The sequence below is a fragment of the Nonomuraea corallina genome, from assembly GCF_027620315.1.
Lineage (GTDB): Bacteria > Actinomycetota > Actinomycetes > Streptosporangiales > Streptosporangiaceae > Nonomuraea > Nonomuraea corallina.
Genome location: NZ_JAPNNL010000002.1, coordinates 1 through 55,860 on the forward strand (window position 1 = coordinate 1; position 55,860 = coordinate 55,860).

Sequence of the window (55,860 nt, forward strand, 5' to 3'; positions counted from 1 at the left end):
ACAGAAGAAACGCACTCATAACTATCAGTCGAGTTATTTTGCACAGAACGTCAACATATTCCGAGTCTCGCGACGCTGGGCAGGCATTAGCATTACCGAAGCCGTCCGCAGACGTAGGCAGAAGGCTTGCCAACCGAGGGGAACCGGGATGTCATAAGCCCGAAACCCACGAGAGGAAGCGATATGCCCGGAGAGTTACGCGGCGTTCTGGTGACGGTCCTGGCCGCCATGATGGTCATGGCCACGTTCGGTGCCCTGCCTGCGCAAGCCGAGGTCGTGGAGATACAGATCGGCCAGTTCAACATGGCGGGCGGCAACGACGACCACGGACACAAGGGTGACGAGGCGCCCGACGCCTTGGTGCGCAGCATCCAGGATCGCAACCCCGCCTTCATCACCATCCAGGAAGGCTGCGAGGACTGGCTGGAGAGGCTGGACGACCAGCTCCCCGCCTACAGCGTGCAGTTCGATGTGATCCTCAGCGGAGGCGGCACGCCGGCCAACTGCAAGCACCCGAGCCCCTTCGGGAACGCGATCATCTACCGCGACGACCTGGGGATCGACACCCGCCCCGCAGGCTACAGCCTGGGCAGCCCCGCCGGCTTCGAGCGGCGGGAAATGCTCTGCGTGGCCTCGGCGGCCAGGAAGTTCGTCATCTGCAGCGCCCACCTCACGCCCGGCGGTTCCGACGAGGACACGGAGGCCCGGGAGGGCGAGGCGGCGCAGGCCAAGAAGATCCTCGACACCGAGTACGCCGGCTACACCAAGTTCCTGGGCGGCGACATCAACGCCGAACCGGGTGAGGACGCCCTGGACAGCTTCTACCACTCCGGCTACGGCTCCGGCGCGAACGGCGAGTTCAAAGAGGTCGACAGCCCGTGCCGCAACGTGATCACGGAACGGATCATCATCGAGACGCCCTTTCCGGTCGTCATCCCCTGCCGGTCGGGCGAGTCCACGCACGGCAACATCTTCACCCGCAAGAAGATCGACTACCTCTTCGTCTCGCCGGACATTCACGTACGGGACGCCGACGTCACGTACGCGCTCCACTCCGACCACGACCCGCTCTGGGCCGACATCACCGTTGACCTGTCCACGCCCGGCGGAGGCGGCGGAGGCGGCACCGACCCGGTGAACCTCCCGCCCGACGTGGACGCGGGTCCCAACGTCACGGGCGACGAGGGGCAGGCCGTCGAACTGGCCGGCTCCGTCCTCGACCGTGAGGACGGCGTCACCACGCAGTGGACGTACACGCCGCTCGACCGGACCGACCCGGGCGCCGGCTGCTCGTTCTCCGCTCCGCAAGCCCTCCGGACCACGATCACCTGCACCGACGACGGCCTCTACGCCGCTGAGTTGACGGCCGACGACGGGGTCAATCCACCGGTCCGCGATACCGCCCTGGTGAGGATCGCCAACGCCGCCCCGGTGCTCACGCTTACCGGGCCGCGCCCCTGGCAGGTGTTCAGGGCCGGTACGCAGGTGCCGCTCACCGCAGAATTCACCGACACGGGCGCCAACGACAGCCACACCTGCGAGGTCGACTGGGACGACGGCAGCACCGACCGGTACGCCGCCGACGGATCGTGCGACCGCGCGCACACCTTCACCGCGCCGGGCATGTACACCATCAAGGTGAAGGTCGCCGACGACGACGGCGCCACGGACACGGCCGAGGTCATGGTGGTCGTCTACGACCCCGAGGCCGGGTTCGTGACGGGGTCGGGCGCGTTCGAGGGCGGCCGGTTCGCGCTCAACCCGAAGTACGGACCGCACGACGAGGGCCCGGCTCCCGGCCAAGGGCGGCTCAAGGCGGACCTGCCCGACATCGCGATCTCGTCCACAGCGCTGGAATGGCTGGTCGTCACCCCCCAGGGCGGCGCGGCCGTCAAGGGAGCCTCGGGCGACCACGGCTTCGTCGCCTACCTGACCGATGAACCCGACGGGTTCCGGCTCGTCGTCTGGCGCCTGTCCGACGGCTCCCACCCGGACGGCGAGATCGTCTACGACAACCGCGATGGGGCCTCGTACGACCTCGATCACGCCGAACCGCCGGCCGGTGACAAGGGCTCCATTCGGATCCACCGCTGACATTCGGAAGCGGGGCGAGCCGGAACCCGCCCCGCTTCTCCGCCTGGTCCAGGCGTCCGTGACCGGAAACGTTCAGCGGGTGGAGTGAGCGTTTCCGGCTCGGAACGCCACGGCCCCATCACTGACGGGTTCGACCCGTACCCGCGACGAACGCCCGGGCTTTCCCATGACCGGCGAGACGGCGACCCTGCGGGGATGGGAGGGTTGGACCGTGCGTACCTGGTTCGAACCTGAAGAGGCCGAGGAATTCGAGGCCGCCAAGGACCTGCTGATCCGTCGATGCGTCGCCTGGGCGGAGGATCACGGGCATCCGGTCGACGGCCTGCTGCTGTCCGCCGCCGTCGACGCGCGGCACGAGAGCCGCGACGGCCGGCTGGCGTACTGGGACGGCGCGTGCATCAGGTTCTTCCTGCTGCGGTACGTGCCGTACAAGGTGACGGCACCGCGGGAGAAGCTCGACCTCGCCCCGGAGGTGCTGCTCACGTACCTGCGCTATCTCGACGTCACGGGCCTGCGCGACCCGCGCGGCGTCACGGTCGGCGAGGCGGAGGAGATCATCGCCGGGACGCGGGCCGAGTACGCGGCCGCCCTCGACGACCCCACGCTGCGCGGGATGGCGACGTTCTGGGCGTACACGGCCATCGACCAGGGATTCGATCTCACCGTCCCGGGGGCGTTCGAGCGGTTCAAACGCGAACTCGACGCCGGTCGCGTCCCGTACGACGAGCAGGTGCTCGACAAGATCATGCAGAATCGACTGGTGTACGGCGGCATCGAGGAGGAACGCGCCTTCCCCCAGCCGCCCGTCACCCTGCCCCCGGCGGCCGAGCTGACGGAGGCCGCCCGCCGCAGCCGGACCGTCCAGCGGTTCATCACCCTGGCCGACTGGCTGGGCAAGGACGGCCGCGCCCTCACCGACGCCGGCAACCTCCGCGTCGCCGACGCCCTCGAGGTGTCGGCCCTGCTCGGCACCGGCGAAGAGCAGCTGCGCGTCCGCAGCGCCGCCGACCTGCCGCAACTCAACCTGCTGCTCGCCTGGGCCAAGAAGCTGCGCCTCACCCGCACCAGCAAGGGCCGGCTCCTCCGCGTGGCCAAGGCCGCACCCCTGCTGCGCGACCCGGAGACGCTGTGGCGGCGCGCGTTCGAGGTGCTGCCGGAGCTGGGACGCGTGGTCACCGTGCCCGTCGCGACCTGGCGGCCCGAGCCCATCCTGGCCGAGGTCTTCGACGAGATCCTGCCGGACGTGCTCAACTCCATGTACGGGATGGACGAGATGCCGGTGATCCGGCTCGAAGAGACGGTATGGCTGGCCTGCCAGGAATACTTCGTACTCGACCAGGAGAAGCGCCTGCTCGATTTCTGGCGCCGCGAGGTCGCCCGGGACCTGGGGCGCATGTTCGAGATCCTCTCCGATCTCGGGGCCGTGGAACTCAGCCGCGGCCCCGCCGACCCCCTCTACGCGAGCGACCTCGACCACGACGACCAGCCCCTGCCACCGGACGCGGTCGAACGCCTGCGCACCGCCCTCGCCGAGCCCGACCTCCCGCTGGTCCGCCTCACCCCGCTCGGCATGCGCGGCGTCCGCGACCGCCTCCTCGCCGACGGCCGCGACGCCCCCCTCGTCGGCGAACTGGCCACCGCCCCGCCGGCCGAGCTGCTCGGAGTGCTCGCCCAGCACTACCCACCGGAGGACGCCGTCGCGGAGCTCCACGGGTGGCTGGCCCAGCCGGGGCAGGACATCGAGACGTTGGTGCAGGCCGTACGGGAATGCCCGTTCCGTACGCGGGTGGGGGCGATGCTGCGGGTGCTGGCCGACGCCCTTCCCAGAAGGCGGCTCCTGCAGGACCTACGGCACGACCCTGTTCTCGGGCCCGCCGTGTGGACGCAGCTCATCGACGCCGGGGAGATGCAGCCTGGGGCGTTGAGCGACCGGGAGAACCTGCTGCTGGGAGCGGAGAACTTCCTTTCGGTGCTGGAGCTCGCTGGGCCTGAAGAGCTGGTCGAGCAGCTCAGGAGGATGGGAGGAGGGGACGCTTACGAGTTCATGGAGGCGATCCTGGCGTCGGGGCATCCTGATGTGGTGGGGATGCGGGAACTGCGCGAGCAGGTGGCGGAGCCGCTCCGCAGGATCGGCCGCCACCCTCTCCGCCTCGTCCCTACTCGGCCGCCGGGGGCCCGTGGGCGCCGGAAGAAGCGGAAGCGCTGAGCTTGATGCTTGGTCGGGGTTGTCGGGTGGGCTACCAGGTGAGCGCGCCCTGGCAGGATCGAACCAGCGGCACCCGCTTTAGGAGAGCGTGGACGCAACTGCTTGTGTACCTAGATCTACCTGCTGAAACGCTGTATTCGGTTAACCTCCCTTGCTTGATCATCCCTTGCATGTCCCCTGCCAGTTGGACAGGGAACCTCGCGAGGCTGGCGTTCGACTGGACGTCGTTTAGCACGGGTAACAGACGACCAGCTGAGCTTCGTCTGTCTGTTGCTGACACCGCTCTTGAACATTGTTGAGCGCTTGATCGTGCACCTCACCGTCGACGTTCACGTTCACACATGGGGCTGCACTAGGCGGCCACGCTCATCCTCGGACGTGCTGAGGTGCAAAGCGATGTGCCGGGAAGTCGCGTCGTTCTACGGCCTAGAATGCGCCACACTAGCGTTCTGAGGCCATAGCAAGTCAACCTGCCCTTAGTGCTTTGATGCGGTACTCGATGCCCGAATAACGCCCGAGGCATCGAGTACCGACAGACGCCTGATGCAGGTGTACCAATACCATGATCGCGGCTTGGGAACCACTCTCAGAGTAAACGCCTTAGACCTCTCAGGGCGCGGCAGCTGCGGCGCTGTTGCTTCGTATTAGCGCGGGCGCATGAACCTAAGGATGCGATCCATCACCTTGAAGGCTGCCGTACGACGTGCCGGCTTGCGGGACCAGATCGCAGGCAGGACGACCCCAACGAACAGCCCAAGCAGAAGCGCTAGGCCGCAGATGGTCACAACAGGTTGCTGCAGGAACGGAACGGCGGGTGCAGGGAGCGGCGCACCAAGCATTTGGGCGTCCTTCCACCTGCCAACGTGGCTCCCCTGCTCCTCTTCGCGTACACTGAAGTGCACGTATGGCCTCCTCGGGTCGTACTAGCTATGGATGACGGCCCCCCCGGTAGCAGCGGGGGGGCTGTTTCCGTTTCCGGACAGCTTTGCCGTCACGTTGGGCTCACCCAACATCGCAAGCGTACCGCCTACGCGGCTCCACAACGACCCATAGAGCCCAGCAAACCGCCTGCAGGTCTGGGAGACCCTCTAGCCCTGCTAGGCCCTTACGGTTGACTACAGCGGCCCACAGCGCTACTCGCGCACGCGCACGCGCCTATAGCACACCAGAGGTGATCCTGTCATCCGCGACGAGAGCAAGCGCAGACCTCGGCTGGGTGTCTGCTAAGTTCCGTCGGCCCGTCGGCATGTAGCTTGGTGAAATGGCTAAGAGTCGACGTCGCTAGCATAAGGTCGCAATGTTCGCGAACAATGTCCAAGTTTCCCTGATTATTCGAGAAATTAACCATCGTTGCAAACGTCCACCCTAAAGTCGCAATGCACGTTGTGATATTGATGGAGGAATGTTTCGTGCAAATTGCAGCAGTTTTGATATATATATGCTAAATCATTTTGAGCGAATCGCAACCAGGTTGGCGATTGGCGTGCCGAAGATAAGTCGCGCTTTGAAAAATAGGGCTTAATGCAGATAGTAGGTGCCGAGTCGAATGGTAATTAACAAGATCTCGCATGGCGCCCTGAAGCCCCTTGGGGCGGGGCGGTTTGCAAGTTGGTAGACCCTTGTGGTACTCGCGCGTGCGCGCGTTAGATAGATAGGTGTGCGTCAGTCGGACTCGCCCGGCACGGATCCACTCCCTGATCCACCTGCGGTCTCCAGCAACGTCTGACCGGCTGCTTCGGATCGTGGAAGGGCGCCGGCCGAGCGCTCCTCGGCGTCTTGTCTTAGATCCCGCTTGCTGAGTTGGTTGTGGGCTCCACTTGCAAGTTGGTAGATCCTCGTGGTACTCGCGCGTGCGCGCGTTAGATAGATAGGTGTGCGTCAGTCGGACTCGCCCGGCACGGATCCACTCCCTGATCCATCTGCGGTCTCCAGCAACGTCTGACCGGCTGCTTCGGATCGTGGAAGGGTGCCGGCCGAGCGGGCCATGGCCCTACTCACGTCACGAGGCACCGAGCAGGAGATGGCGCACACTGAACTGATGACGGCAGAGTCGAACCAGCAGCGCCTCACGCGAGAACCGAAGTACAGCACTCCCCCGGCGGTGACCCTGCCGCGGCCGAGGCGGCGCATGCAGTGGAGAAACGAGCGCTCCAGGCTAGAAGCCGGTCTACAGGCTCCGAGCACTGAGGGTGACACGTGCCACTGGCCTTCTGATGGAGAGCGTGCTCCTGCCGACGGTCATCGACTGGGTTCGTCCGTTGGTCTGTCTCCATCCTGATCTTGAAGGCCGTGGACGGCTAAGTCGTGACCTGGAGGACGACCGGGTACCTTGCGCTGGGATCAAGTCCTCTGCACTATGGCACACCATGGAGTTAGATCCAGTCCTGTAGACACCCCCGAGATTGTCGGGGCCGTGACGTACGGTCTTGATGGCTCAGAGCACACAGGCCAAGACGGGGCTCAGTTATCCACAGGCGGTCTGCCTTGAGGACGCGAGTCGGTACTCTGGAGCCCGCAACCTCAAGAGAGGCATGCCGCTGCACAGCCGCAGCCCAACGGGCAAGGCCAGGGCCGCATAAGAAAGTTAGGGAGTTCTACGTGGGCCAGATAGAGGCAACCGGTGGCGCCAGTGCCAGCGATGTGCCCGAACATGTACAACTGGCGCCCACAGGACCTATACCGCCAGGGCGCGCATCCATGAAGGATGGCAGGCTCAAAGACACACCTGCGAACCGTGCTCTAAATCCGGAAGTAGCTTCGCCTGAAGTCTTCAGTTCGGACGCTCTCACAAAAGATGCGTACTATACGGACGAAAAGTCGATAATCATCCATAGCGAGGTTCGAGCCGGCCTCCAGAGGCTTATAGATGCAGGGATCAAAGTAAATTGCATTGTAACCTCACCCCCGTACTACGGTCAGCGAGACTATAAAGTTGACGGCCAACTTGGGCAAGAGGAGCACCCCCAGCAGTTCATCGACAATCTCGTCGAAATCTTCCAGCTTTGCTGGGAAATCCTGAGCGATGAAGGTTCGCTCTGGATTAATATAGGTGACACCTATTGGAGTGGTAAGGGTGCACACAAGAGCGGCGAAGCAAAACAGCAAGCTCGTCGCTTCGGGATGCGACCTCAAGATCGTCCGGGCGATGGACGATGGGCGCGTCCCAAGCAGCTCCTGTTGATTCCGCACCGCCTCACCATTGCCCTTCAAGATAGAGGCTGGCTCGTGCGGAATGATAACGTATGGATCAAACCTAATCCGGTGCCAGATCAAGTTCGCGATCGCTGCTCAATATCTCACGAATACGTCTTTCATCTGACGAAAAGTCGTTGGTATTACTTCGACAGGACGCCGGTTGGACGTATAACTACCACAAAAAAGGGAGAGCAAAAAATACTGCCACCTCTTGATACCTGGTCGCTTCCGACATCAAAACGCAACGGGAGCCAACATCGCGCAACCTTCTCGGAAGAGCTCGTCCGGATACCAATTCTAGGTTCAACGCCACCAGGCGGAGTTGTCCTAGATCCATTCAACGGTTCCGGAACATCCACCTACGTCGCCAAAAAGTTTGGCTTTCGATCTATTGGCATAGACCTTCACGAAGGATACTGTGAGGAGGCAGCTGGCCGGCTCAAGGAACTCGATGCACAACTGGCGCTAGAGGAGGATATTGAATGACTCTCTATATCTCTAAGACTACGCTGCAGCAGGCGGTAAGACGTCTTGGCGTCTCATCGTCGCAATCGAGCCTTGGAGATTATCTTATCTTCAAGCGGGCAATGGCAATAAAACTTGAAACCCCAGAGGCCGATGACCCCTACCCTGACGGAGTCGTTACCGGATTGCGCTCAGGGAGCTTCATTCGAGCGATCGAAGAGCTTGCCAAGAGACGCCCCCCCGGTAGCTCGGAAGATGATGACAACCCTTATTTCGTGCCTTTCGGTGCGATGAGAGATACAACGCGCGGGTATCGAACAAAAAAATTCCCCTCGAACGGCCCTTCCGATACAGTGGGTCGGTGGCAATCGCGTAGTAGCGCCCCGCCGTTGGTGCTAGTTCCTGGTCAGAAGCCTAAAACTTATACGATCAGAGAGCGAAGTGCACAAGAACTACGTGCCTTCTTCATCGTCAAGCACGCACAGAAGTACTTCTCAGGACATAGACCACATCTTTTCGATCTTGCGGTTTGGTGGTTCAGGTTCGCCAACCTAGAGCTGAGGCTTGGGAGCACGCCCAGCCCAGCCATGCTGATGGATGGAGTGACAACTGATCTGCGTTTGAGCACGATAGAAATCGAAGCTCTCTTTGAAACAAGCCTCGACGACCTTTCCTTTGGGGACGATTATCTCAATTTAGAGTTATCCGACCTTGAGATGGAAGAGGAAGACGAACTTACATGACTATCGCATTCGATGAGTTCCAAGCGAATCCGAATGATTATCTCCCTCCTGCGCCGCACGCGCGATCGCAACGAACTGGATCGGTGACAAGAAACGCGAGTACAACAGATTCAGCCCAGGAACTGGCCGAGGTGGATGGAGATGAAGTAGATAGGGTTATCCAGCACATCGCAGCAAAAGGTTTCGTCTTTCAGCCATGGCAGATTGCTGCCTTCATCACGGCTGTAAGAACGAAACCTTTTGTGATTCTCGCCGGAATTTCTGGCACAGGTAAGACGAAGCTGCCCGCCCTCGTCGCAGAAGCAACCGAAGCTCACTGTGATATCGTGCCCGTTCGGCCGGACTGGAATGACAGCAGTGAACTGCTGGGATACGAACGTTTGGACGGATCTTTCCAGCCTGGAGCGCTGCTTCGTACTGCAAAACTAGCGATGGATGAGCCGGAATCACAATTCTTCTTCGTTCTAGATGAGATGAACATCGCACGCGTCGAGTACTACCTTGCTGAGGTGCTTAGTAAGCTAGAGACTCGGCAACCAGGTCCAGATGGTCGCATCCAGTCAGGACCGTTAGTTCCGGCACTTCATGGATCTCAACACAGTAACTGGGCGGGTGTATGCCTTCCAGACAATCTGTGCATTGTGGGTTCGGTTAACATGGACGAGACGACTTTCGGCTTCTCAAAGAAAGTCCTCGATCGAGCCTTCGTGATAGAGTTCTCAGACATTGATCTTTCCGCTATCCGGCCCGTGGCCGACGAGGCGGTTGAGAAAAAGAAGTGGCTTAGCTCCCAATGGCGCCCTACAGCCCTATCTCTGAGCGGGCATCCATCTTGCGGCTCAGAAGAGGTTTCTTTTACGATAGAAGTCCTCACAGAAGTCAACGAAATTCTCAAGCAGGCACAACTTCAGTTCGGCTATCGAGTAAGAGATGAGATAGCCATGTTTTGCCTCGCAGCCAAAGATTATGTCGACTCCTTTGTGACTAACGATGCGGGTACCGTTAGTCCTCTAGATGTGGCTATTGCCATGAAGGTGTTGCCACGGATTCAGGGTAGCGGCGCTACCATTCGTATGGTCTTGGAAGAGCTCAGTCGCTGGGCCTCACCAGCCGCAGAAGATACGGAATCACAACTGGAAGGCATATCTGGTGCATCAAACCAGTATCCATTCTGTTCAGACCGTCTCGAATTGATGCGCAGGCGACTCGACGAAGTCGGTTTCACAAACTTCTGGCTGTAGTTATGAGCGCAAATACTCTGCTCCTGAAAGTGTCGACCCCGTTTGTAACCGTGGACATCCACGGTCCTGAGCAGACACGTTGGGTACTGTCGGGAGTTGGACCGAATAAAGGCCATCTCCAGGTAGTATCTTCGTCGAGCTCGATCAGCACTCACGTATCAAATCATCGCGGCACGCTTAGTCAGATAGCGCCTAATACCTGGGGCGGCCCCCCTCTCTATGAGGACACGACCTACAGGGTACGTGTCAAGTCTCTGGTGCCAGGCAGGACGCCTGTTCTAGGTCATCGGGATCCTCTACTACTAGGTTCGATGGTGTCTTATCCAGACGACGATATGTGTGCTGGCACACTAAATTTCGGGCGTCAAGTGGGTCTCGCTACCCTAGCTATTACCGTCGGTCACCAAGTAGTCCAGCTCGTCCTGGAAGTATTTCCGACTAAGATAGACTACAAGTCCGACTATCAGAACATTTTGAGTGATATATCGAGGGCGTCTCGTACCTTGGCCTTCGAGTATCTACGCGCGACACACCAAAAAGGGAAGTCGGCGAACGTAGGTGATCAGGCCGAATTGGATTGGATAGTACTTCTACGCCACGAGATTCATCGCCTGTCTGGTGCTATAAACCGCATCAACCAGCGTCCGCATCGCACTCTTGTGCGTGAAGGAACTGATGTCAGACTAGAGAAGGTGAAGAAGGCTGACAGCTACACGCGTAAAAGTGTCAGCCGTGGGATGGGTAGTGGCGGTTGGAGTGAGATTTATGGCATCGGCCCTACAAAAAATCTGCTGCCGACCAGCCGTAGTGTGGAGACACTAGACACTCCGGAGCATCGATGGCTGCGGATGGGGCTGTTGCTTATAAGAACCAAACTTGCCGACGTGCAGGCCAGCCTTAAGATCGAAGCGAGCCGGCAGCGGTCAATGACACAGAACAGAAGCCGCCTTATAGCCGAGATGAAAGAGGTGGAAGGCTTTGTACAGTCCATATCTGATCTGCTGAATTTGCCTCTTTTTAATGGCCTAACTCAGGCGCCGCCGCCAGGTTTCACGTCTTTAACTCTCATGTCTGGTGTGGGATATAGCGATGCGTATCAAGCCATAAGCACTCTAAGGCTCGGGCTCACCATTGAACAGGGCTCCATCGAATTCTCCACCATGGATGTCCACGCTCTGTATGAGACGTGGTGCTTCATCGAAGTGCTCCGCATCGTCGTAACGCAGGCGGGCGGACAAGCGGATCTATCATCCATCATTTCAGTCGACAGTACTGGCATCCGAGTGCGCATGCGTCAAGCTAGGCGAAGCTCGGTCGGATGTCGGTCAGGGACTCTGGATATCAGCCTTTCTTATAACGAATCTTATAGTGGGCTAACTGGCGAGCAAAGGCCAGACATCGTATTGCGGTTGCGTCATAGCGGTTGGCCGGATCTCTATATAATATTCGATGCCAAATATCGGTTGGACGCTTCGGCCTCTTTCCGTAAGAGATTCGGGTGTGCGGGGCCTCCTGCCGATGCTATCAACGCCCTACATCGATATAGAGATGCTATTGTTGTTGGAAGTCATGGCAGTGGGACTCTGACCCGGCCGGTTGTCAAGGGTGCGGCGCTTTATCCTCTTTCAGTTCCCGAGTCCGTAGATTTCAGCACCTCTAGGCTCAAAGAGGCCCTTGACGTGCTTGGGATCGGAGCAATCCCCTTCCTGCCTGGTAATACTCATTATTTTGAGGCATGGATAGCGGGTATCTTTGCGCTGCCACCAGAAGAATTGGCGGAGCCGGGTCCGCCCTATGTAGGGTTGGCCGAGAAGAAGAAGAGAAGCCACAGCATCCCGTGATGTTACACCGATGGCGGTAGCTGTGAGGCTTTATAAGATAGCCAGGCATCCTCGCTGAGCGCGTAGTTGAGATACCGGGTGGTGAGACTGCTTGCCAGCTCGCGTTGTTGGTTGCAAAGTGCCGTGCGGTGCATCAACTGAAAGAGGGCGTCGAGCGACACCGGGATGCACAAATCTGGATCCCGAAGGATCTGCCTGTAAAGATGGACTATTTTCCTGGCACGCGGGTCCTCAGGGTGGTGGAGGACGAGAATTTTCGGGGTCTTTGTCTGCTGACTTGCTTGGCTTACAGCAACTCCTGTTCCATGACAGCGCAGGAGTTGATTTATAGCACGGTCTTTGGCTAGGTCCGTATTAAGGTCCCAAGTTCCTGTGGTGTCCGCTAGACGACGATATTCCTTTCTCGTGGCAACGTCGATATATCTGCTATTAAATCTATCGATGTATTTTACTTCTATAACCGTCGAGAGAGTCGTCGTTCCAGTCTTGGCGACTATCCAGCCGTCTATTATGGTTCTGTCTCCCGTGAGCTTCAATTTGTTGGGCGGATTGTATTCAACACTTATTTGGTCGACCGTATCTAGATCTTCCTTAAGGAGAATAGATAGCACCGCAGTTACCCAACGCTTATCGGCCCTTAGAGGGCCCATTATGTTGAGGGTTAGGGCCTGGCTCGAAGTCATATTGGTCGTTGTTCGGACGGGGTCAAGGCCCCATCCTTGCCTCCGCCTCTCTGCGTAAAGCTCTTTGGCTGCGTCGGATAGGAAGTTGTAGCCGTTGGCTGCGTCTTCCAGCGCGAGGAGGCAGCCTAGCGCTCGGCCTCCGGAGTGATGTGTCGTAACGCCGAATCTAGGTAGACCTAAAAGGTGGTAGCGGAACCATGATTGATGAAAGCGAGCTCTTGCGGCAAATCCTGTCTCCCCCGGACGCTGTGGCCCGATTAGCTGCAGTTCCATGTCGGATTTGGCGCTAGTTTCAGCATCTTGTCTCAAGAGCTTCGCGTCCAACCTTGTTGTTTCTCTTACGTCCGTGTATTAAAGCGTCAGTCGCACGATGCGGCAGCAGTTCGTACAGCAAAGTGCCGCGCTCGGGACCATGGAGATAGCTTAGCCGTGTGATTCGGTGGCAAGGGCCGACGAAGGAGGCCCGCGGCAGCCGATCGCCCCCAGCACTTATGGTGAGAACCGAAGTGAGCGATCGTCACGGCCTTGATCGGCGGTGTCTTCTGGCTCCTGAGCGCGGGGGCGGTGCGTGCCCGGACCGGCCGAAGAGCCGCAGCCGGGCGCGCAAACCGCTCACGCGCTGGCGGGCCGCGCAGCGGACCGCCTTTAAAGACGTAGAGAAAGTTCTCATCCGTCGACACTGGGCCTGAAATGATCTTGGTGGAGTGTCGGGTGTTCACTCCGCGTCGCTGGCCGTGGTCCCGTCGCCGGCGCTCTTCACGAAGCTGCCCAAGTTGGGCACGGTGTAGATCTTGTCCGCCGCCCTGAGGCGTTGCATGGCCTTGCGTATGGTGGGGCGAGCGACTCCGAACTCCTCCATCAGCTTGACTTCGGAGATCTTGAACTTGGGTCCCCACTCGCCCGCGTCGATCCGCACGACGAGGACCTCAAGGATCTGCTCCCATCGAGAGCGATCCTCGTCAAACTCCCAGGTGCGCGTGTGCTCGACATATCTCGCCACACGATGAGGCTAGAAGGGCATTTCATGCCCCTTCACACCGGATCATGCAGCTCCATGAATCTCCATGGAATAGACAGGGGCTTACAGGGTGGCTATGCTTAAAGCATGGCATCGATGAGCGGCAGGGCAGAGCCCCTCCGGGTGGGGCAAGAGCGCATGCGCTCGGCCACGGGCACGCAGGCGCGTGCTGCGCGGCTTGATTCTCCCAGTCGCTCATCGATGCCCTCCAGCGAGAGGAACGGACGAGCCGCGCCCGAGATCGGGGCCTATCACAGCGTCCACCCCGCCAAGGAGCGCCCCAATCTGACCCCGGTCCACTGGCACCCCGGTGCTTCTCGCGCCGCTCGTGTCCGTGTGCGTGCCTACACCTGCGATTGTCTGCCGGTCGTCTTCGAGCTCTGCGTCGCTGGCGGCCTTGCCTTCGTGCGCCGTCATGAACGTTCGATCGGCCGCCTGGTCGTCGTTGAAAGCGAGTGGGAGACGTGGCGTCGAACCGAAGAGCTCTGGATCGCGATCTTGAGGGGTGAAGCAGGCTAGAGAGACGCCACGCCGGTATCCAGTAGCGCCACTGTCACGTTGCGCTACTGGTGCGTGACGGCATGTTTCCGCAGGTCGAAGGCTGACCTGCGGATCGGCGTGCCCGTGCACTGGCAGTTTTTCTGCTGGTGACGCAGGTCACCCGCCTTATCGTCGAGTCAGCCGACGGAGATAAGGAGGGCGGACAGGTGGCTACCGAGAACCTGACACAGGGACAGCGGATCGCGCGCGCTCGTCATCGTAAGGGCTGGGACCAAGCGACCCTGGCCGAGAAGATCGGTCGTTCTGTCTCGTGGCTGTCCAAGGTCGAAAACGGGCGCTTGCCGCTGGACCGCATGAGTGTGCTCGGCCAACTCGCTGGAGTACTCGGTGTGGAGGTCGCCGAACTGACGGGTCAGCCGTACCGGCATGAGACGGCGGAACTCGACTCGGGCCACGCCGCGGTTCCAGGACTGCGCCTCGCTCTGCAGCAAGCCTCACTCCCGGCGGGTGTCGCGCCGCTGCCTTCGCGGGGGCTGCGCGCGCTGGCCGACTTGGAGGCCAACGTTCGCCTGGCCGAGCAACTCCGCCAGGACGCCAAGTTCACCGCGCTGGGAGAGGTCCCGCCCGGCATCCTCACCGACCGATCACCATCAGACGAGTTGTTCCCGCCGTCCCGCCCTGCGTTCCGTGTGCGCAACCAACCGTGCCATCGAAGCTACGGCCAATAGTCATCATCATCGTCGTCATCATCCTCGTCGAAGCCGGCGATCCACTCCTCGATGTATCTGGCTCCCTCCTTGGCGAGGACCACGGTCTCTCTGGGGGCAGGGCCGAGGGAGTCGACGAGGTTGCCAGGGTCGACGGGCAGGCCACGGGTCACCAGGTAGCAGGACAGGCCGGTGCTCATCTGGCGGGCCATCGAAGAAACGAACGCGTTCCGGCGGAACCTGTTGCACAGCAAGAGCAGGCCCTGGCGCTCAAGTTCCTGCCTCAACTCCGTCAGCGGGTCCTCGAAGTCCACGGGCGAGCGGAACACCAGGCGCGGAGCGTTCTGCTGGTCAAAGTGAAGTTCGCAGATGTCGTCGCCGATTTCTTGTAGAGTTACGACGCACGGTAGGCGTGATTCGTCTGTGAAGTTGACTGTTTCCAGCTGGTGTGTAATCGGCTCAGTATCTTGGATTTCCACCTTTATGGCTTCCTCCGAAGTCGACCGCTGTACGGTTTACCGCTTCGCCGATCGCTACCTTTGCCGGCTTGCCACTGCACATCAATGCTTGACTCGCAACTCGAATTCTGGCGCGAACAGGGCAGGGTCGAAGAGCTCACCGGCAGGAACTCCTGCCTTGTAGGCGTCTGCAAGGATCCGGCGAATGCGCCCCCCTGCTTGTGCCAGTTCCGGTGTGGCGTTCTCGGCTCGAGTGAAGCCCGCAGCCTGGCGCCCGTCGCTCCATACGTGCCCGAGCAGTTGACCGCGCTGATCGTGGACCGCAGCCTCCCGCACGGGGCCGGTGGCCTTAAAATCGTAGGAGTCGTTCTCGGAGGCGAACATGGGAATGACATCGTGAAATCGGGGATTCTGATTGTCAGTCATCGATGGGTCCTTTCCACCCTACGTCAGCGTCCATGGATGGCTTGGCCTGCCAGTCGGGCGGTTTGGTCCACCCCTTCGGCACCACATCCGCTTCCATGTACCACTGGCCGTCCTTACGGTACACAGCCCGCACGATATACGAGGTGTCGCGGCGTAGGAGAATCTCTCGTTCATTGTGCAGTTTGGTGATGGGGAACATGTTGATCGCTTCGTGCCCCTTGGGGACCCGAAACATCATGCGGAGATCCCCATCGAAGCCGGCTCGCCGCCCCACGCTCACACTCATGTATCCTGCTTCGGTGATCACTCGACCTTCCAGCGCCTCCATCTCTCTGGCTGATTTGGTATCAACATTCAACGCCTCCAGGTAACCTTTTCCTACGCCCCGGTGCAGGACAATGTCCGACGGCAGACGTGTAGACCTAGCGATCCCCCGATCCATGGCGGCGATCTGGTCGGTGACAGCGGGAGACCAGGCAATGCCGGGATCGGTGGCTTTGGCGCGCAGGAAACGGTTTATCCCCTTGTGACCGTTGCCGCCGTAGAACGCTAGGGCGTGAAACTCGTTAGGGAGCAGATCCGGTAAAGGCATGTTGTCCCGAGCCCAGGCGCGTCCCTCGGCGTTACTGGTGTGCCGTAAGGCATTGTCCAGAGGGTTCGCGCCCGCCACCGTCGGTTTACTCTTCGAGGCACCGGGCGTGCCGTCCTCCGCCGAGAGACGCTCCGTGGGACGCGAGCCCGAAGTTGAGGGCTTGGGCCTTATCACGCTCTTGGCCGCCTTGCCCAACGCTCCGGCCGCCCGGGTGGTGCCTGAGACCGCCGTGCTCGCGCCGCCCGATCCGAGGGCCGCCAGGATGTCCGGGATGAGACGGCCGAAGGCCCGGTCGGGGTTGGATACCCAGGTGTCCCAGTCCACCGCCGACTTGACGAACCCGAGCGGATCCTGAACGCCTGCGATGAGTGTTCGGGCGACGTCGCCGGCGTCGCGTTCCCACCCCATGTAGTCGAAGATGATGCGATTGGGGGTGTACTTCAGCACCGTCTCGCCTGCCCCGGCCACGCCCTCGACGGCGCCCTTGGCGAGTTCGATGACCGGGTCGCCGGAGTTCAGGTTCGGGTCGAAGGTGGCTTGAAGCTGCTGGCCCAGGCGATCCCAGAAGCCTCCTGTGACGGGAAGTACCGCGCCGGGGGCGAGTAACGCCTCATCGACCATGACGGGCTTGCCGTTACCGAACAGCTCCGGCTTGTCGAGCTCCATCCGTTCCAGGAGCACTAATCGCCGGTTGATCTCCGGGCCTTGCTGCCCGGCCCACGCGGCTACCTGGCGGATCTTGTTGGCGGGGAGCGGGGATAACCAGGCCCCGCGGAGCAGCTCCCACAACTCGTCGCCGATGGAGCCCAGCGAGGTCTCGGCGGTGTGCATCGCCGCCTTCAGCGCCCGGACGCCCTCGGGGACCATGCCTTCGAGTCCGCCCACGGCTCAGCCGGGGCTGTCGCCCGGGGTACGGGCGAGCAGCGCTCGAAGTTCGTTCACCGTCTCCGTGCAAGCGCTGAGCAGGACCTGGCGCTGACCGGCGAGCTCCTGACCGAAGCGCTGCGCGGCCGGCCCGGTCCAGATGTTCTGCGCCATCAGGGCCAACGCGCGATCGAGGCTGGTCTTGGCCTCGTCGGTGAGTTGCTCTGCTCGGCGTAACGCCTGTTCCACTTGTTCCCGGGTCATGCGCGGCTCCCTCGGGCGCGGTGATCGGGCACGAGATCGAGGTGTGACGCCATTGGACTGTGGCTCAGGAGCCGGAGCAACCGAATCGTCGGGATTGGTCTGATAGCCGCCTAATACTCCAGTGACATTTTGCGATCATGGTTCGGATCTGCGCTGGTAGTGGCAGTACCGGGCCGTGGCCTGGTGGCGTCGGCGCCAGCGTGACCAGTGCAGAACGTTAGCGATGGAGCGATGCTGGACCAGCACGAGGGTCGCGAGCAGCCGGCGGATCTCGGGCAGGGTCAGCGGAATCTGGTCGTGATCGCTGGGTGGCTGGGCGGCGGCGATGGCCGCCAGCAGGGCCAGGGCGAGCATGGCCAGGGTGATGTGCCGGTGCCAGGCCGTCCAATCGCGTACTTGGTAGTGGTCCAGGCCGACCTGACCCTTGGCGGCTTGGAAGGACTCCTCGACCGCCCACCGAACCCCGGCGATCTTGACCAGGGCCATCAGCGGCTGCCGGACAGGCGCGTAGCAGCGGTAGAACGCCAACTCGCCGGTGGTCAGGTTGCGGCGGATCAGCAGCCACCGATACCCGGAGGGCTCGCTCTGGTCGATGCGGGCCCAGGCCCAGGCATACCAGCGCGGGCCCTTGGCGCCCTGCCCGGCGCGGTAGCGATGCCAGTGCCGGTCGGCCACGCGCGCGGCGACCTCGGCCGCGCTCACCTGCACACCCTCGAGGTCGACCCGCCGGTTGCCCGCGATCGCCAGCACGTACCCCATCCGGCGCTCCTCCAGGGCGGCGCGCAGGTGCGGGTCCTGGCCGTAGACCTCATCGCCGGTCACCCAATGGGCGGGCACGCCGGCCTCCAGGGCGGCCAGCACCATGGCGGTGGCCAGGGCCGGCTTGGTGGCGAAGGCCGTCTCGCCGGGGACGCCGGCCGCCTGACAGCGGCCGGGATCGGCCAGCCAGGTGTGCTCGGGCAGGTAGAGCCGCCGGTCCAGCAGCGCCCGCCCCGCTGGGGTGGCGTAGGCGAGGAACACCCCGATCTGGCAGTTCTCGATCCGGCCCGCCGTGCCGCTGTATTGCCGCTGTACCCCGGCCGAGCCGGCTCCTTTCTTGACGAACCCCGTCTCATCCACGACCAGCACGCCGTGGGGGCCGAGCCGGTCGACAACGAAGTCCCGGACGTCATCGCGGACGGCGTCGGCGTCCCAGCGGGCGGTGCGCAGCAGCCGCTGCAACGTCTGAGGACCGGCCAGTCCGGCGTGCTCGGCCAGGTTCCAGCAGTTCTTGCGGTCGAGGTCGGCCAGCAGCCCGCGCACGTACGCACCGGCGGCGCGACGGGGTTCGACGCGGCCGAACCGGCCGGCGATCCGGGCCATCAGCTCGTTGAAGGTGACCATCCAGCCGTCAGGGTCTACGCTGTGGTCCGCGGCCACCGCATGATCTTTGGTTGTCTTCACAAACTCCGAATGATCTCGCGGTGGCCGTCGCCATGTGACCCCAACGCCTCAAGATCGCGAAGTGTCACTGGAGTACTAATTGCGAGCGTGAATTTTGAGAGCCTCCCAGCCGAACCAGCGAAGTGGCGTAAGGGCCATCGGTTATCTCGCCGTGTACGTCCCACGCATGATGGCTATTGCTTCTGTGGCATCGGCAACCACGTGGTCGGCCTGGTGTGCGTGACCTGGCCACGTTCCTCGATCGATCCAGATCGTACGAAGGCCGGCGGTCCGCGCTCCTTCGATGTCGGAGACGAGGTGGTCGCCGACCATCCACCCACCCGTGGCGAGGTCGGTACCGCACCGCCGAGCGGCGATCTCGAACAGGCCGGTCTCGGGTTTTCTGATGCCCTCGACTCCCGACACCGCGTAGCCGTCGACGGCGTTGGCCAGGCCGGTTCGCCGGAGTTTGCCGAGTTGGTTGTCGGCCATACCGTTGGTGACGATCCCCACCCGCCATCCGGCGGCGCGTAGGTCGGCTAAGCCGGCCAGGACGCCCGGGTAGCACTGCACGAGGTGGGGCATCCGTCGGCGGTAGGAGGCCCACAACTCGTCGACCGGGTCCGGCAGCCCGAAGTGCTCCCGTACCTTGCCGAAGAAGACCTCCCGATGCGTGTAGCCGTCTCGATCCAGGGAGACGAGCCAGGCAACGCCTTCGGATCTCAATCGTCGTTGCTCGGCGAACTCCTCGGCCCACCGGAGGAACGCTGCATCAAGGTCTATGAGCGTTCTATCGAGGTCGAAGAGTGCGAGGCGTTGCACGATGACGATCTTAGGGCGGGTGTCCTTGCGGCGACAGCCTGCCTTCGCTATGCGCGGTTGACCTCGGGAAATGCCTACAAGATCATCCCCCGTATATCCCCAGAGCTCTGTCTTATGGCTGCGTATGGGTGCCCTGGGCGGCCTACGGAGGATCAAGAAAGCAAAAGACCTGCGGCTGAGAAACCGCAGGTCAACGGGTGAAAACCTTGGTCGAAGAGAGTGCCCCCGGCAGGATTCGAACCTGCGGCACCCGCTTTAGGAGAGCGGTGCTCTATCCCCTGAGCTACGGAGGCGGACAGACCAAGCCTAGCGAAAGTCCGGTGCTCCGTGTGCCACCTGACCCCCCTGACTTGCGGGAGTGCGGGTTATGGGTGGTGTGAGCTGCGGTAAAGGCCTGGCAAGCGATCACTGTGGTTGATGGGCGGCGTGGATACCGTCCCTGGTGTGGATGCGAGGCGACGGAGGCAGGCGCGGCGGCGGCCGGTGGTGTTGTTCGCGGCGCTGCTGGCGCCGGCGATCTTCGCTGGGGGGTTGCTGGTGGCGGACGTGGGGCGGTACGAGCAGGGGGGCGAGCGGCGGGAGGCCGAGGCGGGGGAGAGGCTGGTCGGGTTCGGGCCTGTGGCCGTGCCTGTGCCGACTCATCCGGTACGGGCGTTCGCGGCGCGAGTGCCGCCGCGGGTGGTCGCCGCTCCGGTCGCCGCAGTGGCGCCGGTGGTGACGGCTGTGGTGGCGCCTCGCGTTCAGCCTCGCTTTCAGTCCCGGGCTCAGCCTCGTGTTCAGCCCCGGGCTCAGTCTCGCGTTCAGCCTCGTGTTCAGCGTCGGGCTCGGACGCGGGATGACGAGGTGAGGGAGCCGGCGCGGATTGAGTCGCCGGATGCGGAGGGGTGTCCTGAGGAGTGGAAGGACACGTGGCTATGGGAGAAGTGCCAGGAGCACCAGCGGAAGGTCGCGGCTGGTTCCGTACCCCGTGATTGACTGGTGCGGCGGCTGGGGCGGAACCCGAGCATTCCCGGGAGTCCCTGAGCGCCGGGATTGCCCGCGGTCCTGGGCGCCTCCGGTCTCGGCGTCGAGGGTGTCGACGGGAGGATTCCCCGCAGAGATTGCCGTCCCGAAGTTCCACCGGTCGGCGGTAACAGGCTTCGTGGCTTCGCGAGGCCGAGGTCTCGGGGCGCCGCCGTGTCAGAGGCTCCGCTCGTGGTTCCGCCGCTGCTCTGTGGAGCGGTACGTCGGCGTACTGGATCATTGTTGCCCGAATCTTGCCTGGCGCAGAACCGGGGGGCCGTCGGCTGCGTACTGACAGACGAGGGCAGTGGGCGGCTAGGAGGGGCAAAAGCGTCGTTCGTGTCATAACGGCTCTCCAGAGTTCGGTCCGGGCACTCGGAGGGCTGTAGTAACGTGCGTGCCGGACCCGCGTCACGAGTTTGCAAAGCGGAGGAGTCGAACGTGCCAGCCCCTCGGTCAGCAGGTCTGATCGCGGTTGTCATGACGATGGCCTCCCTGGCGAGCGTGCCGGTGGCCGGGCACGCTCAGGCCGCCGAGCAGACCGGGCAGCGGGCCCAGCGGGCGGTCACCCAGGCCACCTCCGGCGCCGGCGCGGAAACCGGGGATCCCAAGAACCTCACCGAGCTGCGCAAGGAAGCGCAGCGTTCCGCTCAGGAGCTTGAGGACGCGACCAGGGCGCTGGAGAAGCGCCGCAGCGAGTTCGCCGGCGCCGAGAAGGAGCTCAAGGAGAAGCTGCGCGCCCTTGAGGTGGCCGAGCGGCAGCTCGCGCAGGTGCGGCAGCCGGTGTCGCGGCTCGCCGAGATGCTCTACCAGCAGCCGGTGGGCGCCGACGGGGCGGCGTCGTTCATGGCGGGCGACTCCGACAGCGACACTCTGCGGACGTTGGCCATGGTCAACCACATGGTCACCGTCCGCCAGCATGCCGTGGAGGAGACGAGCACGCTGACCCTGCACACTCAGCGGCTCGCCGCCGAGGCGCAGGAGATGCGGGCGGCGAACCTGCTGGCCGAGGCGCAGATGGCGGCCGAGATCGACCTGCTGAGGAAGAAGTCCGACAAGGTCGTCAAGTCGCTGACCCAGGCGCTGGTGAAGCTCGGCATCAAGATCGACAAGGTGGAGAAGGCGGCGCTCGGGTGCAACCCGCTGCGGGCCGCGACGGCCAACGACTATCCGAACGGGCTGATCCCGACGAGCATGCTCTGCCCGTTGCAGCAGAAGGGGCACAGCCTGCGGGCGGACGCGGCCATCGCGTTCGTCAGCTTGAACGAGGCCTACCGCAGGCAGTTCGGCAGGCCCATCTGCGTGACCGACGCGTACCGGAACCTGGCGGAGCAGCAGTCGATCTACTACCGGCGGCCGGGGTTCGCGGCCGTCCCGGGCAAGAGCAATCACGGGCTGGGGCTGGCCGTCGACCTGTGCGGCGGGGTGGAGAGGTTCAGGTCGGCGGAGTTCAACTGGCTGGAGAAGTACGGGAAGAAGTACGGGTGGTACCACCCGGACTGGGCCTACAGGAGCCCGTTCGAGCCGTGGCACTGGGAGTACGATCCCAAGATCGACTCGGTGGTCTAGGCGGGTTTGATGGTGATGGACAGGTGGCCCGAGGCCTGGGCGCCTGCCAGGGCCTCCGCCTGGGTCAGGGTGGTGGCCAGCACGACGAGGGCGCCGTGGTCGTCCTCGGCCGCCGGGATGGTCAGCACGGTCACGTCGTCGGCCACGAGGGAGGCGGCCTGGGCGTCGCCGGCGGCGAGGACGCCGATGCGGGAGCCGGGGGAGATCAGGCTCACCGTGTCGGGGTCGGAGACGCGTACGGGAGTGGCGACCATGCCCGGAGGCAGGCGCAGCTGGTCGAGCAGGCGGGCGTCGGTGAGCGGCTCGCCGCGGCGCATGGGCGCGGCGAGGACCCGGCCGGTGCCGCCCGTGCGGAGAGCGCCGTCGGGCGGGTCGGGCATGGGCGCGGAGCGCAGGTCGCCGGGGCGGAGCACGCCGGGGGACAGGTCGCGGGCGGCGACCAGCACGGCGGGGCCCGCGGGCGGGCGCAGCGCGAGATAGCCGCACAGGACGCCGAGCGCGGCCAGGACGGCGGCGATGAGGCGGCGGCGCCGCTCCCACCGCCGCAGCCAGGCGCGGATCATGGGAGCTCGAAGGGGAGGGTGATGCCGTCGAGCGCCGATCCGCAGGAGCATGTGCGCTCCTCCGGCAGGGACTGGACGGTGTCGGCCACGAGGGTGCGCATGCGGGCGACGTTGCGGGCGAAGAACGCGAGCACCTCTTCATGGGTGACGCCGTCGCCGGACTCCACGCCGGCGTCGAGGTCGGTCACCAGTGACAGCGAGGTGTAGCAGAGGGCCAGCTCGCGGGCCAGCACCGCCTCGGGGAAGCCGGTCATGCCGACGATGGTCCAGCCGTTGCGCTGGAACCACTGGGACTCGGCCCGGGTGGAGAAGCGGGGGCCCTCGATGACCACGAGGGTGCCGCCGTCGGTGGTCGGCCACTCGCCGGCGCGGGCGGCGGCCACCGCGACCTCGCGGCCCGAGGGGCAGTAGGGGTCGGAGAAGGAGACGTGGACCGCGCCGCCGTCGTCGTAATAGGTCTGGACGCGGCCTGAGGTGCGGTCGACGAGCTGGTCGGGGACCACGATCGCGCCGGGGCCGAGCTCGGGCTTCAGCGAGCCGACCGCGCTGGGGGCGAGCACCTGGCGGACGCCGAGGGAGCGCAGCGCCCACAGGTTGGCGCGGTAGGGGATGCGGTGAGGGGGGAACCGGTGGTCTCGGCCGTGGCGGGGGATGAAGGCCACCGGACGCGAGCCGATCCGGCCCACCGTGACGACGTCGCTGGGCGGGCCGTACGGGGTGGAGACCTCCACCTCCTCCGCCTCGTCGAGCAGGGAGTAGAAGCCGGAGCCGCCGAGGACGCCGATGTCTGCGCGAATGACCATGGCGCCGAGAGTAGCGGGCGGGTGGAGGGGGGAGGCGGGGGTGTAACGGGTTCTGTGGACGAGGGGCTGGGGAGGGGCTGGGGCTGTGGATGAAGCCTGGCCACCCGGTGTGATCGAGGCGGTACGGAGCGTACGATCGACGCATGCGGCAACGGGACGTCGGGCTGATCATCATCGCGCTCATGCTCGGCATGCTGCTGGCCGCGCTCGACCAGACCATCGTGTCCACGGCGCTGCCCACGATCGTCGGCGACCTGGGCGGGCTGGACCACCTGTCGTGGGTGGTGACGGCCTACATCCTCGCCTCGACGGTGTCCACGCCGCTGTGGGGCAAGCTGGGCGACCAGTACGGGCGCAAGCGGCTGTTCATCAGCGCCATCGTCATCTTCCTGACCGGCTCGGCGCTGTGCGGGCTCAGCGGGAGCATGGGGGAGCTGATCGCCTTCCGCGCCCTGCAGGGGCTCGGCGGCGGCGGGCTGATGGTGCTGGCCCAGGCCGTCGTGGGCGACGTCGTCTCGGCCCGCGACCGGGGAAGATACCAGGGCTACTTCGGCGGCGTCTTCGCCGTGGCGAGCATCGTCGGGCCGCTGCTGGGCGGTCTGTTCGTGGACCAGCTCTCGTGGCACTGGGTCTTCTACGTCAACCTGCCGCTCGGCGTCATCGCGCTGCTGGTGATCACCTCGGTGCTGCCCTCCGACCGCTCCCGCACCCGCCACACCGTCGACTACGCGGGCGTGGTGCTGCTCGGCGGCGCCACCTCGTGCCTGGTGCTGATGGCCAGCTGGGGTGGCACCATCTACCCGTGGGCCAGTCCGGTGATCGTCGGGCTCGCGGTGGCGTCGGTCGCGCTGCTGGCGGGGTGGGTCGTGGCCGAACGGCGGGCGCGCGAGCCGGTGCTGCCTCTGGAGTTGTTCAGGAACCGGGCGTTCGCGATGTCGTCGGCCGTGGGGTTCGTGGTCGGGTTCACGTTGTTCGGCGCGCTCACGTACCTGCCTCTCTACCTGCAAGTGGTGCACGGGGTGAGCGCCACGCTGTCGGGCGTCTACCTGCTGCCGATGATGGCCGGCACGCTGACGCTGTCGATCGTGAGCGGGCGGATCATCTCGAGGACCGGCAAATACCGCGTCCTGCCGATCACGGGCACGGGGATCGCGACCGTCGGCATGTTCCTCCTGTCCACGCTCGACCAGACGAGCAGCATGCTCACGCTGGGGCTCTACCTGCTGGTCTTCGGGGTGGGCATCGGCATGGTCATGCAGGTGCTGGTGATCGTGGTGCAGAACGCGGTCGCGTTCAAGGATCTGGGGGTGGCCACGTCGGGGGCCACGTTCTTCCGGTCGATCGGCGGCTCGTTCGGGGTGGCGGTGCTCGGGGCGGTGTTCACCGGGCGGCTCGCCCAGGACGTGCGCGAGGTGCTCGCCAGGACGCCGCTGCCGCCCGGGTTCGATCCCGCCGGGGTGCAGCGGGACCCCACCACGATCCAGCGGTTGCCGCCCGGCGTCGCGGCCGAGTTCCTCCAGGTGTACGCCGACTCGATCGCGCTGGTGTTCCGGGTGGCGGCGCCGATCATGCTGGTGGCGTTCCTGTTCTCCTGGTTCATCCCCGAGTACCGGCTCAGGGAGACGACGAAGGCGACCGACCTGGGTGAAGGGCTGGGCGCGACGTCCGCGGAGCGGTCCTCGCTGGAGGAGGTGGAGCGCGGCCTGGTCCGGCTGGCCGACGCCGACCTGCGCAGGGGCTACTACGCGAAGCTGGGCGATCTGGCGGGGCTGGAGGGCATGCGGCCGGAAGGAGTGTGGATCATCGCCCGGCTGGGCGGCAAGGGCTGGGTCTCGGCCGCCGGGCTGGCGGGGCGGGCGCATGTCAGCAGGGAGCGGGGCAGGCCGTACGCGGACCAGCTCGTCGTCGACGGGTTCCTGGAGCGTTCGCCGGACGGGGAGATGCTGCGGCTCACCGAGAGGGGGCAGGAGGCCGCGCTGCGGTTGCTGCGCATCTCACGTGAGGCGTTGAGCCGGCTGATCGCCGACTGGGGGCCGCATCCGCAGCTGGAGCAGTTGCTCGATCGGGTCGCGCCGGAGTTGCTCGGGGCGGCGGCTGACCGGCCGCGGTAGGTGTTCGGGGCGACGGCTGACCGGCCGCGGTAGGTGTTCGGGGCGGTGGTTGGCCGGGTCGGGGCTCGGTTGGGGCGGTCGGCGGCGGGTGCCTGAGGGTCGGGTCGCGAGGCGCACGTCGGCTTCACGCGATGCGGGTGGCCGGGGCGGAGGGTCGGTCGTCGCGGTCGACCACCCGGGCGTGCGGCAGGTGCGCTAGTTGGACGCGGCGGCGGGGGCGGGCGCCGACTCGGCGGACTTGCCGGCCGGCTTGCCGGCCGACGTCGACTCGGACGCCGACGACGAGCTGTCGGACTTGGAGGAAGATGACGAGGACGAGGACGAGCTCGACGACGAGCGGTTGTCGGTCTTGTAGAAGCCCGACCCCTTGAACACGATCCCGACCGCCGAGAACACCTTGCGCAGGCTGCCCTCACACGCGGGGCACACGGTCAACGCGTCGTCACTGAACTTCTGAACGACCTCGAGCTGCTCACCGCAGTCGTTGCAGGCGTACTGGTAGGTCGGCACGCGCTCCTCCTTACAAGCTTTGGCACTCGGGCCTTGCGACTGCTAATGGTAACCGATGTGGTCAAACGGCTATTCCAAACCCCGTTCCCCGTACCATCCGGCCAGCTTGCCGCGGCGGCTGACGGCGCGTAACCGGTGTTCGACCTGCTCACGGGTGGCGGCGGTGGTGACGACGAGGAGCTGGTCGTCGGCCCTGATGCGGGTGGTCTCGCCGGGCACGAACGATCGGCCCTCGCGTACGACCAGGGTGACCTGGGCGTCGCGCGGCAGCCGCAGCTCGAAGATCTCCACGCCGTGCAGCTGCGACCCGGGCGGCACGGTGACCTGGAGCAGGTCGGCGTTCAGTTCTTCCAGGGGGGCGGCTTCCACGTCGAGTTCGTGCGCCTCGCCGGGGGCGCTCACCTTGAGCACGCGGGCCGCCCAGGGCAGGGTCGGCCCCTGGAGCAGGGTGAACACGATGACGATCACGAACACTTCGTTGAAGATGGTCTTGGAGCCCTCCACCCCGGCGGCCCACGGGATCGTGGCCAGCACGATCGGGATGGCGCCGCGCAGCCCGGCCCACGACAGGAAGACCTGCTCCCGCCAGGTCACCCAGCCCTGCCCGAGCAGCCGCCCGAGTGACGCGCTGACCAGGACCGACAGCGGCCGCGCCACCACCACCATGATCGTTCCGGCGATGAGTCCCGGCACGATCGCCGAGGGCATCTCCTTCGGGCTGGCCAGCAGGCCCAGCATCACGAACAGCCCGATCTGCGCGAGCCATGCGGTCCCCTCCGCGAATCCCCTGGTGGTGGCCCGGTGCGGCAGTTTCGAGTTGCCCAGGATGAGCGCGGTCAAGTAGATCGCGAGGAAGCCGGAGCCGTGCAGGAGGGCCCCGCCCGCGTACGAGACGAGGGTGAGCGCCAGCACGGCGATGGGGTACAGGCCCGAGACGGGCAGCGCGATGCGGCGCAGCGCGTACGCGCCCGCCGGGCCGATCGCCAGGCCCACGGCCGCGCCGATGGCGAGCTCGCTCCCGGTTTCCAGGAGGAACGAGCCGAGGCTGGGCATGTGCTGGGCGGCGCCGCTGAGGAGCACGACCGCGAGGACCGTCGGGGCGTCGTTGAACCCCGACTCCGCCTCCAGGATCCCCGCGAGTCTGGGCGGCAGGGGAAGCCGTCGCAGGACCGAGAAGACCGCGGCCGCGTCCGTCGGCGCGAGCACCGCCCCGAGGATGAGGGCGGTGATGGTGTCGACGCCGAGCAGGAGCTTGACCGGGATGGCCACGGCCAGGATGCTGACCGCGACCCCTACCGTGGCGAGGATCAGCGCGAGCGGCACGGACCGGCGGACGTGGCTCCAGTTGGTGGTCAGGCCTCCCTCGGCGAGGATCACCGCCAGCGCGAGGAAGCCGATGTCCTTGGCGAGGTTCGGGTCGGAGAACGGGATGCCGAACCCCGCCTCGCCCAGGACCAGCCCGAACCCGAGGAAGACCAGCAGGCTGGGCAGGCCGCTGCGATGCGCGACGCGTACCGAGACGATGGCGGCGATGACGATGACGGCGCCCACGAGGAGCAGGACATCAAGCGTCATTCGCACCCCTCTAGTCACATATGTCTAGCTAAGTTTAATGAGCCCCGAAGGGGTGATCGCAAAGCCGACCGGGCGGTCATGCGGCTCCGCGGGCACGTCGTCCCGCAGTTCGCCCTCGTGCAGCGGCGCGACGACGGGCACGTTCGGCCCGACCCGGGCCAGCGCCCGGTCGAACGAGCCGCCGCCGCGGCCCAGCCGCACCCCGGTGCGCCGGTCCACCGCCAGCGCGGGCGTGATGACCAGCGCGGCCGTCCGGATCGCGTCGACGCCGCGCCGCGTGTCGACCGGCTCCATCAGCCCGAACCGGCCCGGCGCCAAGGTGTCCGGTCCGTCGTACACCGCCCAGTCGAGGTCGTCGTCCTCGCGCAGGACCGGCAGCATCACGGTCGCGCCGTGCTTCCACAGCGCGAACACCAGCCCGTGCGTGTCCGGCTCTGAGCCGACCGACCAGTAGCAGGCCACCAGCCCGGCCATCTGCACCCACGGCTGGTCGAGGAGGGTCTCGCGGACCTTGACGGCGTTCGAGCGGAGTTGCTCGGGGGTGAGCGAGTCGCGCGCCGCGAGCAGCTCACGACGCAGGTGCAGCTTGTCCACAGGTACCTCCATTAGGGTCATGGGCATGGCTGACTTCGACCCTGTGACGAAAGCCGTGGTGCCCGCCGCGGGTCTGGGCACCCGGTTCCTTCCGGCGACCAAGGCGACACCCAAGGAGATGTTGCCCATCGTCGACAAGCCCGCCATCCAGTATGTCGTCGAGGAGGCGGCCTCCGCTGGCCTGCTCGACGTGCTGATGGTCACCGGCAAGAACAAACGGTCGATCGAGGATCATTTCGATCGCGCGTACGAGCTGGAGGACGTGCTGGAGGCCAAGGGCGACGAACATCGGTTGTCCCAGGTCCGCGAGCCCGCCTCACTGGCGACCCTGCACTACGTGCGCCAGGGCGAGCCCAAGGGGCTCGGCCACGCGGTCCTCTGCGCCAAGCAGCACGTCGGCGACCACCCGTTCGCCTGCCTGCTCGGCGATGACCTCATCGACCAGCGCGACCCGCTGCTGCAGCGCATGATCGAGGTGCGCAAGACGTTCGGCGGCAGCGTCATCGCGCTGATGGAGGTACCCAGAGAGCAGGTCTCGCTGTACGGGGTGGCGACCATCGAGGCGACCGGCGAGGACGACGTCGTCAAGGTCGTCGACCTCGTGGAGAAGCCCTCGGTGGAGGAGGCCCCCTCCAACTGGGCGATCATCGGGCGCTACGTGCTCGACCCCGAGGTGTTCACCGTGCTGGAGAACACCCCGCCCGGCCGCGGCGACGAGATCCAGCTCACCGACGCGCTGCGCACCCTCGCCGGCCGCGAGACCGACGCGGGCGGGCCGGTCCACGGCGTGCTGTTCCGCGGCCGCCGCTACGACACCGGCGACAAGCTCGACTATCTGCGCACCGTCGTGAGGTTCGCGGCGGACCGGCCCGACCTGGCGCCGGACTTCCTGCCCTGGTTGCGAGAGTTCCTCGATGAAGTCGGTTGACGCACACCTGGCCGACATCCTCGCCACGGTGCGCCCCCTCGCCCCGCTGGAGCTGGAGCTCGAACAGGCACTCGGCGCCACACTCGCCGAGGAGATCACCTCCCCGGTCCCGCTGCCGCCGTTCGACAACTCCGCCATGGACGGATATGCCGTACGAGCGATCGACATCGCGGACGTCCCGGTCACGCTGCCCGTGATCGACGACGTGGCCGCCGGGGCCGACGGGCTGCGCGCCGTCGGCCCCGGCCACGCCGTCCGCATCATGACCGGCGGCCCGCTGCCCGCGGGCGCCGACACCGTCGTGCCCGTCGAGTGGACCGACGGCGGCACCGTCTCGGTCCGCATCGACCGCACCGCCGCCGAAGGCAACGCCATCCGCCTGGCCGGCGAGGACGTCAGGGCCGGCGCGGTCGTACTCAAACCCGGCACCGTCATCGGCCCAGCCCAGCTCGGCATCATCGCCGGCGTCGGCCGCCGCCGCGTCCTGGCCCGGCCGCGGCCGCGCGTCGCGGTGCTCGCCACCGGCGCCGAACTGGTCGAGCCGGGCCAGCCGCTCGGCCACGGCCAGATCTGGGACTCCAACAGTTTCACGCTGACCGCCGCCGCCCGTTCCGCCGGCGCCGACGGCTTCCGGGCACCCACCGTGGGCGACGACCCGGCCGTGTTCCTGGAACGCCTCGACGCCCAGCTCCTGCGCGCCGACGTGGTGGTCACCAGCGGCGGCGTGTCCATGGGCGCGTACGAGCCGGTCAAGGAAGCCCTCAGCCCGCTCGGCACCGTACGCTTCGAGAAGGTCGCCATGCAGCCGGGCATGCCCCAGGGGTTCGGCACCGTCGGCGACGACCAGGTGCCGATCTTCGCGCTGCCGGGCAACCCCGTCTCGTCGTTCGTCTCGTTCACGCTCTTCGTCCGGCCGGCGCTCGACCAGATGCGCGGACTGACCGCCGGGCCGCCCGCGACCGTCACCGCGCGCACCACCGCGCCGCTGCGCTCCCCGGCGGGCAAACGGTCGTACCTGCGTGGGATGCTCGGCTCCGACGGCTCCGTGGCGCCCGTGCACGGCCAGGGATCACACCAGCTCGCCGCCCTGGCCGCCGCGAACGCGCTCATCATCGTGCCGGAGGACGTGACCGAGGTGCCTACGGGCGAGCAGGTGGAGGTGATCAGGCTGTGAGCGAGTTGACGCACATCGACGAGAGCGGCGCCGCGCGCATGGTGGACGTGTCCGCCAAGGACGTCAGCGCCCGCACCGCGACGGCCACCGGCCGGGTGCTGCTGTCCCCCGAGGTGGTGGCGCTGCTGCGGTCCGGCGAGGTGCCCAAGGGCGACGCGCTCGGGGTGGCCCGCATCGCCGGCATCATGGGCGCCAAGCGGACGCCCGACCTCATCCCGCTCTGCCACCCCATCGCCCTCCACGGGGTCAAGGTGACGCTGGACGTGGCCGACTGGGGGGTGACGATCACCGCCCGGGTCAAGACCGCCGACCGCACCGGCGTGGAGATGGAGGCGCTCACGGCGGTGTCGACGGCGGCGCTGGCGCTGTTCGACATGGTCAAGGCGGCCGACCCGGCCGCGGTGATCACCGACCTCCGGGTCGAGGAGAAGACGGGCGGCAAGACCGGCGAGTGGCGGCGGCCATGATCAGGGCGCTGGTGGTGACCGTGTCCAACCGGGCCTCCGCCGGGGTCTACGCCGACACCTCGGGCCCCCTGCTGGTCTCCCTCCTCACCGAGGCCGGCTGCACCGTCGAGGGCCCCGTCGTCGTCCCCGACGGCGAGCCCGTCGAGGCCGCCCTGCGCGACGGCGTCGCCCAGGAGTACGACGTGATCGTGACGACCGGCGGCACCGGCCTCACCCCCACCGACCTCACCCCCGAGATGACCGCCCGCGTGATCACCCGCGAAATCCCCGGCATCGCCGAGACCATCCGCGCCGCCAACCGCGACCAGGTGCCCACCGCCATCCTCTCCCGCGGTCTCGCCGGCCAGGCCGGACACACCCTGATCGTCAACCTGCCCGGCTCCCGCGGCGGCGTCCGCGACGGCGTCGCCGTGCTCGCGCCCGTCCTCAGGCACGCCGTCGACCAGATCCGAGGCGGCGACCACCCCCGCTGACCCACTCGTGCCATCCGCAGCAGCCGACCCCGTGGCGGCAGCGCGCCCGTTAGGGGGATGATGAGCCTGTGGATCGACTACGCGGCTGGCCTGCGACGCTGACCGAGGGCCCGGTGTGCCTCAGGCCGCTCCGGCTGAGCGACGTACGCGTCTGGCGCGACACCCGGGTGCGCAACGCCGACTGGCTGCGCCCCTGGGAACCCAGCAACCCCGAGACCCCTCTCTTCCGCACCGGGCTCGGCCCGTACCTCGCCATGGTCGGCACCCTGCGCCGCGAGGCCCGGCAGGGCGTCGCCCTGCCCTGGGTGATCACCTACCGTGGCCGCTTCGCCGGGCAGCTCACCGTCGGCGCCATCGTCTGGGGCTCGGCCCGCTCCGCCCAGGTCGGCTACTGGATCGACGGCGCGCTCGCCGGCCGCGGCATCACCCCGACCGCCCTCGCCATGGCCGTCGACCACTGCTTCTTCACCACCGGCCTGCACCGGATCGAGGCGAACATCCGCCCCGAGAACCACGCCAGCCGTAGAGTGGTTGAGAAACTCGGGTTCCGGGAAGAAGGCATTCGACGTCGCCAACTCCACATCGACGGAGCCTGGCGCGACCACATCTGCTACGCGCTGACCGCGGAAGACGTCCCCGGCGGCCTGCTCGTACAGTGGCGTCGCGCTCGTTCCTCCGTGGAAGAGGTTTGACGATCTCGCGACACACCGCATCGAATGCTCGTCAATCAGTGACACGCGGTCTTACGGTGCGTGACGTGAGCACAATGAGAGCGCCCGACGCCGACAGGCGCTTTCGTGCTGCCCGGAGGTGCCCATGAGCGGCGCCCTGCTCTACCTCGCCATCGTCGTCATGTGGCTCTGCGTGCTGGTGCCCATGTGGCTGCGCCGCGACAAGTCCAACCTGGCGGAGCTGGCCGAACTCGAAGAGCACTACACCGGCGAACACCAGCTCCCCGACCTCACCACCGCGCCCGACGAGGAGCCGGTGGAGGTCGAACGCGTCGACCCGCGCCAGTTCCGCGTCCGGCGCCGGGCGATCATCGTAGCGCGCCGCCGGCGGTTGCTGTTCTTCACGGTCCTGCTGGTGCTGGCCTCGGTGATCACAGCCGCGGTACGGATGATGCCCTGGTGGGGCGTCGCCCCGTCAGGCGCCGTCATGCTGCTCTACCTCGTGTTCCTGCGCATCGCCGTCAAGGTCGACCGCGAACGCCGCCAGCGCGCCCTCCAGGCCCGCCGGCGCGCCCGCCGCCTCCGCGCCCGCCGTCGCGCCGAGGAACTGGCGGCTCGGGAGGCGGAGGTCATCGAGTTCACCGGGGCCCAAGGGGACGTCCTCTTCGACCAGTACGCCGAACCGCCTCGGCGAGCGGTGGGGGACTGAATACTGTGGCGCGAGGACTGCCGGGAGTTTGCTAATCTGGTCGAGGTCTTGGGGATGTAGCGCAGTCCGGTAGCGCACTTCGTTCGCATCGAAGGGGTCAGGGGTTCGAATCCCCTCATCTCCACCAGGGGTCGTTCTTGAAACGGCTGGACTGAAGTTGACGGGATCCCGTCTGATCATCGAGATCAGGCGGGATCTTGTCGTTTCAGGAGTTTCGGAATCGGGTTCGTCCTGGTTTGGGAGCCGCGGAGCAGGTGTGCGGGAAGACCCGGGTGGTGTCAGGGTCGTCTTCGGCCTGCAACTTGGCCAAGGTTCGCCGGACCGCCAGTCGCTCCAGCCGCTCCGCGGCCTCGGCGATCTTCTCGCGCCACGCCACGACCTCTTGCTGCGCCTGGGCTTCCTCGTCGTCCCGGCCGCTCAACCAGCTGAGCGACACTCGTCTACTCGAATCGTGATGGCACCATCGCCCCCCTCGGGCTCGATGACCCAGTGTCTTACCGCACTCCGGCTCACTCACTCACTCACCGAATAGTTGCAAATCCACACTAACTACGCATCAGGCACATACCGGCCTGCTTTGATGGCGCCGTGATCAAGCAAAGAAGGCACTCGATGGAAGCCGTTGACATTCGCTAGGCCTTCGGGCGTTCGCGACCGTCGGAACCTTCCTCGAGCTTCACCTGGTAGCTCGTGCGCACGTCTACTGCGCCGGTGACTGCAGTTGCGTCGTCCGGTAGGCATAGCTCCTCACCCCGGGCAGCCCCGGCAGCCTCGCCACCACCGTCACCGGCTGACGACGCTGGTGCCGTCCATGCCTCTGAGCCGGTTACCGCGTGGCACGATCACGCCCCGTCATAGGTCGCCGTCATAAACGGCCACTGTCAGCGTTCCCGGGCGCCGCAGGTACTCGGGGATGGACGTCTCCAGCCGGACCCTGATCGTTGTCGTCTTTTCACTGCGCGGCCGTTTGCCCATGTCGAGGTACCCGGCCCCCGCAGAGCAGTCGGTGGAGCTCTTGACCAGGCGCCCGTTCACCCACAGCTTTTGGCTGAGCCGCTCGGCGAGGCCGTCCCCGCAGTAGGTGACGATGGCCAGGCCGCGGCCCCTGTTCGGCACGGTGAGCGTTACCTCACGGGTGCTGGGCCAGGTGGTGCTGCCCTTGGCGACCAGGCTGAAGTTCTTCCCCATCTTCGCGGGCGGCTCGACCGGGGGCGAGGCGGTCCTCATCGTGGCCGGCGGCGTCCACTCGTACACGCCGAACCGCCATTTCCCCGGAGGCGTGCCCCCAGGGAAGGGCTTGACGGTGACTCTCACCGTCCGCGTCCCGGCGGGGAAGGGCTGCATGTCGACCGCTTTGCCCCGCTCGCACGAGTTCATCAGAAAGGGCACCGGTGACAGCGTGAAGTTCTTGTTCAGGCCCGGCACCCGTGCAGTGACATGCGGTGGCGCCGCTTTGGGGGACGGGCAGTCAGGCAGGATGGCTACCGGCTTGCCGCTCACCTTCACCTGGAACGTCTTCGATTGCTCGCGCGACGGGTCGAAGGTCGCTGTGGCGAGCCTGCGGTAGACGGTGCCATCGGACTCCTCGTACTGGATCGGGAGCTTCTCGGTCACTTTCGCAGTGATCGGCTGATCGACTTGCTCCGGCCCGCGCAGGCTGACAACCGTTCCCGCGGCGACGACCGCGACGGCGGCGGTGACAGCGACAGTGACGGCCGACAACCGGCGCCGCCGAGCGCCGCGCGTCCTGGCTCGCAGTGAGTGCCATGGGATCGGGCGGTGGAGCGCGGGGCGGCTGCGCTCGTCCAGCAGGTCGCGGAGTTCTCCCTGGTCGATATGCATGGCGCTATCCCCTCCTGTCGTACGAGAACGACTCGTCCACTCGAAGCCTGGCCAGCGCCCTGCTCGCCTGGCTCTTAACCGTCCCGACGCTGCAGCCAAGCGTCGAAGCGGTCTGGGCCTCGGTCATGTCCTCGAAATACCGCAGCACAACGACGGCCCGTTGCCGGGCAGGCAAGCGGCCGAGTGCCTGCCAGACCAGTTCGCGATCGTCGGCCTGTCCCATATGGTCGGCCGTCTGCTCCTGGTCAGGCGGCGACCCGCTGGTCAGCTCGGCCTGTCTCCAGCGGCGCCGCCACCAGGAGACGTGCAGGTTCACAATGATCTTGCGGACGTACGCCTCACGCACGTCGCCCAGGCGCGGCCAGGCCTGCCACGCCTTCAGCAGCGCCGTCTGCACCAGGTCCTCGGCTGCTCCCCAGTCACGGGTGAGCAGGTAGGCGGTGCGGAGCAGGCGGTGCCACGACGCCTCGACGAACGCGTCGTACTCCGATCTATCCGCCATGTACGGTCCTTCCTCAGGCGACAGTCACCCGTCCTTACGCCGTCGGAAGAACAGAAGGTTGCTCAGGCTCAAGAAGCTGTCTTCCTTCACTCTTCTGCAGTTAATGATCGTTCTCAGCACCAACGGCTGCCCGCTGGCTGGAACAGGCACATCCATCCATAACGGTCCGCCCCGGAAGCTCGGCTGGGAAACGATCACATGCAGCTTGGGAAGCGATCTTGGCCAGGGCATCATCGTCACTCCTCAACCACACTCGTGAACGCCCCACAACCAGGGGCCGTTCTTGAGTTAGCTCAAGAACGGTTGACGAGATCCCGTCCGATCGCTTGATCGGGCGGGATCTCGTCGTTTCGAGAGCTAGTGGCCGCCGGGCGGGCCGATGTCGGCTCGTGCGGAGGTCGTGGCGGGCTTGACCTTGTCGCAAGGGCAGGGGTTTTACTGTTCGCCATGTTGCTGATAGGCGAAATCGCCAAGCTCGCGGGCGTGACTCCGCGGACCGTTCGTCACTATCACCGGATCGGGCTGCTTGCCGAGCCGGAGCGTACCGCCGGCGGTTATCGAAGCTACGGCATGAGCGCGTTGAGCCGCCTGCTACAGATCCGCAAGTTGGCCGCGCTCGGCATGGGACTCGGTGAGGTCGCCGATGCCCTGGCGGAGACAGGCGTCAAATGAGGCGATCTTCGTTGCCCACGTACGAGTGTGCGGCCGGGTGTACTGGCCCGAGATCGCCGGCATCGGCTCGTCCAGAGAGGCCCGCTCGCGCATCTTCCCTCATGTGGACAAGCTGCGACCCGCACGCAGCGGCTCCCCCCATGCCCGGAAACAACGCTTCACCGGCGGCAACGGTCCTCGCGGAGGAATTAGACCGAGAATCGATCACGACAAACCACGCGGTGCATCCAGGCTCATCGGCGGACGCGGTAGCGAATATGGGTGGCCTCCGGTGTGTCGATCACCCGGATGACCTCCAGTTCGATCTCGGACGGCAGGGTGTCGAAGAGGCGACGGCCGCGGCCGAGCAGCACGGGAACCTGGTGGATCTGGATCTCATCCAGCACCCCGGCCTCGAGTGCCCGCTGCCCGGTGTAGCCGCCGACCACGTGGACGTGCCGCTCGCCGGCAGCGGCCTTCGCCTGGGCCATCGCGCTTTCGATCCCGTCTGTCACGTACGTCACCAGGGGGTAACTCCAGCGTGCCGGTGGGCCGGGTGGCCGGTGGCTGGGCACGAAGATCGGGAGACCGTTGTGGTCACCGCCCCAGTGGTCCATGAGTTCGGCGGTCCGCCGTCCCGCCACGACGGCCCCGCAGGCGTTCATCTCGTCTATCAGTTCCTTGACCGGTCCGGACAGCTCGATGAATTCACCGCCGGGGGCGAACCAGTTGTGCAGCCGATGACCGTCCTCGCCGCCGAGGAAATCGTCGGCGGTGGCGACGTACCCGTCGAGGGACACTGACATGTCGAGCACCGATGAGGGCATGAGTCCTGCTCCTATGCCGTTGACGGCGCGGTTTGCCGCGCCCAGATACCTGTGTCTCAGTACACGGTGTGCCACAGACACGGTTGCCACGTTAGACGAGTGCAGCGTCACTTCGATTTCTGGCACCCCACCGCTGTGCGACGAAGTGGTTCGGGAGGTGCTGCGGTTCCCCTCCTGGTACGGCGGCCGCCATTTGCTGTGTGAGCTGGGACGACGTGATGCTGGGCCGGCGTGAGTTTCTGGCGGGATCCCCGCAGACGTACCATCAGGTCACGTGCATCCTGATCCATTACAGCCACTCCTGCCTCGCTGCGCGAGCCCTGCTGTTGCTTTTCGCTCTGATTGTGGCCCTATTCGTATGGCTATTACCGATGTAATCAAATGTCTTGGCGGGAATCGCCTAGATCACGGAGCCGCGTCCTTGCCATGTCGCTTGATCAGTTCCGCCATTCCCGTTCGGGGAGTCTCAGCCACATGTCGGGTGGACCGGTGATCCCTCTGGCGTCGGTAAGGCGCAAGCTTGTACGGGCACAGCAGTAGGCCACGGCGTGGTGGTGGTAGAGATAGGCGGCGAGGATCTCCTCGGTGGGATCGTCCGGGTATACGCCGCCACCACCGGGGTGGGTGTCTCCTTCCTCCATGACGCCGTCCCGGAAGACCGTCCCGTGATGGCCGCCCTTGGGGTTGTCGTACATGCCGTAGCAGAGGGTGCCTGCTGACAAGCGCCTGACGACTCCTGGTGTGTGGGGGACGTATCCCCATGGTTGGCTGACGACGCATCCGCCAGGCACCTCCGTGACGCCGACGACGGTCTGCCTGTCGAGGTGCGGCCCGAGATCATCGATGATCGCTGCCACATCCTCGTCGTCGGCCGGTACGGCCCCCAGCCGCCGTGCCACCTCAGCCGCGGTGCGGTCGGCCACGCAGGCCATGCCCAGGCCGAGGGCGCGAAGAACCGGTGTTGGCCGGGCCGGGCCTGGCGTGGAGCACAGGCGCCATCGGCCGTGATGTCTCGTCTCCGGCGGCTCCGCGCTTGCCCTGACACTGACGACAGGGTTGTAGCTTGCTCGCGAATACCGACCCTGAGGATCACCATGAAATTCGCGATCAGCTACTCCACGGCCGATGGTGTCGACCCGGACAAACTCGTGGCCTATGCCCAGCATGCCGAGGACTGCGGCTTCGAAGGGCTGTACCTGCCGGAGCACATCGTGCTGTATCCCGGCGCCGCCCTCGGCCCCTTCGAGTTCCCGCCGGCCCTGCCCTACCCCGATCCGCTCGACTGTCTGGGCTTCGTCGCGGCGGCCACCGAGCGCATCCTGCTTGGCACCGCCGTGCTGCTGCTGCCGTATCACCACCCAGTGATCCTGGCCAAGCGCCTGGCGACCATCGACGTGTTGTCCAAGGGCCGGATGCGGCTGCTGACCGTCGGGCTGGGTACCCTGCCCGGCGAGGCCAGAGCGGTGGGAGTCGACTTCGGCACGCGCGGACGCCGTGCCGACGAAGCCATCGACGTGTTGCGGCTGCTCTGGGAAGGCGGCGAGGAGGGCGTCAGCTTCGCCGGCGAGTTCTTCAGCTTCGACGAAGTGACCAGCTATCCAAAGCCTCATGGGGTCACGCACCTGCCGATCCACGTCGGAGGTGCGAGCCAGGCGGCCGCACGCCGCGCCGGGCGGCGGGGCGATGGCTACTTCCCCGGCGGCGCGCTCACCCCCGAGGAGCGCGCGATCCAACTGGATCTGGCCCGGGCCGCCGCCGTCGCGGCCGGTCGCGACCCTGGCGCGTTGGAGTACACGCGATGGGGGTCAATCGACATGTCCGCCGAACGGGTCGACACCTTCGCCGCGCAAGGCGTGACCCGCATCGTGGTCAGCCCCGCTGCGACGGAACCGGAACGGCAGCGAGATGAGATGTCCGCGTTCGCCGAGACCTTCGCCCTCCGCGGTATCGACTGACACCCTCTGGAGGGGTGCGGCACGTTCCTGCGGTGTACGGCTCGGAGACGGGCCCTGGTCGCGCTTGGGTCAGATCAGATGCTGGCCGGTCCAGTTGAAGCCCTTGTTGCGGCACAGGCAGAAGGGGTGGCCGATCGGGTCGGTGTAGACCCGCCAGCCGTAGCCGTCGGGGCCGATGAAGTCCTGCCGCAGCGTCGCGCCGAGGTCGAGGACGCGGCGCTGCTCGGGCTCGATCTCGTCCACTTCGAAGTCGAGGTGGAACTGCTTGGGGTGCTCGCTGTCGGGCCACTGCGGAGCGCGATAGTCATCCACCCGGATGAAGGCCAGCTCGACCTCGCCGAACTTGATGCCGGCCCAGTTCTCGTGGCTGCCTTCCTTGACCGGGCGGCCCGTCACCGCGGAGTAGAAGGCCGCCAGCTTCATGGTGTCCGGGCAGTCGATGATGAAATCGGTGAGTCGCAGCATCCCGCGATCTTGGCACAAGATTGAGGGAGCCCTAGGCGTCCGTGAGGTCATCGAAGACGCGATTCATGGTCAGCGCGCCGGTTTGCGTTCGAGCGCGCTCGAAGGCGTACCGTCCCCGCCATGACGACACAGACCTGGATCATCACGGGCGCGTCCCGCGGGTTCGGACGCGCGCTGGCGGAGTCGGCGCTCGCGGCGGGTGACCATGTGGTGGCGGCGGTGCGCCGGCCTGAGAGTGTGGCCGATCTGGAGGCCCAGTATCCGGACACCTGCCTGATCGCGACGTTCGATGCCCGGGACGTCGCCGCGGCCGCGGATCTCGTACGTGACACCCTGGAGCGCTTCGGTCAGCTTGATGTGCTGGTCAACAACGCGGGCCGGGTCGTGGTCGGAGCGGTCGAGGAGGTCAGTGACGCGCAGTTGCGCGCGTTGATGGAGCTGCACCTGTTCGGCCCTGCCGCGCTCGTGCGGGCGGCGTTGCCTGCGATGCGTGAGCGGGGCACCGGGACGATCGTGCAGATGAGCAGCCAGGGCGGGCGGACGTCGTTCCCGGGCGTGTCGGCGTACTCGGCCTCGAAGTTCGCCCTCGAAGGCTGGTCCGAGGCCCTGGCCGGGGAGGTCGCGCCGTTCGGGATCCGGGTGATGCTCGTCGAGCCCAGCCGGTTCAGGACGGGCTTCAACCGGGGCGACGTGGTCGAGTTCGCCGAGCCGTCGGCGGCCTACCGTGACGTGCTCGCCAACGTCCGTGCGGACATGGCCGGGGTCGACGGCAGGCAGGAAGGGGACCCGGCGCGGGCGGCCGAGATCATCGTGTCCCTCGCGCACGGCGAGGAGGTGCCGCTGCGGCTGCCGCTCGGGCGCGAGGCGGTCGAGCGCGTCTCGCGTGCCTACCGGCGCGGTCTGGAGGAGGTCGAGCGGTGGGCCGAGACCGCCCGCAGCGCCGACTTCGCGGGTGTCCCCGCGTCGGTACGGCCCGTCTAGGCTCGTGGTCATGGCCACGGACGATCTGATGACCAGGGCGCTCGAAGCGCTCGGGGAGGACGGTCCGCTGTCGGTCGAGGCGCTCCGCCGCCTCGCCGACCTGGGCGATCTGCCCGAGACGATGACGATCGCCGAGGTCTCCGGCCACCTGGGGGTCTCGCCCCACACGCTGCGCTATTACGAGCGGGCCGGGCTGGTCGAGGTGGCCCGTGACGGTCATGGTCATCGCGTCTACGACGCCGAAGCGGTCCGGCGCCTGGTGTTCCTCACCCGGATGCGGCTGTCCGGTATGCCGATGCGTGACCTGCGGCACTACATCGCGCTCGTCGACGCCGGAGTGCACACGGTGCCGGAACGGCTCGAGGTGCTGGTCGGACATCGCGACGCCATCCGCCGCCGGATCCGTGAGCTGACCCTTTCCCTCATGGCGGTCGAATACAAGATCACCACGTACGGGGGCTCGGCCGGGCCGGACGTCCAGACAGTCGGCGCCACCACCGGTGAGGCGCTGCCGGACGAGCCGCCGCGACGGGCACTCCCGGCCGAACGTCCCGCCCCGTCTCGGTGAGGTGGCGCAGCTCCGACGCCCGGCAACATCAGCGCCGTCCTCATCAACGGCGAACCCCGCAAGTGGAACGGCCACGTCCTCGGCATCGATCTGCCCGCGCTGCGCAGCGACGTGCGGGCCTCGCGCGCGCACGTCCTGAGCGCCACCGCCAGGTGAACCCGACCGGCTGCGGCGGTTTGGCCGCCGCCCTCCCGGAGGGCGGCGGTGAACCGCTCCACCCGCGAGAGTCAGGCCTGGGCCAGCCAGGCGTGGCACAGCCACCAGGCGTCCACCCCGCCGAACGTGGCGGACGGGTCGATCCCGGTGACCTCGGCGAAGCGCTGCAGCCGGTTGCGCACGGTGTTGGGATGGACGAACAGCCTCTCGGCCGCCACGTCCACGTCCCGATCGGCCTCCAGCCAGGCGCACACCGCACGGGCCACAGGCTCGGCCCGCGCGCCGAGCGCCGCCCACGCCGGCCGGTGGTGGTCGAGCAGCACCGCCGCCAGGTCGGCCCGGTCGACCACCGCGGCGAGCGCCGGCACGCGGGCGACGTGGATGACTCCGGTCCGGCCCGCCGACTCGCCCGCGGTCAGCGCGGCGACCGCGAGATGCCGTACGGCGGCGAGTTCCTCGGGCTCGGCGGGGCCGGCGAGCCCGGCCACCATCCCGGCCCTGGCGACGCGGCTCGACGGCTCCCGGCCGAGCACTCCCACCAGCAGCCCGTCCACGACCGCGCACAGGACCGGCAGTTGATCACGCAGCGCACGCTCCAGCCCCACGGCGGCCTCGCCCGGCCTGGCGGCCAGCACCCACAGCCCGCCCGCGACGGGCAGTCCCGCCTCGGCGGCGGCCAGCGCGCCCGCCGAACCCCCGTCGAGCAGCCGGCGCAGGATGGCGGCCTCCCGATCACGCGTTCGCGGGCCCTGCCCGGCCTTCGTGGCATGGTGAGCGGCGATCAGCCTGGCCCGTACGGCCTCCGCCCAGTCGTCGTACAGCTCCCGCGCGTCCAGCAGGCGTTCGGCGCCGACCCCGGCCGCGCCCGCCACCTCCCGGGCCCGTGACCAGATGGCCCGCTCGGCCACGTGGATGGCCCCCAGCACCGCCTCGACGGGCACGCCCTGCCGGGCCCGCGTCACGGCGAGCTCCTCGACGAACGACAGCTCCGCCTCCGTCGGACCGCGCCTGGCCGCCAGCGCCCGGGTCGCCGCGACGAGCAGCGCGCGGGTGTGCCCGGCGATGTCGGCCGACGGCAGGGCGGCGACCTCTCGCACCATCGTGCGCACGCCGGCCACGACCGACGACATCAGGTCGGCGTCGCCGACGACCCGTTCGATGAGGTCGACCACGGGGGTCCAGTCGTCACCAGAGTCCATCCCGCGATCCTGCCCTGACGTTGTGATCCGTCACAACCTGGGGCGGCAAGAACGTGACGAGCACCATGGTCCGGCCTCCGATCAAGCCGTAGCCTTGGAGACCACCACAAAAGCCCTCCGCGAGAAGGAAGCCGTCGTCCCCGGCGCCGGAGACGCGATGACGCGGCGGTTCCACCGTCACGGCGAGTCGTAGCCCCCGCTCGCCACGCCCTCCGACGTAGCCGAGTTTTCCAGGAGAAACCCACCCATGACCCCCTCGTGCCGGGTCGCCGTGATCGGCGCCGGAGCGGCCGGACTCGCCGCCACCAAGGCCCTGCTCGACGTCGGCCTCGACGTCGTCACGTACGAGAAGGGCGACCGGCCCGGCGGGCTGTGGGTCCGCGACAACAGCAGCGGCCTGTCACCCGCCTATGCCTCGCTGCACCTCAACACCAGCAAGGGCCGCACCGAGTTCGCCGACTTCCCGATGCCCGCCGAGTGGCCGGACTACCCGTCGGCCGACCACATGGCCGGCTACCTCGCCGACTACGCGAAGACCTTCGGCCTCACCCCGCACCTGCGATTCGGCAGTACGGTGAGGCGCGTGGAGCGCGAGGGCACAGCACTCCCCTGGGTCGTGACGACCGATTCCGGAGAGACCGGCCGTTACGACGCGGTCGTGGTCGCCAACGGCCACAACTGGGATCCCCGGATGCCCGAGCCCGGCTACCCCGGCACGTTCGACGGCACTCAGCTGCACGCCCACGACTACCGCACCCCCGAGATCTTCCGGGACCGCCGGGTGCTGGTGGTGGGCATGGGCAACTCCGCCATGGACATCGCCGTCGACGCCTCGAACGTCGCCTGCGGCCCGGTCCTGCTCTCGGCCCGCCATGGCGTGCACATCGTGCCGAAGTACCTGTTCGGCCGGCCCGCGGACGCCACGGGCGCCGCCATGTCGGCGCTGCCGTGGCGGGTGCGCCAGCGCATCGCCGAGACCCTCCTCCGGCTGGCCGTCGGCACCCCGCAGAGCTACGGCCTGCCGGCCCCCTCCGGCGGCCTCTTCCAGAACCATCCCACGATCAGCGACACCATCCTGCACCGCCTCACCCACGGCGAGGTGACCGCACGGCCCGGCATCGACCGTCTCGACGGCGACCGCGTCGTCTTCACCGGCGGCACGTCCGACCCCGTCGACGTGATCGTCTGGGCCACCGGCTACCGCGTGACCATCCCCTTCCTGACCTCCCGCTGGGTAGGCGACGACCCGGAGCGGCTGCCGCTGTACCAGCGGGTCTTCCACCTGCAGGACCCGAGCCTGGCCTTCGTGGGGCTCATGCAGTCCACCGGCGCCGCCCTGCCCGTCGTCGAGGCCCAGGCCAAGCTGGTCGCCGCCCACCTGTCCGGCCGCTACGCCCTGCCCACGCCCCTGGAGCAGCGGCGCGCCGTCGCCCGCGCCCTGCGCGCCGCCACCGAGCGGTGGGGTGACAGGCGTCCCATCATGCGGATCGACTTCGACCGCTATGTCGCCGCTCTGCCCCGCGAGATGAAGGCCGGCCGCGCCCGGCTGCTGCGGGGAGCCCGCCCGTTCACCCCTGCCCGCCGTGAGGAGACCACCGCGTGAGCACGTCCAGAACCTCCTCCGGCCACCAGCCCGGCCGCCGCCGTGACGCCCGCGGCCTGCGCGTCATCGTCACCGGCGCGTCCGGCACGTTCGGCCGGGCGATCAGTGCCCGCCTGGCCGGGCTCGGCGCCCACGTCATCGGCCTGGACCTGGCCCCGCGCGCCGATGACCCGGTCCAGGTCCTGGCCTGCGACATCACCGACGACGCCGGCGTGCCCGACGCCGTGGCCGCCGCCATCGCGGAACTCGGCGGCCTCGACCTGCTGATCAACAACGCCGGCGTCGGCGGGCCGGCCCCGGCCGAGCTGCCGCCCGGCGCCGAGGTACGCCGCCAGCTCGACATCAACCTGCTCGGCGCCTGGCGCGTCACCGCCGCCTGCGTGGACGCCCTCGTCCAGTCCCGCGGCCGGGTCGTCATGCTCTCCTCGCGGATGGCCGTCATGCAGCTTCCCCTCGCGGCCGCGTACGGCGCCTCCAAGCGAGCGCTCGTCGCGTACGCCGACGCGCTGCGGCTGGAGATCGGCACCCACGTCACCGTCACCTGCGTCTACCCGTCGGCGGTACGCAGTCCCATCCATGACTCGACCGCCGCCGCGGGCCTGTCCCTGGAGGGCATGAGCAGTTACGAGCCGCTGGAGGGCGTGGTCGACACGGTGATGCGCGCCGCGCTGGGCCGCGCGCGGCGCGACCTGGCGACCACCCGTCGTGGCGCCGTCGAGCTGTTCCTGGCGCGGCACCTGCCCTCGGTCACCGACCGGATCATCGCCCGTACCCTGTCCGGCCGCGTCCGTTCCGGCGCGTTCGACGGGGCCGAGCTGGCCGCCGGCGTCGTCGCGCGCCACGCGCCGAAGCCGTGAGCACGACGCCGGGCACGCCGGCTCCCCGGACCGCCGCGGAGCCGGTGCTGACGCCTCGCGCGCGGGCCGCCGACCTCGTGACCTACTCGACCGGCTCGATCGGGATGGGCGTGTGGGTCACCGTTCCTGGACTGCTCCTGCTCTACTTCCTCACCCACACGCTCGGTGTCTCGCCGTTCCTGGCCGGCCTCACCCTGCTCCTGCCGAAGATCATCGACGTGGTCGTGCATCCGCTGCTCGGCACGCTGTCCGACCGGCAGGCGCGGCGCAGCGGACACCGGGGCGGCATGCTCCGCTGGGGACTGCTGCTGGGTGCGGCCATGGCCGCGATGTTCTCGGTCCCGGCAGGGCTGTCCGGGCCGGCCGCCGCGCTGTGGGTCGGCGGCTGGTTCATCGCCGGCAACCTGCTCTTCGCCTGCTTCCAGGTGCCGTACCTGACGACGCCGTCAGACCTGCGGGTCGGCTACCACGAGCGCACCCGCGTCTTCATGTTCCGGATGCTCTTCCTGACCCTGGGGCTGCTCGGCGCCGGCGTCGCGGCACCCGCCCTAGTGGCGTCCGGCGACCGCGGCGACTACTCCCGGATGGCCCTGCTGCTCGCCGGCGCCATGGTCGTGTCGTGCCTCGTCGCCCTGGCGGGCGTCCGGCGGCTCGTCGGCAACTGCGGCTTCCGCCTCCCCGACGGGCGCGCCCACACCGCCCTCGGCGACATCCGGATCGCCTGGCGCGACCACGACTTCCGAGCACTGGTGCTGTCGTACCTGTTCACCGGCACCACCACCCACCTCTTCCTCGCCGCGCTGCCCTTCTACACCGAGTACGTCTTCGCGGACGGCGCGCTCACCGCCGTGTTCATGGGCGCCTTCCTCGGCCCGGCCGTGGTCGCCGGGCCCCTGTGGCTGCGGGTGTCACGGCGCATCGGCAAGCAGCGCGGGCTGCTGCTGTCGCAGGGCGTGTTCATCGTCGGATCCCTCGTGCTGCTGCTGGGCGAACTGCTCGGAGTCGCGGCGACCGTCGCCGTGGTCGTGGCGCTCGGCATCGCCTTCGCCGGGCTGCAGCTGTTCGCCTTCTCGATGGTCCCGGACGCTGTCGCCGCCGCCGAGGCGCGCGGCACCGCCCGCGCGGGCGCCTACACCGGGGTGTGGACCGCGACCGAGGCGACGGGCACCGCCATCGGCCCCTACCTGTACTCCGCCGTCCTGGCCGTCGGCGGGTTCGTGTCCACGGCCGAGGGGCACGGGGTGGCGCAGCCGGACTCCGCCCTGACCGCGCTGCTCGCGGGCTTCACCGTGGTGCCCGCCGTGCTGATGGCGACGGCTGTGTGGTTCCAGCGCCGTTACGCCCTCGACCGGCCGGCAGGGCCGTGACGCCGGATCTCCTCACCGGCGAGCACCTGCCGGCGCTCGCCGGTGTGCTCCTCGGATGGCGCCCCGGCTGCCGGTCGCGGCGCTGCGGAGCGCCGTCCTGGGCGCGTCGCTGCTGGGCGGCATCGCCCTGACCGTCGGAGCACTCTGAGGCTCCTGCGCGCGATCACCGGCTTGCCGGCCGCGAGCCCCCTGGGGCAAGAACGGCGGTGCTGAGGTTCGATGCGAAGGCCCGTCACCGCCGAGCGAGGGAAGCCGCTCGTGGTGGATCCGGGCGGCCGGGGCAGCGCTGGGCCGCGGTTCATCGCGTCAGCCGGCGCGGCCGAGGCGGGAGCCGTCGTCGTACGACTCGCGGGCGTCGAGGAGCTCGTCCCAGTGTTCCTGCGCCCAGGCGCAGGCGATCGCCATCGGCGCGAGCATGCTGCGGCCGAGCGGGGTCAGCTCGTACTCGACATGCGGGGCGGCGCCGGTGTGGACGGTGCGTGTGACCAGACCGTCCCGTTCGAGGGAGCGCAGCGACTGGGTGAGGACCTTGGGGGTGACGCGACTCAGCGGCACGCGCAGCTCGGAGAACCGGCGCGGCCCGTGCTCAAGGCAACGGATGACGAGCGCCGCCCACTTGTCGCCGAACCGGATCGGATTGAGCGAGGACGGGCACAGCTCGTCGAACATGTCGGCGGGCAGGGGTTCCCTCATGGCCTCACGATAACCGGTATCCCAACGGTAACCGCAGTCCTCGTTAGGGTCCGTGAAGTGGTCGGGCGGACAGGGTCCCGGCCCTGGTGAAAAGGCGGTTCTCCATGAACATCGTGGTCTTCGGGGCGGGCGGCAGAGCCGGTAGGCAGATCGTCGCCGAGGCGCACCGGCGTGGGCACCGGGTCACCGCCGTGGTGCGTGACCCCGCCAGCCACGGCGATCTGACCGACGTACGCGTGGTGGCGGGCGACGTCACGGACGAGACCGGCGTCGCACATGCGGCCGCGGGCCATGACGCGGCCATCAGTGCCGCCGCGGACCTGTCCGTGCCGCCTCACGAGTTCTTCACCGCGTCGGCTCGCGCCCTGACCACCGGGCTGGTGAAGGCGGGCGTGCGCCGGCTGGCGGTGGTCGGCCTGGCATCGATCATGCCCGGGGCATCGGGTGCTCCGCTGATGGACGAGCCCGGTTACCCCAACGAGTACCGCGCCTTCTACCTCGGCCACGCGGCGGGTCTCGCCGTGCTCCAGGAATGCGCCCTCGACTGGGCGTACGTCACTCCGGCAGGCGACTTCGACCATGCCGGAACGCGCACCGGCCGGTACCGGATCGCCGACCATGCGGACCCGGACAGCAGGATCACGTACGCGGACTTCGCGGTGGCGCTGCTCGACGAGATCGAGGTCCCCCGTCACCGCCGCGCCGCTGTCAGCATCCGGGAGGCGTGATGCCTGAGGTCCACGACGGTGTCGGCCTACAGAGCGCCTGACGGCGTACGCGGCTCATCAGGAGCGGACCACCCGTGAGATCCCGGTCTGCAACGCGTGCAGTGACCGGGCACAGGAGTCTGCTGGAACGTGGAGTCGACGTACGGACGGTATCTGGCTCTGAACGGTCTGCCTATGGTGAGCGTTCTGCTGTCCGGTGTGGTCGCCGCCTCGTCGAAGCGGTGGCTCGGGACAGTGGTCGGGCTGGTGGCGGCCCTGGTCGTGGCGGTGGGTGCGCTTCACTGGGCGTTCATGGCGTGGCCCGCAGCCGGGAGGGCGTGCAGGACGAGACCCGCTACGCCGAACTCATACACGAACTGGTGGAGCGGCTGACCCTGCCCGACATCTTCAGCGAGCAGGAGATCCACGATCTGGTGGACGCCGCCGTGCGCAGATCGCTGGATGGCGCGTGAGGCGCGGTTCCGACGTCGGGCCGCGATCGGACAGGGGAGTTGACCAATGGTGAGGCACCTTGGTCAAAAATGGCCTACAGTGAGGCTCATGTGGCCTACGGGGCGTGCTTGGACAAGCCAGGGTCGTGGCCGCACGGAATCCCGGGCACTGTCAGCCGGTCCCGCGACGTACAGCCCTCTTGGAGGCTCTGTGACAACCTCGCTGTCCTACTATGACCAGGTCGGCGGCGCGCCGGCTGTTCGCGGCGTCGTCGACCTGTTCTACGTGCGGGTCCTCGACGACGCCGACGTCAGCCCGTACTTCACCGGCATCGACCTGGCGAGGCTGAAGCGGCACATGGTGGTGCTGCTGTGCTCCGTACTCGGCGGCCCCGAGCCGTACGAGGGCCGAGACCTGGCAGAGGCGCACCACGGCCTCGGCATCACCGCCGCCCACTACGCGAAGGTCGGCGAGATCCTCGTTTCCGTGTTGCGGGAGGCCGGGGTGGGAGACGACGTCCTGCGGCACGTCGTTCTGACCTTGGACAGCGTGAAACCGTCCATCGTGGCCGAGCCCGTGGGGACGGCCGACTGAGTGGACGCGCAAGCTCTGAAAGACAGCTGGCGCCTCGTCGCCCAGTCGGGTGACCAGGTGCCGCTGTTCTTCTACTCGGCCCTGTTCCTGATGAACCCGGAGACGAGGGACCTGTTCCCGGTCTCGATGGCGCGCCAGCGCGACCGGCTCGTCGGCGCGCTCGGGCACGTCGTCAGCAACGTCGACCGGGTGGAGGAAGTGGTCCCGTTCCTGGAGCAGCTCGGCCGGGACCACCGCAAGTTCGCCGTGGTGGCGGACCACTACCCGGCCGTCGGCAGGGCGTTGCTCGCCACCCTGGAGCACTTCCTGGGCGAACGGTGGACCCCTGCTCTCGCCGAGGACTGGACGCAGGCGTACGGCCTGGTGGCCCGGGTGATGTCGGACGCCGCCGCCGACGCGTCCAAGTCCGTCCCGCCCTGGTGGGAAGGCGAGATCATCGGCCACGAGACCCGCGCCCTCGGCATCGCGGTGATCCGGGCACGACTGAACTACCAGTACGCCTACCGCCCCGGCCAGTCGGCGTCGATCTCGCACCCCATGCGGCCGCGCGTCTGGCGTTTCTACTCCTTCGCCAACGCGCCGCGCCAGGACAACACCGTCGACCTGCACGTACGCATGGTCGACGGCGGCGTGCTGAGCGCCGCCCTCGTCATGGGCGCGCGGCGCGGCGACGTCCTGCGCGTGGGCGCGCCGGTGGGCGACAGGCTGACGCTCCCCGCCGACATCACCGGCGACCTGCTCCTCATCGCGGGCGGCACGGGCCTCGCGCCGCTGAAGGCGCTGGTGGAACAGGTGGTGTACGAGGGCCCGTCACGGAAGGTCGACCTGGTCGTCGGCGCCCGGACCTCCCGGGAGCTGTACGACCTCGAGGCGCTGTCCAAGCTGGCCGCGGAGCACCCCTGGCTGACCGTGATCCCGGCCGTCTCCAACGATCCGTACTACCGCGGCACCCGCGGCAACGCCGTGGACGTCGCGTTGCAGGCATGGCGCGGCCAGCGGGTGTTCGTCTGCGGTTCCGAGGAGATGGCTCAGGGCACCGTCGGACGACTGCTGGACGCGGGCGTGCCCTCCGAGCAGATCCACTTCGACGAGTTCACGAGCGACAAAGGTGGGGAGTCATGACGGCAGAGATGCAGCGGGAAGATCGCCCGGCGCACGAACGCCGGCCCATCACCCCGGATCGGGTGCGCAAGCAGGAGTTCTCGCGTACGACGCTCGGGCGCCGCGGCTACAGCGAGGACGAGGTGCGCTCGTTCCTGTACCGGGTCGCGGACGACCTGGCGGCCGGCGACCAGGAGAAGGCGGACCTGCGGGCGTACATCGACCGGCTGAAGCAGTGGTACAGGCAGCACGGCGTCAGCGCCGAGCACGTCGTTCCCCAGCAGGCCCTCAGCGTCGACGCGATCAACATCCTGTCCCGCGCCCAGCAGACCGCCGACGTCCAGATCGCGGAGGCTGAGAACTACGCGCGGCGGATTCTGAGGGAGGCCCGCCAGCAGTACGAGACGATCCTTACGGAGGCGCAGCGGCAGGCGGAGGAGGCCGCGGACCAGGCGGTCGGCGCCTACCGCTCCCGGGGCGGCGTGCACGGCGCCGAGGCCGAGGACCTGGAGAGGCAGATCGCCTACCTGCGGACCTTCGCCGACGTCACCCGGGTGCAGCTCCGCGCCGTGCTGGTAGGGCTGACCGAAGAGGTCGACAAGCTCGGCCAGGTCCCCGACCAGAACGGCCGGATCCTCATAGGCGGCTCCCCACCGGGTTGACCTCAACTTCGGTTGAGGGTGAAGAGTGCTCCCGTCGGTGCCGGACAAGCAGGGGGAGCGGTTGACGTGCGAGTGGTGTGGGTGACGCGGTTCGGAGGGCCCGAGGTCCTGGTTCCCGGCGAGGCGCCGGACCCGGTGGCCGGGCCGGGACAGGTAGTGGTCGACGTGTCCGTCGCGGGCATGACCTTCGTCGAGACGCAGATCCGGCGTGGCGTCGACGAGTGGCACAGCAGGCCCGCCCTGCCGTACGTGCCGGGCGGTACGGTCGCCGGCCGGGTGGGCCCGGTCGGTGAGGGTGTGGAGCCGGGCTGGTCCGGACGGCGTGTCATCGCCGACCTGGGGCAGAGCGGCGGCTTCGCCGAGCGTGCGGTGGCCGGGGTGGAGAATCTGATCCCGGTGCCGGACGGGCTGGGGCTGCGCGAGGCCATCGCCCTGCACACCGACGGCAGCACCGCGCTGGGCCTGGTCGAAGGAGCTCGGATCGGCGCCGGGGAGTGGGTGCTGGTCGAGGCGGCGGCCGGAGGGGTCGGCACGTTGCTGGTGCAATTGGCCCGGGCGGCGGGCGCCAGGGTCGTGGGGGCGGCCCGCGGTGCCCGCAAGCTGGACCTGGTCCGTGAGCTGGGCGCCGAGGCCGTGGTCGACTACTCGGACCCGGACTGGGCGGAGCGGGTACGTGAGGTGACCGGTGGTGCGGGGCCTGACGTGGTGTTCGACGGGGTCGGCGGCGCGATCGGGCAGGCCGCGTTCGAGGTGACGGCGGCCGGCGGCCGGTTCTCCGTCCACGGCGCCTCCAGCGGTCAGGTCACGGAGGTCGATCCCGCCCAGGCGCGCGGGCGCGGCGTCGAGGTGATCGGGATCGGGCAGCTCTTCGGCTTCGGGCCGAAGATGCGAGGCTGGGCGGAGAGGGTGATGGCGGAGGCGGCGGCGGGCCGGATCCTGCCGATCATCGGGCAGTCCTTCCCCTTGGAGCGTGCCGCGGAGGCGCACGCCACGATCGAGTCGCGAAGCGCCCTGGGCAAGACTCTCCTGCTGATCTGACGGCGGTTCGATCCGTACGCTTGACCTTCACATTGATGTGATGCTTTACCGTCCCGAATGTCACTGATCCAGAGGTGAGGAGTACGGGGATGTCGGGTGCGGTGATCATCGGTGCGGGGCCGGGGATCGGGCAGGCGGTGGCCCGCAGGTTCGCCGGGGAAGGGCTGCCGGTCGCGCTGATCGCCCGGAGCGACCGGACGCTGCGTGCCGCGGCCGAGGCGGTCGCTCCCAGCGGAGTCCCGGTCGTCACGCTGAAGGCGGACAGCACGGACCAGGCCGGCCTCAACGCCGCCCTCGACGGGGCCGTCCGCGAGCACGGCGTGCCGGACGTCCTCGTGTACAACGCCGCGATGATCCAGGCGGACGCGCCGGGCGAACTGTCGGTACGCGGCCACATGGAGGCCTGGGCGGTGAACGTGGTCGGCGCGCTCAACGCCGCGGCCCACGTCGCACCCGCCATGGCGGCGCGCGGCCATGGAACCATTCTCATCACCGGCGGCATGCCCGAGCCCAAGCCGCAGTACGTGAGTCTCTCCTTGGGCAAGGCCGGGGTCCGCACCCTGGTGACGCTGCTCGACCAGGAGTACGGCCCGGCCGGGGTGCACGTGGCGAGCGTCACCGTGGCCGGTCCGGTGGCGCCCGGCACCGACTTCGACCCGGACGACATCGCCGAGCACTACTGGCGCCTGCACACCGAACCCCGGCACCGGTGGACGCGGGAAGCCCTGCACGCGGGTGCCGTGCGATGACCGGAACGTCCGAACCCGTCCGGGGTCAGGTGGGTTCGTCCCAGACGATCAGGTTCCCCGCGAACCCTTCCCGGGACACCTCCGTCACGGAGAAGTAGGCGGACCTGCCCTCGGTCGTCTTGATGCAGTAGCGCCCTCCGTGCTCCAGAGTGATCCTGCGGACCCCTTCGGCCCGAGCCGGCTCCCGGCAGTCCTCGAACCGGGGCGTGCCGTCTCTCAGCCAGGGAGCGATGAGGGCGCCTCTGTTCATCTGCACAACCGGGTGAGACCATCGGGCGATGTCGTTCTGAGGGCTCCAGCCCGCACGCTCCGGTGGATCACGGTCCAGGTCCTTGGGTTCCCGGCCGACCCTGAGGCCGCCCCGGAAGTGCACCGGCGGGCTGGGCCTGACCTCAGGAGATGAGTCCACGACCATGCTGTCCCTGACGGGGGCTTTCGGGCTCTGAAGCGTGAAGTCGAGGAGATCTCTGCCGAATGCCATCACTCCCAGGACCACCGTCGTGAGGAAGGCGTAGAGGCTGATCTTCGCCGCGTCCTTGTGCCAGGGAGTTCGCGCGGATTCCTTCTCGCCGGGTTCATGGTGGACGTTCCGCGGGGTACGGGCTCCGGCCTCGGGCGTAAAAGCCTGGGCAGGCGATCTGTCCGTCAGGCTTCTCCGCGAAGTGCCGTGATCGTTCTTCTCCGCGCTCCTTGCCTTGGGAAGGAAGACTTCCTTGCGAAGGAGGAACGCGTGCACCGTCCCGCCGGCCCACATGCCCACGAAGTAAAGCGACATCGCCATGGTGTCACGTGGTTGGTCCTCCGGAGGAGGGTTTGCCCCGGGTGCGAGGATCATGACGAACACGAAGTACAGAAAATAGCCGCTCGTCGCGAGCCAGAGTTTCTGCCGCTCCAGCCGGGCGGCGGCAGATCCGATGACGAAGATGGTTCCCAGGCCGAAAGTCAATAAGGGAATAAGGGCCCAGCCGATACTCAGCGACTGCCGGAGAGGTGACAGCTTGATCGAGGAACGCTGCGGGGACACGTGAGGCATGATACGGAGAAATCAGGGATGCGAGTGGCCATCCGCCTCTGCGTCGCTCGCATATTTCTCGAATCGGGGTAATCGTTCGTCGACAGGTTGGTCTAAATGCGAGGGTACGCCCGTATTTGTACGGGTTTTCGGTGACTCATTTCTCGTCGCCGGTTCGATCGGCAATATGTACGTGATCTTGAATGGGCACATCCTTGGCATATGCGCTGCGCCTGGACCGAGCGCTTCGGGCGGCGACTCGGGCGGAAAGGAGATCCGACAGTGGCAGTGGGCATCTTCGCGGGCATCCCGGTCCGCGACTGCAAGAGCGCCGTGGAGTGGTACACCAGGCTCCTCGGCGCGGGACCGTCGTTCCGGCCCCACGAGGCCGAGGCGGTGTGGCGGCTGGCAGAGGACCGGTACGTGTACGTCGTCGAGGACGCCGCCCGCGCCGGAGGCGGCGTGTGCCTCATCTGGGTGGACGATCCGGAGGCCGAGGTGGACCGGATCGCGGTGCGCGGGCTGCGACCGGTGGACAGGGAGCAGCACGGCGACGTCGGCAAATGGGTCTTCCGTGACCCCGACGGCAATGAGACGGGCATAGGGGGCGAGCTCGCGCCCTGAACTCATCCGCGACCGGGCCGGGAAGGCCCATGTTGAACACGTCGCCGTGCGGCCGGGACCGGATGAGGTGCGTTCTCAGGAGTCGCGGCGCGGGGTCGCGGGGCGGGTGTCCTGGCGTACGGCGCGGTCGATCGCCCAGGCGTCCGCCACCGGGCCCACGTGCCCGAGCTTGTCCGGGTTGATGACCGTGCGGATCGTCTGGATCTGCCCGTCGAGCACGTCGAGCGCGAGGGCGTGGAGCACCTTGCCGTCCGGGTCGCGGAAGATCGCGCCCGGCTGGCCGTTGATGTCATGGGGTTCGCCCGTCACGCCGATCCGGGCCATCCGGGGGAAGGCGGCGGCGAGCAGCCGGGCCACCCTCGCGGCGCCGGTGACGGATCCGGCCAGCCGTGGGGCCCTCCCGCCGCTGTCGCCGACCAGGGACACGTCCGCGGCGAGCAGGTTCCGCAGGGCGGCGACGTCGCCCTCGCGCAGGGCGTCGAGGAAGCGTGACGCCAGCTCCTCCCGCTCCGCGCGGTCCGCCTGGAAGCGGGGCCGGCCGGCGGCCATGTGCCGCCGCGCCCGCACCACGAGCTGGCGGCAGGCCGCCTCCGAGCGGCCCACGGCCGCCGCGACCTCGGAGAAGCCGAAGTCGAACACCTCCCGCAGCACGAAGACCGCCCGTTCGAGCGGGGACAGCCGCTCCAGCAGCAGCAGGGCCGCCATCGACACCGAGTCGGCCAGCTCCGCCGACCGCTCCGGGTCCTCGTACGGGTCGTTGAGCAGCGGTTCGGGGAGCCACGTGCCGGTGTACTCCTCCCGCCGGACCCGGGCCGAACGCAGCACGTCGATCGAGATCCGGGTCACCGCCGCCGACAGGAAGGCCCTGGCCGACCTGGGCTCGGCCGGCGTGGACGCGTACCGTACCCAGGTCTCCTGGACCGCGTCCTCGGCCTCGCTCACGCTGCCCAGGATCCGGTAGGCGATCGAGAACAACAGCGGGCGCAGCCGCTGGAACTCCTCGGCTCTGTTCATGCCGTGACCTCCCGGTCAGCCGGTGAAGGACTCCGGACCGAGGCGGCCCCACGCGATGAACGCGGCGATGCCGAGATAGACCACGTTCAGCATCGACAGCGCGTACTCGCCCCGCCGGCCATGAGTGATCATCGCACCGATCATCAGCAGCACCCAGCAGACCGCGGTCACCGGCACCAGCACCGGCGCGATGCCGAGCACGGCCGGCAGGATCAGGCCGACCGCGGCGAGGAGCTCCAGCACGCCGAGGGTCTTGACGAAGCCGGCACTGGCGTCTCCCGTCCATCCCCCGCCGGGGGCCGCGGCCAGCTTCTCCCTGGGCACGAACGTCTTGGTGATGCCGCCGGCCAACGCCACCGCCGCCAGGAGTCCGGCGGCTATCCACAACGCGAGGTCCATGTCTTGCGCTCCTTCGAGGATGTGCCTTCACTCTCTAGACGAGAGGGCTGCCTCGTCGGTGACATGGGGAGGCTTGCGGGCGGACTCGGTCATGGCCGGGACGTTACCCCCGTCTCCGGCGTGGGAGAGTGTTCGTGACACCGGTGTGATCTGGGGCTGCCAGCCTTCTAGCATGATCCGCACAGCGCTGACGGTCGTGTGCCTGTCCATCGGGGTCGCCGGTTGCACGGCGGGTCCGGAGCCGGTGGCGTCGTCCGGGTCGGCCCAGGCCGCTACGCCGACGCCGCTGCGGCAGAGCTCCGTCCCCGGCGGGGAACAGTTCCATGCCACCGAACTCAGGCCCGGCGACTGCGTCGAGCCCCTGCCTGAGACGTTCGTGACGACCGTCATCCCCTGCGACGTGCCGCACTCGGCGGAGTACGCCACCACGTACGTCCTCCCCGACGGGCCCTATCCGGACGCGGACATGCGGCGGCTGACGGAGAACGGCTGCCTCCCCAGGATGCGCGTCAAGAAGCCGGAACAGGTCGGCCTGTGGGCACTGGCGCCGCTGCGGGAGGGCTGGCCCCGTCACCGGACCGTGTACTGCTTCGCTGTGCCCCTGGACGGGCAGCGGACGACAGGACGGATGGTCAAGTAGCTCATCTCGCTCGGCCGGCGTGGACGCGTACCGTACCCAGGCCTCCTGGACCTCGGCCTCGCTCACGCTGCCCAGCATCCGGTAGGCGATCGAGAACAACAGCGGGCGCAGCCGGCCGCTGGAACTCCTCGGCTCTGTTCATGACGCACCCCCTGTCGAGGGACGGTTGGCGGTCAGGCAGGCGGGTTCGGTCACGGGCATGGACGATAGCCGGAGCCGGCCGGGCGGATCTCGGTGAACAGGCGGAGCGTGACCGGCCGCGGCCAGGACACCCCGGGCAGGCCCAGGTTCGACGACCGGAACACCGTCTCCAGCACGATCTTCACGTACGGGCGCGCGCCGGGGATCGCGGCGCACACGACCGTGACCGGCGAGCGCACCTCCCGGTCTCCGAGCCGCAGCCACGCGTGACCGTCGCGGTCCAGGTCCGCCGACTCCCAGAGCAGCTCCGCGGGCAGCGGGAGGCGCAGCGCGAAGCCCGCCAGGGTCGTGTCGGGCCGCAGGTAGAAG

The 55,860-nt window shown here is 67.3% G+C and carries 57 protein-coding genes and 2 tRNA genes (1 of these 59 only partly in view); 33 read left to right on the forward strand and 26 right to left on the reverse strand.

The genetic code is table 11. The features are described 5' to 3' along the window. The first annotated feature begins 183 nt into the window (after positions 1-183). The 6 genes from OUY22_RS00595 (at position 184) to OUY22_RS00620 (ending at position 11,785) form a co-directional block, all read left to right on the forward strand. Positions 184-2,094, forward strand: coding sequence for a PKD domain-containing protein (locus tag OUY22_RS00595; protein ID WP_270152617.1), 1,911 nt, complete (start codon positions 184-186; stop codon positions 2,092-2,094). Between the two features lie 211 nt (positions 2,095-2,305). Beyond that, positions 2,306-4,300, forward strand: a complete 1,995-nt coding sequence (locus OUY22_RS00600) for a hypothetical protein (protein WP_270152618.1) — start codon at positions 2,306-2,308, stop codon at positions 4,298-4,300. Between the two features lie 2,598 nt (positions 4,301-6,898). Then, positions 6,899-7,981 carry a DNA-methyltransferase gene (locus tag OUY22_RS00605; protein WP_270152619.1) on the forward strand — a complete coding sequence of 361 codons (1,083 nt, stop codon included), beginning with the start codon at positions 6,899-6,901 and terminating at the stop codon, positions 7,979-7,981. Further along, positions 7,978-8,703, forward strand: a complete 726-nt coding sequence (locus OUY22_RS00610; RefSeq protein WP_270152620.1) for a hypothetical protein — start codon at positions 7,978-7,980, stop codon at positions 8,701-8,703. The genes OUY22_RS00605 and OUY22_RS00610 overlap by 4 nt, the downstream gene beginning before the upstream one ends. Beyond that, positions 8,700-9,944, forward strand: a complete 1,245-nt coding sequence (locus OUY22_RS00615) for an McrB family protein (RefSeq protein WP_270152622.1) — start codon at positions 8,700-8,702, stop codon at positions 9,942-9,944. Before OUY22_RS00610 ends, OUY22_RS00615 begins: the two co-directional genes overlap by 4 nt. A 335-nt stretch (positions 9,945-10,279) precedes the next feature. Next, positions 10,280-11,785 carry a DUF2357 domain-containing protein gene (locus OUY22_RS00620; protein ID WP_270152779.1) on the forward strand — a complete coding sequence of 502 codons (1,506 nt, stop codon included), beginning with the start codon at positions 10,280-10,282 and terminating at the stop codon, positions 11,783-11,785. Positions 11,786-11,787: 2 nt separating this feature from the next. Here the strand turns inward: OUY22_RS00620 and OUY22_RS00625 are convergent, their stop codons facing one another. After that, positions 11,788-12,792: a PGN_0703 family putative restriction endonuclease gene (locus OUY22_RS00625; protein WP_270152626.1), complete on the reverse strand. Its 1,005-nt coding sequence runs from the start codon at positions 12,790-12,792 to the stop codon at positions 11,788-11,790. Between the two features lie 391 nt (positions 12,793-13,183). After that, complete coding sequence (locus tag OUY22_RS00630) at positions 13,184-13,468, reverse strand: winged helix-turn-helix domain-containing protein (protein WP_270152628.1); 285 nt, start codon at positions 13,466-13,468, stop codon at positions 13,184-13,186. Positions 13,469-13,573: 105 nt separating this feature from the next. Between OUY22_RS00630 and OUY22_RS00635 the strand changes: the two genes are divergently transcribed. Further along, on the forward strand, positions 13,574-14,005 hold the full coding sequence (locus OUY22_RS00635) for a hypothetical protein (RefSeq protein ID WP_270152629.1): 432 nt from the start codon (positions 13,574-13,576) through the stop codon (positions 14,003-14,005). Between the two features lie 188 nt (positions 14,006-14,193). Further along, positions 14,194-14,715, forward strand: coding sequence for a helix-turn-helix domain-containing protein (locus OUY22_RS00640; protein WP_270152631.1), 522 nt, complete (start codon positions 14,194-14,196; stop codon positions 14,713-14,715). Here the strand turns inward: OUY22_RS00640 and OUY22_RS00645 are convergent. From OUY22_RS00645 to OUY22_RS00675, 7 genes are all read right to left on the reverse strand, one after another. Beyond that, positions 14,703-15,173: a hypothetical protein gene (locus OUY22_RS00645; RefSeq protein ID WP_270152632.1), complete on the reverse strand. Its 471-nt coding sequence runs from the start codon at positions 15,171-15,173 to the stop codon at positions 14,703-14,705. The two genes, OUY22_RS00640 and OUY22_RS00645, sit on opposite strands and share 13 nt — an antisense overlap. Positions 15,174-15,254: 81 nt before the next feature. After that, positions 15,255-15,578 carry a hypothetical protein gene (locus OUY22_RS00650; RefSeq protein ID WP_270152633.1) on the reverse strand — a complete coding sequence of 108 codons (324 nt, stop codon included), beginning with the start codon at positions 15,576-15,578 and terminating at the stop codon, positions 15,255-15,257. Then, complete coding sequence (locus OUY22_RS00655; RefSeq protein WP_270152635.1) at positions 15,571-17,037, reverse strand: ADP-ribosyltransferase; 1,467 nt, start codon at positions 17,035-17,037, stop codon at positions 15,571-15,573. Before OUY22_RS00655 ends, OUY22_RS00650 begins: the two co-directional genes overlap by 8 nt. A 21-nt stretch (positions 17,038-17,058) precedes the next feature. Then, positions 17,059-17,298: a hypothetical protein gene (locus OUY22_RS00660; protein ID WP_270152637.1), complete on the reverse strand. Its 240-nt coding sequence runs from the start codon at positions 17,296-17,298 to the stop codon at positions 17,059-17,061. A gap of 135 nt (positions 17,299-17,433) precedes the next feature. Next, positions 17,434-18,660, reverse strand: coding sequence for an IS701 family transposase (locus tag OUY22_RS00665; protein WP_270152780.1), 1,227 nt, complete (start codon positions 18,658-18,660; stop codon positions 17,434-17,436). Positions 18,661-18,882: 222 nt separating this feature from the next. After that, the gene (locus tag OUY22_RS00670) at positions 18,883-19,542 is read right to left on the reverse strand and encodes an HAD family hydrolase (protein ID WP_270152639.1); all 660 of its coding nucleotides are present in this window, start codon (positions 19,540-19,542) and stop codon (positions 18,883-18,885) included. A 220-nt stretch (positions 19,543-19,762) separates the two neighbouring features. Then, positions 19,763-19,835, reverse strand: a tRNA-Arg gene (locus OUY22_RS00675). A gap of 1,189 nt (positions 19,836-21,024) precedes the next feature. Between OUY22_RS00675 and OUY22_RS00680 the strand changes: the two genes are divergently transcribed. Beyond that, positions 21,025-22,113, forward strand: a complete 1,089-nt coding sequence (locus OUY22_RS00680) for a D-alanyl-D-alanine carboxypeptidase family protein (RefSeq protein WP_270152641.1) — start codon at positions 21,025-21,027, stop codon at positions 22,111-22,113. Here OUY22_RS00680 and OUY22_RS00685 read toward each other — a convergent pair. Both OUY22_RS00685 and OUY22_RS00690 read right to left on the reverse strand, forming a co-directional pair. After that, positions 22,110-22,676, reverse strand: a complete 567-nt coding sequence (locus OUY22_RS00685; protein ID WP_270152642.1) for a CpaB family protein — start codon at positions 22,674-22,676, stop codon at positions 22,110-22,112. The two genes, OUY22_RS00680 and OUY22_RS00685, sit on opposite strands and share 4 nt — an antisense overlap. Further along, on the reverse strand, positions 22,673-23,479 hold the full coding sequence (locus OUY22_RS00690) for an S-methyl-5'-thioadenosine phosphorylase (RefSeq protein ID WP_270152644.1): 807 nt from the start codon (positions 23,477-23,479) through the stop codon (positions 22,673-22,675). The genes OUY22_RS00685 and OUY22_RS00690 overlap by 4 nt, the downstream gene beginning before the upstream one ends. 143 nt (positions 23,480-23,622) lie before the next feature. Between OUY22_RS00690 and OUY22_RS00695 the strand changes: the two genes are divergently transcribed. Then, the gene (locus tag OUY22_RS00695; RefSeq protein ID WP_270152646.1) at positions 23,623-25,590 is read left to right on the forward strand and encodes an MDR family MFS transporter; all 1,968 of its coding nucleotides are present in this window, start codon (positions 23,623-23,625) and stop codon (positions 25,588-25,590) included. Positions 25,591-25,785: 195 nt separating this feature from the next. On the opposite strand, the gene OUY22_RS00700 is transcribed toward OUY22_RS00695, so the two are convergent. From OUY22_RS00700 to OUY22_RS00710, 3 genes are all read right to left on the reverse strand, one after another. Continuing rightward, positions 25,786-26,100: an FmdB family zinc ribbon protein gene (locus OUY22_RS00700; RefSeq protein WP_270152648.1), complete on the reverse strand. Its 315-nt coding sequence runs from the start codon at positions 26,098-26,100 to the stop codon at positions 25,786-25,788. A gap of 69 nt (positions 26,101-26,169) precedes the next feature. Next, entirely contained in the window at positions 26,170-27,675 is a 1,506-nt protein-coding gene (locus OUY22_RS00705) for a potassium/proton antiporter (protein WP_270152649.1), read from the reverse strand. Between the two features lie 24 nt (positions 27,676-27,699). Next, a complete protein-coding gene (locus tag OUY22_RS00710) occupies positions 27,700-28,269 on the reverse strand; it encodes a 5-formyltetrahydrofolate cyclo-ligase (RefSeq protein ID WP_270152650.1) in 570 nt (189 codons plus the stop codon). 25 nt (positions 28,270-28,294) lie between these two features. Between OUY22_RS00710 and galU the strand changes: the two genes are divergently transcribed. From galU to OUY22_RS00745, 7 genes are all read left to right on the forward strand, one after another. Further along, positions 28,295-29,197, forward strand: a complete 903-nt coding sequence (galU, locus tag OUY22_RS00715) for a UTP--glucose-1-phosphate uridylyltransferase GalU (RefSeq protein WP_270152652.1) — start codon at positions 28,295-28,297, stop codon at positions 29,195-29,197. Further along, a complete protein-coding gene (gene glp / locus OUY22_RS00720) occupies positions 29,184-30,371 on the forward strand; it encodes a molybdotransferase-like divisome protein Glp (RefSeq protein WP_270152653.1) in 1,188 nt (395 codons plus the stop codon). Before galU ends, glp begins: the two co-directional genes overlap by 14 nt. Continuing rightward, positions 30,368-30,838: a cyclic pyranopterin monophosphate synthase MoaC gene (gene moaC / locus OUY22_RS00725; RefSeq protein ID WP_270152654.1), complete on the forward strand. Its 471-nt coding sequence runs from the start codon at positions 30,368-30,370 to the stop codon at positions 30,836-30,838. Before glp ends, moaC begins: the two co-directional genes overlap by 4 nt. Continuing rightward, positions 30,835-31,311 carry a MogA/MoaB family molybdenum cofactor biosynthesis protein gene (locus tag OUY22_RS00730; protein ID WP_270152656.1) on the forward strand — a complete coding sequence of 159 codons (477 nt, stop codon included), beginning with the start codon at positions 30,835-30,837 and terminating at the stop codon, positions 31,309-31,311. Before moaC ends, OUY22_RS00730 begins: the two co-directional genes overlap by 4 nt. A gap of 68 nt (positions 31,312-31,379) precedes the next feature. Beyond that, the gene (locus OUY22_RS00735; RefSeq protein WP_270152658.1) at positions 31,380-32,003 is read left to right on the forward strand and encodes a GNAT family N-acetyltransferase; all 624 of its coding nucleotides are present in this window, start codon (positions 31,380-31,382) and stop codon (positions 32,001-32,003) included. A 124-nt stretch (positions 32,004-32,127) separates the two neighbouring features. Further along, positions 32,128-32,691 carry a divisome protein SepX/GlpR gene (gene sepX / locus OUY22_RS00740; RefSeq protein WP_270152660.1) on the forward strand — a complete coding sequence of 188 codons (564 nt, stop codon included), beginning with the start codon at positions 32,128-32,130 and terminating at the stop codon, positions 32,689-32,691. Positions 32,692-32,741: 50 nt separating this feature from the next. Then, positions 32,742-32,818: transfer RNA gene (locus OUY22_RS00745), tRNA-Ala, on the forward strand. 78 nt (positions 32,819-32,896) lie between these two features. On the opposite strand, the gene OUY22_RS00750 is transcribed toward OUY22_RS00745, so the two are convergent. From OUY22_RS00750 to OUY22_RS00760, 3 genes are all read right to left on the reverse strand, one after another. After that, positions 32,897-33,127 carry a hypothetical protein gene (locus OUY22_RS00750; RefSeq protein ID WP_270152662.1) on the reverse strand — a complete coding sequence of 77 codons (231 nt, stop codon included), beginning with the start codon at positions 33,125-33,127 and terminating at the stop codon, positions 32,897-32,899. Positions 33,128-33,543: 416 nt separating this feature from the next. Further along, the gene (locus OUY22_RS00755) at positions 33,544-34,533 is read right to left on the reverse strand and encodes a hypothetical protein (protein WP_270152664.1); all 990 of its coding nucleotides are present in this window, start codon (positions 34,531-34,533) and stop codon (positions 33,544-33,546) included. Positions 34,534-34,537: 4 nt separating this feature from the next. After that, complete coding sequence (locus OUY22_RS00760; RefSeq protein WP_270152666.1) at positions 34,538-35,035, reverse strand: SigE family RNA polymerase sigma factor; 498 nt, start codon at positions 35,033-35,035, stop codon at positions 34,538-34,540. Between the two features lie 447 nt (positions 35,036-35,482). On the opposite strand from OUY22_RS00760, the gene OUY22_RS00765 reads away from it, so the two are divergent. Then, positions 35,483-35,707 carry a MerR family DNA-binding transcriptional regulator gene (locus tag OUY22_RS00765; protein WP_270152668.1) on the forward strand — a complete coding sequence of 75 codons (225 nt, stop codon included), beginning with the start codon at positions 35,483-35,485 and terminating at the stop codon, positions 35,705-35,707. 233 nt (positions 35,708-35,940) lie between these two features. On the opposite strand, the gene OUY22_RS00770 is transcribed toward OUY22_RS00765, so the two are convergent. Both OUY22_RS00770 and OUY22_RS00775 read right to left on the reverse strand, forming a co-directional pair. Then, entirely contained in the window at positions 35,941-36,594 is a 654-nt protein-coding gene (locus OUY22_RS00770; protein WP_270152670.1) for a dihydrofolate reductase family protein, read from the reverse strand. 356 nt (positions 36,595-36,950) lie between these two features. Continuing rightward, positions 36,951-37,436: a hypothetical protein gene (locus OUY22_RS00775; protein ID WP_270152671.1), complete on the reverse strand. Its 486-nt coding sequence runs from the start codon at positions 37,434-37,436 to the stop codon at positions 36,951-36,953. A 171-nt stretch (positions 37,437-37,607) separates the two neighbouring features. Here OUY22_RS00775 and OUY22_RS00780 point away from each other — a divergent pair, with 171 nt between their 5' ends. Beyond that, on the forward strand, positions 37,608-38,468 hold the full coding sequence (locus OUY22_RS00780; RefSeq protein WP_270152673.1) for a TIGR03619 family F420-dependent LLM class oxidoreductase: 861 nt from the start codon (positions 37,608-37,610) through the stop codon (positions 38,466-38,468). A 69-nt stretch (positions 38,469-38,537) separates the two neighbouring features. Here OUY22_RS00780 and OUY22_RS00785 read toward each other — a convergent pair whose 3' ends face one another. Then, positions 38,538-38,933, reverse strand: coding sequence for a VOC family protein (locus OUY22_RS00785; RefSeq protein ID WP_270152674.1), 396 nt, complete (start codon positions 38,931-38,933; stop codon positions 38,538-38,540). Positions 38,934-39,053: 120 nt separating this feature from the next. Between OUY22_RS00785 and OUY22_RS00790 the strand changes: the two genes are divergently transcribed. Both OUY22_RS00790 and OUY22_RS00795 read left to right on the forward strand, forming a co-directional pair. Continuing rightward, the gene (locus tag OUY22_RS00790; protein ID WP_270152676.1) at positions 39,054-39,914 is read left to right on the forward strand and encodes an SDR family NAD(P)-dependent oxidoreductase; all 861 of its coding nucleotides are present in this window, start codon (positions 39,054-39,056) and stop codon (positions 39,912-39,914) included. A gap of 10 nt (positions 39,915-39,924) precedes the next feature. After that, positions 39,925-40,482, forward strand: a complete 558-nt coding sequence (locus OUY22_RS00795; RefSeq protein ID WP_270152677.1) for a MerR family transcriptional regulator — start codon at positions 39,925-39,927, stop codon at positions 40,480-40,482. Positions 40,483-40,709: 227 nt separating this feature from the next. On the opposite strand, the gene OUY22_RS00800 is transcribed toward OUY22_RS00795, so the two are convergent. Further along, a complete protein-coding gene (locus tag OUY22_RS00800) occupies positions 40,710-41,837 on the reverse strand; it encodes a helix-turn-helix domain-containing protein (protein ID WP_270152678.1) in 1,128 nt (375 codons plus the stop codon). Between the two features lie 247 nt (positions 41,838-42,084). On the opposite strand from OUY22_RS00800, the gene OUY22_RS00805 reads away from it, so the two are divergent. The 3 genes from OUY22_RS00805 to OUY22_RS00815 are packed head-to-tail and all read left to right on the forward strand — an operon-like array spanning position 42,085 to position 45,664. Continuing rightward, the gene (locus OUY22_RS00805; protein ID WP_270152679.1) at positions 42,085-43,440 is read left to right on the forward strand and encodes a flavin-containing monooxygenase; all 1,356 of its coding nucleotides are present in this window, start codon (positions 42,085-42,087) and stop codon (positions 43,438-43,440) included. Beyond that, positions 43,437-44,297: an SDR family NAD(P)-dependent oxidoreductase gene (locus OUY22_RS00810; protein ID WP_270152681.1), complete on the forward strand. Its 861-nt coding sequence runs from the start codon at positions 43,437-43,439 to the stop codon at positions 44,295-44,297. The genes OUY22_RS00805 and OUY22_RS00810 overlap by 4 nt, the downstream gene beginning before the upstream one ends. Next, positions 44,294-45,664, forward strand: a complete 1,371-nt coding sequence (locus OUY22_RS00815; RefSeq protein WP_270152683.1) for an MFS transporter — start codon at positions 44,294-44,296, stop codon at positions 45,662-45,664. Before OUY22_RS00810 ends, OUY22_RS00815 begins: the two co-directional genes overlap by 4 nt. A 306-nt stretch (positions 45,665-45,970) precedes the next feature. Here the strand turns inward: OUY22_RS00815 and OUY22_RS00820 are convergent, their stop codons facing one another. Next, on the reverse strand, positions 45,971-46,357 hold the full coding sequence (locus OUY22_RS00820) for a winged helix-turn-helix transcriptional regulator (RefSeq protein ID WP_270152685.1): 387 nt from the start codon (positions 46,355-46,357) through the stop codon (positions 45,971-45,973). Between the two features lie 104 nt (positions 46,358-46,461). Here OUY22_RS00820 and OUY22_RS00825 point away from each other — a divergent pair, with 104 nt between their 5' ends. The 7 genes from OUY22_RS00825 to OUY22_RS00855 all read left to right on the forward strand — a co-directional run bounded on the left by OUY22_RS00825 (position 46,462) and on the right by OUY22_RS00855 (position 51,661). Beyond that, the gene (locus tag OUY22_RS00825; protein ID WP_270152686.1) at positions 46,462-47,085 is read left to right on the forward strand and encodes an NAD(P)-dependent oxidoreductase; all 624 of its coding nucleotides are present in this window, start codon (positions 46,462-46,464) and stop codon (positions 47,083-47,085) included. Between the two features lie 296 nt (positions 47,086-47,381). Then, the gene (locus tag OUY22_RS00830; RefSeq protein WP_270152688.1) at positions 47,382-47,537 is read left to right on the forward strand and encodes a hypothetical protein; all 156 of its coding nucleotides are present in this window, start codon (positions 47,382-47,384) and stop codon (positions 47,535-47,537) included. Between the two features lie 190 nt (positions 47,538-47,727). Further along, positions 47,728-48,111 carry a group I truncated hemoglobin gene (locus OUY22_RS00835; RefSeq protein ID WP_270152689.1) on the forward strand — a complete coding sequence of 128 codons (384 nt, stop codon included), beginning with the start codon at positions 47,728-47,730 and terminating at the stop codon, positions 48,109-48,111. Beyond that, positions 48,112-49,233, forward strand: a complete 1,122-nt coding sequence (locus OUY22_RS00840) for a globin domain-containing protein (protein WP_270152690.1) — start codon at positions 48,112-48,114, stop codon at positions 49,231-49,233. It begins immediately after the preceding gene. Continuing rightward, the gene (locus OUY22_RS00845) at positions 49,230-49,874 is read left to right on the forward strand and encodes a DivIVA domain-containing protein (protein WP_270152692.1); all 645 of its coding nucleotides are present in this window, start codon (positions 49,230-49,232) and stop codon (positions 49,872-49,874) included. Before OUY22_RS00840 ends, OUY22_RS00845 begins: the two co-directional genes overlap by 4 nt. A 66-nt stretch (positions 49,875-49,940) precedes the next feature. After that, positions 49,941-50,912, forward strand: a complete 972-nt coding sequence (locus OUY22_RS00850; protein ID WP_270152693.1) for a zinc-binding dehydrogenase — start codon at positions 49,941-49,943, stop codon at positions 50,910-50,912. Between the two features lie 89 nt (positions 50,913-51,001). Then, a complete protein-coding gene (locus tag OUY22_RS00855; RefSeq protein WP_270152695.1) occupies positions 51,002-51,661 on the forward strand; it encodes an SDR family NAD(P)-dependent oxidoreductase in 660 nt (219 codons plus the stop codon). A gap of 25 nt (positions 51,662-51,686) precedes the next feature. Here the strand turns inward: OUY22_RS00855 and OUY22_RS00860 are convergent, their stop codons facing one another. Continuing rightward, positions 51,687-52,685, reverse strand: coding sequence for a hypothetical protein (locus OUY22_RS00860; protein WP_270152696.1), 999 nt, complete (start codon positions 52,683-52,685; stop codon positions 51,687-51,689). Positions 52,686-52,955: 270 nt separating this feature from the next. Here OUY22_RS00860 and OUY22_RS00865 point away from each other — a divergent pair, with 270 nt between their 5' ends. Further along, positions 52,956-53,297 (forward strand): VOC family protein, encoded by a 342-nt coding sequence (locus OUY22_RS00865; RefSeq protein ID WP_270152697.1) that lies wholly within the window; start codon positions 52,956-52,958, stop codon positions 53,295-53,297. Between the two features lie 75 nt (positions 53,298-53,372). Here OUY22_RS00865 and OUY22_RS00870 read toward each other — a convergent pair whose 3' ends face one another. Further along, the gene (locus OUY22_RS00870) at positions 53,373-54,311 is read right to left on the reverse strand and encodes an RNA polymerase sigma-70 factor (RefSeq protein ID WP_270152699.1); all 939 of its coding nucleotides are present in this window, start codon (positions 54,309-54,311) and stop codon (positions 53,373-53,375) included. Between the two features lie 15 nt (positions 54,312-54,326). Continuing rightward, positions 54,327-54,710: a DoxX family protein gene (locus tag OUY22_RS00875; protein WP_270152701.1), complete on the reverse strand. Its 384-nt coding sequence runs from the start codon at positions 54,708-54,710 to the stop codon at positions 54,327-54,329. Positions 54,711-54,882: 172 nt separating this feature from the next. Between OUY22_RS00875 and OUY22_RS00880 the strand changes: the two genes are divergently transcribed. Continuing rightward, a complete protein-coding gene (locus OUY22_RS00880; protein ID WP_270152703.1) occupies positions 54,883-55,350 on the forward strand; it encodes a hypothetical protein in 468 nt (155 codons plus the stop codon). A gap of 191 nt (positions 55,351-55,541) precedes the next feature. Here the strand turns inward: OUY22_RS00880 and OUY22_RS00885 are convergent, their stop codons facing one another. Then, a protein-coding gene (locus tag OUY22_RS00885; RefSeq protein ID WP_270152705.1) for a hypothetical protein crosses the window boundary here: on the reverse strand, positions 55,542-55,860 show its 3' portion. It continues 125 nt past the right edge of the window; only the last 319 of its 444 coding nucleotides appear in the window; its start codon lies beyond the right edge, outside the window — the gene reads right to left on this strand; its stop codon occupies positions 55,542-55,544.

Coding starts and splice junctions, on each gene's coding strand:
- OUY22_RS00795 (WP_270152677.1), top strand. CDS start 39,925: ATGGCCACGGACGATCTGATGACCAGGGCGCTCGAAGCGCTCGGGGAG.
- OUY22_RS00875 (WP_270152701.1), bottom strand. CDS start 54,710: ATGGACCTCGCGTTGTGGATAGCCGCCGGACTCCTGGCGGCGGTGGCG.
- OUY22_RS00595 (WP_270152617.1), top strand. CDS start 184: ATGCCCGGAGAGTTACGCGGCGTTCTGGTGACGGTCCTGGCCGCCATG.
- OUY22_RS00615 (WP_270152622.1), top strand. CDS start 8,700: ATGACTATCGCATTCGATGAGTTCCAAGCGAATCCGAATGATTATCTC.
- OUY22_RS00705 (WP_270152649.1), bottom strand. CDS start 27,675: ATGACGCTTGATGTCCTGCTCCTCGTGGGCGCCGTCATCGTCATCGCC.
- OUY22_RS00655 (WP_270152635.1), bottom strand. CDS start 17,037: ATGGTCCCCGAGGGCGTCCGGGCGCTGAAGGCGGCGATGCACACCGCC.
- OUY22_RS00665 (WP_270152780.1), bottom strand. CDS start 18,660: ATGGCCCGGATCGCCGGCCGGTTCGGCCGCGTCGAACCCCGTCGCGCC.
- OUY22_RS00650 (WP_270152633.1), bottom strand. CDS start 15,578: ATGACTGACAATCAGAATCCCCGATTTCACGATGTCATTCCCATGTTC.
- OUY22_RS00660 (WP_270152637.1), bottom strand. CDS start 17,298: ATGACCCGGGAACAAGTGGAACAGGCGTTACGCCGAGCAGAGCAACTC.
- glp (WP_270152653.1), top strand. CDS start 29,184: ATGAAGTCGGTTGACGCACACCTGGCCGACATCCTCGCCACGGTGCGC.
- OUY22_RS00680 (WP_270152641.1), top strand. CDS start 21,025: ATGACGATGGCCTCCCTGGCGAGCGTGCCGGTGGCCGGGCACGCTCAG.
- OUY22_RS00825 (WP_270152686.1), top strand. CDS start 46,462: ATGAACATCGTGGTCTTCGGGGCGGGCGGCAGAGCCGGTAGGCAGATC.
- OUY22_RS00765 (WP_270152668.1), top strand. CDS start 35,483: ATGTTGCTGATAGGCGAAATCGCCAAGCTCGCGGGCGTGACTCCGCGG.
- OUY22_RS00620 (WP_270152779.1), top strand. CDS start 10,280: ATGTGTGCTGGCACACTAAATTTCGGGCGTCAAGTGGGTCTCGCTACC.
- OUY22_RS00685 (WP_270152642.1), bottom strand. CDS start 22,676: ATGATCCGCGCCTGGCTGCGGCGGTGGGAGCGGCGCCGCCGCCTCATC.
- OUY22_RS00635 (WP_270152629.1), top strand. CDS start 13,574: ATGGCATCGATGAGCGGCAGGGCAGAGCCCCTCCGGGTGGGGCAAGAG.
- OUY22_RS00880 (WP_270152703.1), top strand. CDS start 54,883: ATGATCCGCACAGCGCTGACGGTCGTGTGCCTGTCCATCGGGGTCGCC.
- OUY22_RS00855 (WP_270152695.1), top strand. CDS start 51,002: ATGTCGGGTGCGGTGATCATCGGTGCGGGGCCGGGGATCGGGCAGGCG.
- OUY22_RS00610 (WP_270152620.1), top strand. CDS start 7,978: ATGACTCTCTATATCTCTAAGACTACGCTGCAGCAGGCGGTAAGACGT.
- OUY22_RS00785 (WP_270152674.1), bottom strand. CDS start 38,933: ATGCTGCGACTCACCGATTTCATCATCGACTGCCCGGACACCATGAAG.
- OUY22_RS00790 (WP_270152676.1), top strand. CDS start 39,054: ATGACGACACAGACCTGGATCATCACGGGCGCGTCCCGCGGGTTCGGA.
- OUY22_RS00805 (WP_270152679.1), top strand. CDS start 42,085: ATGACCCCCTCGTGCCGGGTCGCCGTGATCGGCGCCGGAGCGGCCGGA.
- OUY22_RS00780 (WP_270152673.1), top strand. CDS start 37,608: ATGAAATTCGCGATCAGCTACTCCACGGCCGATGGTGTCGACCCGGAC.
- galU (WP_270152652.1), top strand. CDS start 28,295: ATGGCTGACTTCGACCCTGTGACGAAAGCCGTGGTGCCCGCCGCGGGT.
- sepX (WP_270152660.1), top strand. CDS start 32,128: ATGAGCGGCGCCCTGCTCTACCTCGCCATCGTCGTCATGTGGCTCTGC.
- OUY22_RS00820 (WP_270152685.1), bottom strand. CDS start 46,357: ATGAGGGAACCCCTGCCCGCCGACATGTTCGACGAGCTGTGCCCGTCC.
- OUY22_RS00730 (WP_270152656.1), top strand. CDS start 30,835: ATGATCAGGGCGCTGGTGGTGACCGTGTCCAACCGGGCCTCCGCCGGG.
- OUY22_RS00845 (WP_270152692.1), top strand. CDS start 49,230: ATGACGGCAGAGATGCAGCGGGAAGATCGCCCGGCGCACGAACGCCGG.
- OUY22_RS00755 (WP_270152664.1), bottom strand. CDS start 34,533: ATGCATATCGACCAGGGAGAACTCCGCGACCTGCTGGACGAGCGCAGC.
- OUY22_RS00695 (WP_270152646.1), top strand. CDS start 23,623: ATGCGGCAACGGGACGTCGGGCTGATCATCATCGCGCTCATGCTCGGC.
- OUY22_RS00760 (WP_270152666.1), bottom strand. CDS start 35,035: ATGGCGGATAGATCGGAGTACGACGCGTTCGTCGAGGCGTCGTGGCAC.
- OUY22_RS00690 (WP_270152644.1), bottom strand. CDS start 23,479: ATGGTCATTCGCGCAGACATCGGCGTCCTCGGCGGCTCCGGCTTCTAC.
- OUY22_RS00800 (WP_270152678.1), bottom strand. CDS start 41,837: ATGGACTCTGGTGACGACTGGACCCCCGTGGTCGACCTCATCGAACGG.
- OUY22_RS00870 (WP_270152699.1), bottom strand. CDS start 54,311: ATGAACAGAGCCGAGGAGTTCCAGCGGCTGCGCCCGCTGTTGTTCTCG.